Genomic DNA, 44,988 nt, shown 5'->3' with positions numbered 1-44,988 from the left:
ATGGTGACAGGAATGCAATCTTACCACCATGAGCTTTTGAGTTTATTAGGCGCACAATATAAAGCGGTTTATTCCTGAATTAGGTGAGGAATGAAGGCTCTAGTACTGTGTTTTGAAATTTCCTTCGGCTTATCTTCGTGATCTTACTTCTTACGTAAAATAGAAATATTTCCTTACTATCATTATGTTAACTTTTCTGCCGTGATCCTTCCTAGATCTACAAACTGAAATGTCCTGAAAATCTTTTCAATCAATTTCAGTTTGCCGCTTCTCCCACAATACCAGTGCGCCTTGCTATCGCTTCTATGGTGGTTCAGGCAGGTTTCAGACCATCACAACACGAACCCGTAGCGCTGATTGATACCACATGATTAATCTGGTACATATTGGTTTGATTGATAACAGTGCTGTGTGCATCTGGTTGCAGTTTATCAGGATATAAAAAAGGCCACGTATTAACGCAGCCTGTTAATTAATGGTGATTTTCATTCAATGGACAAAGTTAACTGATGTCCGATAGCCGATGCGACCTTACCCACCGTATCAATTTTAGTTGCGTGCCGTAAATCAAAGATACGGGTCACTTCCTGCTTTTTCACCCCCATACGGTTGGCTAATTCAATTTGCGTTAATTTGGAATCAAGAAACGCATTGAGCATAAGCACCTTAGAGGCCACGCTTAAGGGCACATCAACATAATCCTGCCCTACGGGGCCAGGAAGCGGGATTTTTTCATTATCTTCGAAGTAAAATTCAAAGGCGGTTATTAGCGCATCGAGCGCCATCTCTAGCGCCTCTTCCCGTGTATCCCCCTGGGTTAAAGCTTCGGGGATATCCGGGAACGAGACGAAATAACCGCCCTCTTCTACTGGCTCTAGTGTGACTGGATATCGCATATTTTTAATGGTAAACCTGTGCGAGAACCCGCCCCTTGCGAGGCGGGTTTTTATCACAATCCTAATTGCTTAATGATTGCTTTCCTCAGCGGCTCTTTGATCTCTTGGCTAGGGTGTCTCGGCATAATGCTTCGTTTCCCCTGATATCTCAGTTTCAGATGGTTTGTCCCATTTGAAACTTCGACGCCTTGAGCTTCCAGCCACCGCCTAAACTAGCTTTGCTTCACCACTTCTCCATTCTGTTGAACATACAAACACAGTAAACATTTATGATTACCATGTCAACACTCTTGTTTACCATATGAAAGGGTAAAAATAAACCTCATCAAAGAGAGGCCAATCAATCTAGCTAATTACAGGAGAATATTTTTGTTTCAATCCATTGGATTTATAAATCGTGTTCCTTATCGCACTGGCGTTCCCCGTCGTACCTGAGTTGTGGCGCGTATGATTGCTCAGGAAATTGGTGTCACACCTGCTGAGATATGGACAGTCGGTATTTTGATGAAAATAAGCAGCCTATCAAACGAACCGTTCGAAATGATTTACCAAGCAATCCTGATATCACATAAATTATTTCTATATCCGAAAAAGTAACGGCAACTTTTAAACCACTAAACTGATATAACGCTATGAATTCTCGGTTTTTTTATTACACTCACTTCCCATTCTTTAATATCAGAATTGTATTCATAGCGCTATAAAGGCGTAAAAAAATCCGCATGTTGCGGGCGAGATAATTTTATTTCAGACCATCAAAACACGAACCAGTAGCATTGATTGAAACCGCATTTAAAAAGGTGTCCCAATGTTATTATGTGTATAACTCGCGGTAAACTACACTAATCTGTTGGCTATCCTCCCATACTACCGGAGCAATAACCGCTTGAACACGGGTTCAAGTCCAGTCGGGATGACCAAATTTAAGCTGTTAGATCAATATATTGGGCCACTTAAACAAAAGTGGCTTGCTTGATCAAAGGCGGTAAATATTAAAGGCCACCGGGAGGTTACCCTGATGGCCTTAGCTACGTTTCCGTTATCTATTTCAGAAATGCACGGATCAACTCTAAAAGCGCGATTAACGCTTTGAGAACGATGATAGCAGTGTCAATAAATGCTTTCACCCGTTTGCTCCAGTTAGGAGCACGATTTAACCAGCCATTGCCTTTACGCTGCCTGTCCGGCTGACTTCCATCAAGTCAGTTAAGGAATACCGCGCTCTGACCGAGGCACTGAAGCAGCACCACCTGTTCTTCAGCCAAGACTTACGAAAACTTACGTCAGAGATACACAGGCCAGAACGCTACCCAAAACTAACAGCCGTTGATTATAGGTTTATTTTCAGATGATTCAATCAATTAAAATGGTGAGTTGGTAAAAACAAAAAACCAACTGGTGAGGTTGGCTTTTTTGTTTTACACATAAAGGGCACGGGTATCTTTTGTGCTATTACCGAGATTGGTAGCCTCAGTCCTAGCGCGATATTCCTTAACTGACATAACCAGTCTAATGCCTATAGCATAAAATATCAACCTAGGGTGCGGAATAAAAAAACCTCACATAAATGGAATGATATTCACCCAATCACAGGTGAATACTTCTGTTTCAGCTCATCCGATTTATAAGCCGTGTTCCTTATCGCGCTGGCGTTCTTCGGCATACCTGTATTGTGATACGTATACGCGGCTGTCAGTTCAGCCAATTCCTTAACCACATCCAGCATCTCTAACATCAAGATCATGACACTGATTCACTGACTTCCTACCCAAACCACAGGTGTATAAGGCCCAAAAACCGAAATTTATTGGAAATTTTTCAGTTGGAGATTTCTATCGCGCCATCAATGCTGGCGCGATCTAATCAAGCTACTCCGTAAAAAAGGGACCATAGATTTTATTTCTAACAGTCAGTGACAACAAAACAGCAACAAAGGTTTTAGCAGCCCCACTCTTCAACTAAGAAAACAAAGCTACTTGCTATGGTTTTTGTGCGATAACGCTATAAACCGACACATAGTTTTTCACCAGCGCGATCGAAAAATTTTCAGCCATCACACGCAGCTCCTCCAAAGTACCACTCACACCTTCAGGAAAGTTCCGTTCGATGTTAGCCTTGATATCCAGAAACCAATGCGCTGTATCAATATTGGACGGCAACACCCTCATATCCTTGATAAGGAAACCACTTTTCTCCAGCACTTGTCTGAAATAGGCAGGTGTTTTACGATTACGACAGGCAAGGCGATCGATGATGTCAGGAATATCCGATTTATAGCTATCCAGTTCCACATTATAGAGGTTGTCAGAAATAATTACCCGACCACCAACCCGCACACGTTTGAACAGCGCATTCATGGCTTTCTCATATAATGAGTTAGGAAAATGCGAAATAACACCACGGATAATCACCAAGTCATAAAGTTCCTGTGGGTCAGGCAACAAATCAATATCCTGTGCATTACACAGATACAGATTAATACGCTCAGCCAATCCATGTTCTGCATGAAACTTAGCACAATACCTCAACTGTTGATCGCTGATATTCACTCCGTCCAAGCACGCGCATTCAGGAAAATATTCAGCCAAATATTTCAGGATATAACCCCACCCACAACCGATATCCAGTATTCGCCGAACCGCTGGCCTCTCGATCCTTGCCTCTAAACCAGCTAACAGCAGTTGACGATCAAAATAACGAATACCTGCTTCACCCAACGAAATAGGTGGCCTTGAGGCAGGATCATCGTAAACACCAGACTGGAATAACAGCGTATCACCAATCGCTTTACGCCAGCGTTCAGGATCTTCGCAATAAGCCTGTACCACTTTGTTTTCGTAGTCGTTGGTGTTTTCCCCCCGAATGATGTGATAAGGCGGAGCAGACTCAACATCCGTGTAAAACACATTATTAAAGCTACTCATGAGGTTTTCCTTATTAAATGGTTTTAAAGGGGTGTCGCAACCTTATTTTTCAGGATTTGCGGCGTATTAGTAAATTTTAATTAAATATTCATATCTAATTAATTTAATGCCGTGATTACCGATAAATTACATTACTATCAGATCAGTCTTTGCCACTCCTCAATATTTTGATACGAAAGGCCATCAATGATTTTTCTGAACCACACCATATACACATCAGGAGCATTATTAATTAACTCCCTCAATTTCAATGGATTAACCCATTTGTAATCGGACACCTCATCAGGGTTAATTATCGGTTCTTTATCAAAGCGCCCGATAAAAACATGATCATATTCATATTCAATCAAATCATTAGGCAGTATTGCGTGATAAATAAATGACGAAACCTTTTTCAATGGACAGTCCAACCCCATCTCTTCTCCAAGACGCCGGCACGCAGCGGCTTCCAGAGCTTCACCAACTCTGGGATGACCACAACAGCTATTAGTCCAAAGTCCGGCTGAATGATATTTGGTTGCCGCCCGCTTCTGTAGGAGTAAATTCCCTTTATTATCAAAAATAAAGATAGAAAAGGCCCGATGTAACATACCCTTCTGGTGAATATCATTTTTTCCCGCCGAACCAATGGGATTGTCATATTTATCAACAAGAACAAGTATTTCATCCATTATTAATAGCCTTTGTGTGTATTGAATAACATAAAATCACAAACTTTAATTAACAATAAAATATAATCCATATTCAGCAAGTACTAAATTAACTTCACAAGGATAAGAACATTTTTCATAACAATATGATATAAATCACAAAATAAAAACATTTCATCCATTCCATTACTGCATCAATGAAAAAAAATAAATTAATAGAATAATTATTAATGCCTTCATTAAATGGATTCAAAAAAGAATATATCTAATATTAATCATTTACCACCAATATCCATCTGCTAAATTTGTTACAGCTCATGACCTCAGGTATCACACCAAAATCATAGCCATTTCTCTCATTTTTTTGGATGTGCTTTTACAACAGAAAACTAAACGAATAATAAACAAACAAGAAAAAATCCCCTCAATAACTAAACAATCATTAAACAACTGTTGATTTTTTACCTTAAAAAAACAAAAATAAACATCCGTTGAAGTTTTGTTTAATACTAGGGAAGTATACTCGTCACTTGCAATTCATCTTTCCTCCCGTATTTTTAGCTAGATAAAGAAATGGAATATATGTATCAACCTGCCAGTTCAGGAATCCGACTGTTCACAGATTTAGTCGGAAAAAAAATCAGCCCGAGTCCCCATTGGTATTCTGCACAGAATCGCACTAAATTTGCTTTACGCAGCGCCCTGATGCCAATATCGACGTTAAAACTATTAAACCAGATAGTTAATACACCGTTTTATCTGGATATTTTGAAGAAACAACCTTGTTTACCTTCTAAACTACATCGCCCCTATCTAAGCATAAACTTCAACAGAGGGCAGACGTTACGTGCAATAAATGAACATTACCAGCTACTGTTTACTGGTTTGAATCAATCTATTGTTAATAAAATATTCCGTTCCAATGCATATCCATTAGCGGTTATCAATGGTAAGAGTGGAACATATACTATTTCTTTAGATTCTATGGACTGTTTTAATAAAGAAGGCGAGCTTACTCTATTTATTACAACAGAAGATAATAAAACTTTGGCAAGATGCGCCTTCACACTACTCACTATTGCCGGTAAAAAAACATTGTTCATCGGTGGGCTACAAGGCTCCAAAGGCGATGCAACCCTTGAAATTATCCGCGATGCAACAAAAGATTGTTTCGGATTATTTCCAAAACGCTTACTGCTTGAATCTATTTGCCGTTTTGCTGCCCACTTTGAATGTCAGCAAATTCTGGCAGCCAGCAACGATACCCACATCTATAAAAGCCTACGCTATTGGCATAAAAAGAAAGATAAATTAGTCGCTGATTACGATTCTTTCTGGGAATCATTAGGTGGAACAAAGGAAAAAAATAAAGATTTCCATCTGCCATTATCTATTGAAAGAAAACCTCTTGAAGATATAGCCAGCAAGAAACGGGCGGAATATCGTCGCCGTTATCAATTACTAGATGAACTGGACAATGGCATGCGGCATTCCCTACCTTCAAATTAAATCAGATATCAGGCCGCTACCTTTCACAGGAAACGGCCTAATTTTACGATGACTCTTACCTCGGTTTAACCATCTGCCATTCAAGATGCATTTTAACCGCAGGCCATTCACAACTGATAATACTGTAAACACAAGTATCCCTGATACTGCCATCTTTAGATACAGCATGACTACGCAAAATCCCATCAAGTTTTGCGCCCAGTCGCTCTATCGCCTTCCGACTCTGATGATTAAAAAAATGAGTGCGAAACTCCACTGCGATACATCCCAGTTCTTCAAAAGCGTACTTCAATAAGAGATATTTTGCTTCCGTATTAATATGTGTCCGCTGAACAGAACGTGCATACCAGGTATAACCGATTTCCAACCGGCGGGCACCAGAATCAATATTCATATACGAGGTCATTCCAACCGCTTTACCTGTTCGATGATCAACAATAGCAAAAGGCAGCATAGTACCTTTTTCATGTAGCAATAAATGGCGTTCAATCTCGTTACCTAGCTCAGTCGGCGAAGGAACACTGGTGTACCACAACTTATGCAGTTCCCCCTCTTCAATTGCCTGTAAAAACTCATCATGCCGTTGGTGTGTCAGAGGTTCTAACGTCACCCCTTTTCCTGCCAAAGTTACCCATTCAGTCATCTGTTTTTTCATAATAACCTCTGAGTTATAAATTAAGTCAGAATAGAAGAGCTCACCCTATTCCAGAATTAAAACCGGAATCAAATTAATATATGTAAAATCAATCCCCTATTAAAGCAAAATCCGCACTTTTAACATCTTAGATAGCTCTCACATCATTCAAAAAAATACTAAAACTGGATAAACAAACCTCCTGGCTGAATTAGTCATATTCTCTCATGTAAGAATACAAAACCATGCCACGGATTATCCTGGAAAGTGAACGACTGAAATCAATTTGGCCCATTTTGTGATCTGGTTAACCTTTCTAGTTCCAATCAACAAGGAGTACATCAATAACGTTTACATTCAGATTTTTTTCACTAACTTTATGAAAGAACCTGATTTCATGACCTTCATCACATTCATTTAACATTTTTTTCCCAATTAACCTTATTCCATCTAAATTTGAACCATTACTCATCCGACCACCTGGAGTTTTGTCCCGTGGTTTAGGACACAATAATAATCTGGTTATGATTGACAAACACCCGACGGAGATTGCAATGAGCCATTATCCTCACCTGTTGACCCCTCTAGACCTAGGGTTCACCACACTGAAAAACCGCATTTTGATGGGATCAATGCACACTGGGCTAGAGGAACATCCCGATCGCGCTCAGAGGCTTGCCCGCTTTTACGCTGAACGAGCAGCCGGAGGCGTGGCATTGATTGTCACCGGAGGAATTTCACCAAATAAACAAGGTGTTATAGGAAAAGGCACCGCATTTCTGGTAGATGAAAAAGACCTTATTCACCATAAAGTTATTACAGATGCAGTTCATCAGGCTGGTGGAAAAATTGCCATGCAAATCTTACATACCGGCCGTTACAGCTATCAACCACACCTTGTCGCCCCCACCGCTATTCAAGCACCGATTAATCCATTCATGCCTCGTGAAATGACAGAAGAGGACATCCAGCAAACCATTGCCGATTTCGCTCACTGCGCACAACTGGCACAACAAGCAGGTTATGATGGCGTAGAAATCATGGGTTCTGAAGGTTATCTGATTAACCAGTTCCTGACTACTCGCACCAACCACCGCCAAGATAAATGGGGCGGAAGTTTTGAAAATCGAATGCGCTTTGCCGTGGAGGTTGTTAGAGCTGTCCGTCAAGCAACTGGACGAGAATTTATTCTAATCTACCGACTTTCAATGCTGGATTTAGTAGAAGAGGGATCTAATTGGCAGGAAATCGAGCAACTCGCGGTTGCCATTGAGCAAGCGGGGGCATCTATTATCAATACCGGTATCGGCTGGCATGAGGCTCGGATTCCAACAATTGCCACTATGGTTCCTCGTGCTGGATTCAGTTGGGTAACGCAAAAACTAATGGGAAAAGTTTCTATCCCGCTGATCACAACAAACAGAATTAATGATCCCAACATTGCAGAGCAAGTGCTAGCACAAGGTTGTGCCGATATGGTTTCTATGGCGCGACCTTTTCTGGCCGATGCTGAATTTGTTATGAAAGCCCAGCAAGGACGAGCCGATGAGATTAACACTTGTATTGGTTGTAATCAGGCCTGTCTGGATCAGATTTTTGTCGGTGAAATAGCCTCTTGTTTAGTTAATCCTCGCGCCTGCCACGAAACAGAAATGGCCGCCGAACCTGTTACTATGCCTAAAAAATTGGCGGTTGTCGGCGCCGGACCTGCCGGATTGTCATTCGCCGTGACCGCTGCCAGTCGTGGCCATCATGTCACTCTGTTTGAACGTAACGGACAGGTTGGCGGACAATTTAATATTGCCAAACAGATCCCTGGTAAAGAAGAATTTCATGAAACACTGCGTTATTTTCAACGCCAGTTAGCAATCCATCATGTTGATGTACGGTTGAACCAGACCGCAACAACAGAAGCGCTTTCCGATTTTGATGAGGTGATTATCGCCAGCGGCATTGCGCCTCGCCAACTCACGATCGAGGGTATCCATCACGAAAAGGTACTGAGCTACCTAGATGTATTAAGGGATAAGAAAAATGTCGGTCAACGTGTAGCTATCATTGGCGCAGGCGGCATCGGCTTTGATACCGCAGAATATCTGAGTCAACCAGGAAAAAGTTCTAGCCTTGATAGTACCGCTTTCAGTAAAGAGTGGGGTATTGACCATAATTTGACTCACCGTGGTGGCTTATCCCCTCAAGGCCCCAAACCAGAAGCTTCTCCCCGGAAAATTTATTTATTGCAACGTAAGCCGACAAAGGTTGGTGAAGGACTAGGTAAAACAACAGGTTGGATACACAGAACCAATCTACACCTGCGCGGCGTAAAAATGCTAAACAACATGCAATATTTAAAAATAGATGATCAAGGGCTACATATTAGTTGCAATGGGGAACAGAGCTGTCTTGCCGTAGATAACATCATCATTTGTGCAGGGCAAGAGCCACTGAGAGAATTGTATCAACCGTTACAGCAAGCAGGAAAAACTGTGCATCTTATTGGTGGGGCAGATGTTGCTGCCGAATTGGATGCTCGACGGGCTATCGATCAAGGTACTCGGTTGGGTCTTAAAATTTGATGATGAATAATGGCAATCACAGGCACGTCGTAAAAACAAAGTAAATCCTTAAGCCGCGCCAGGAATGGCGCGGACATTTTACTGTTTCTTACCTAGTTTCTTTAAACCAGAATACTTCAATTAATCACGTTGAGTTAGTTGATCCGACGACAAACGGTCATCCTCAGCCTGACAAACAGCAGCAGTGAACAATACATCGGTAGAAGAATTCAAACTCGTTTCCGCGGAATCCTGTAATACACCAATAATCAAACCGACTGCCACAACCTGCATAGCCATTTCATTGGAAATCCCAAACATGCTACATGCCAGAGGGATCAACAATAGGGACCCTCCTGCCACACCAGAAGCACCACAGGCACAAATTGCAGCAACCACACTCAGTAACAATGCTGTAGGCAGATCAACCGATATACCTAACGTACTGACCGCAGCCAAAGTCAATACCGTAATAGTCACTGCAGCGCCCTCCATATTAATGGTTGCTCCTAGCGGGATAGAAACTGAATAAGTATCTTCATGCAGATTCATACGGCGGCACATCGCCATATTCACTGGAATATTTGCAGCCGAACTGCGAGTAAAAAATGCAGTTACTCCGCTTTCACGCAGGCAAGCAAATACCAGCGGATAAGGATTACGACGAATTTTCCAGTAAACAATCAATGGGTTTACAATGAGTGCCATAACCAACATACAACTCAGTAATACAACCAGCAATTGGACATATCCCAGTAAGGCGCCAAATCCCGTTTCTGCAATAGTTGAAGAGACCAGACCAAAAATACCAACTGGCGCCAAACGAATGACCACTCGAACAATCTGAGTAACCGCTTCAGACATGTCATGAATCAGAGATTTAGTTGAGTCTGTTGCATGACGCAAGGCGATACCCAAACCAATAGCCCAGGCAAGAATACCAATATAGTTACCATTCAGTAGTGCGTTTACTGGATTAGCGACGACATTGACCAATACCCCTTTAATCACCTCCGTAATGCTTTCAGGTGGAGACATCTGAGCATCATTGACAGCTAGCACCAATTGTAACGGGAACATAAAGCTACCGACCACGGCAACCAAAGCAGCAAAAAAAGTACCCAAGACATAGAGGATAAGGATCGGACGAATATTGGTTTTCTGGCCTTCTTTATGGTTAGCAATAGAAGACATAACCAGAATCCATACCAATACAGGGGCTACCGCTTTCAAGGCGCCAACGAACAACGTCCCAAGCAAACTGACTGATTTGGCAACCGAAGGCGTCAACCACGCTAACAGTATCCCTGCAATTAAACCTACCAAAATTTGTTTAACCAGGCTCCCTTGTACAAGGTAATACACGAAGCCACGTTTTTGTTTTTCCATAGCTAATCCATTTTATTAACAGTTCTGTTAAGCCTATATTTTTTGTGTTTGTTTCCTCAGTATAGGGAAACCAAGAGTAGTGAAAAGCTGCGATAGTTAAAATATACAACCTCGCCAGCACTTATTAACAATACATTCACATTTGTGTGATCAAAACGGCAATTTACACATTTACAAAACACAATTATTTATTTTTATGTTTAATCATTTCGCAGCAATTTAAGACAAAAAGAAACCATATCTTCCCATTCAAGAAAGATATGGTTATCTGTTAAAAAATAGTTATCTAATTACTGGATCTCTTTAGTTTTATACTTATTTACCCAAACATTAATAATCATTGTTATTATCAAAATACTCGCTACAGTTCCCAGGGAAACCCCCATAGGAATATGATAAAAATCCATTATTAGCATCTTAATACCGATAAATACCAGAATGACTGATAAACCATATTTCAGCATTGTAAATTTCTCTGCCACACCTGCCAGTAAAAAATACATTGCACGTAATCCTAAAATAGCGAAAAGATTAGAGGTTAAAACAATAAAAGGATCTGTCGTCACGGCAAAAATAGCAGGAATACTGTCTACAGCAAAAATAACGTCACTAATTTCAACCAAAATCAGAACCAGGATTAGTGGAGTCGCATATAACAAACCTTTTTCTTCCACAAAGAAACGTTCTCCGTGAAGATTATCAGTGATGCGAATATGCGCTTTTAACCAACGGACAAAGGGTTTATCGCCTATCGGGGAGTCATCCTCTTTCGCCAACGCCATCTTAACACCGGTAACCAGCAGAAAGATGCCGAACAGATAGAGTATCCAGCTGAACTGAGAAACCAGCCAGCTCCCTGCAAAGATCATCACGGTACGCAGCACAATTGCTCCTAAGACACCGTAAATGAGTACCCGACGTTGCAAATTTGCCGGAATAGCAAAATAACTAAATAACATCAGCCAAACAAACACATTATCAACAGCAAGTGCTTTCTCAAGTAAATACCCTGTCAGGAAAGCCATCGCCTGACTGTTGGCAACAGTTTCCCCTGCGGTTTCTCTGCAATACCACCATAATCCTAATGCAAATAAGAGCGATAAACTTATCCAGATCACACTCCAGACAGCAGCTTGACGAAATGACATTGCCTGCTCTTTCTTACGCCCCTGTAAGGATAGATCCAGCAGTAACATAATCGTAATTAAGACAGCAAAACTTCCCCATAAAAGAGGGCTACCCACAGAGTTCATTTTCTTTCTCTCACAAACAAAAACGGCTGAAGTCTCAGAAGACGCCAGCCGCTGCTATATTTCTTCCCCACATCGTGGAGATGGATGTATTGCAAGCAACCCTCGCCTTCTGGCAAGGTCTCACTTACAACACAGAAAATGCACCATCAGGTATAAGTTCAGGGTTGCCCGGCTACCGGATGCTGTTGCATCGTAATGACGATAAACCGGCAAGGAAGTTACTCCCCTTTGCTGTGGTGAAAAATAAATCAAATCGATACAAGAATCAATCTACCACTGAAAAAATAACAGCAAAAACAGTAGGCACAAACACAATTCATCCAACCTCATAAACCTATTTCCTATCCCATTTTAATGAACGTTCAATTGATCACCAAAATTTTCTGTTTAGTCACCCCTGATTTTGTTACAGTGGCACAGGCCGCGTCATTTGCCTTTTTCAACGGCGTAAAAAGGTATTAAAACCAGCCAAATAACGTAAAACAGGACGTAATTTAATCAGTTTAGCCTCATGCTTTCAGGATGAACGAACAAAGGCATTTTAGGAACACCTGATGGAAATAGTAAAAGAACTTATATATGCACTTTGGCACCAGGATTATGAAACTCTGGCCAATCCATCCCTATTATGGGCCATTTATATCATGCTATTCTTGATCCTCTTCCTTGAAAATGGCCTCCTTCCCGCTGCATTCTTGCCAGGAGACAGCCTGCTTATACTGGTTGGCGTATTAATTGCCAAAGGTGCAATGAGTTTCCCTCTGACGATTGTAATATTAACCGCCGGAGCAAGCTTAGGTTGTTGGGTCGGTTATCTCCAAGGGAAATGGCTAGGAAATACCAAAATAGTACAAGGCTGGCTCTCTCACCTTCCCGCCTATTACCACCAAAGAGCTTACAGTCTTTTTCACCGCCACGGCCTGTCAGCTTTACTTCTCGGCCGCTTCCTCGCATTTGTCAGAACTCTTCTCCCAACACTTGCAGGACTAACCGGTCTACAAAACAGCCGTTTCCAGTTTTTTAACTGGCTCAGTGGTTTCCTGTGGGTCATTATCCTCACCTCTTTGGGTTATGCACTTGGTAAGACCCCCATTTTCCGTCAGTATGAAGACTTGGTAATGAATTTCCTGATATTACTGCCACTTGCTTTACTCATTATTGGTTTTAGCGGCAGTTTGTTAGTTGTGTGGCGTAAAAAAACCTGCCAATCCCCTCAAAAGAAGTAATTAATTCCAATAAAACCTAATATTCCTCCCTGCTGTAGATAGAAGTATTGTTTGCAGCAGAATAGTGAAATAACTCTAATGTTTTTTATTCACCTTTCCAAATATAAGCTATATTTAAGGATAGTCTTTTCCGGCATCAGGAAAAGCGACTAACTAAGTCAAATATACATACCTTAAATGAGGAGTAATCTACATGTCACAGATGAAAAATACTGAAGATCTACGCATTGAACTAAAATCACTTGCAGAAACACTGGAAGAAGTGATCAAAAGCTCTGGTGATAAATCCAAAGTTGAGTTAGAAGAACTTCGCAACAAAGTAGAGGAAGTCATCAAAGATACTCGTTTTAAACTCGGTAATGCCAGCGATATGGTTGTTAAGAAAACAAAAGATATGGCGGGCCGTGCCGATCTCTACGTTCATGATAAACCGTGGACAAGCATCGGTATAGGTACTGCGGTTGGTGCCATATTAGGTGTATTATTAGCTAAACGCTAATATGAGTAACTCATCCAAATCTCAAGGCCCCGGTAAAGGGGTCCTTGATATTCTCCAACGTATTGCCACTGTTGTTGTCGAGATAGTAGAAACTCGTTTACAACTCATCGTTGTAGAGTTGGAAAAAGAAAAAGCCACTTTGATACAACTGATAGTCATAGCCAGCCTGACATTACTACTCACCGCTTTCGGCCTCATGTGTCTACTTGTTATGATTTTTTGGGCTATCGATCCCAACTGGCGTTTTACCGTATTAGCAAGTACCACTGGCACACTACTCGTTCTGGCGCTTATTGGCCTTATATGGACCATTAGGAAAGCGAAAAATTCAACATTACTTAGCGCTACTCGCGAGCAACTCAAGATCGACCGAGAAATGCTGGAAGATTACAGTAATGAGTAAACAACGTCAGGAAAAAAAGCTGAGAAAACAGCAGTTACTCAGAAATATCCAGCTACAACGACTTGAACTTTCCAACAATACACAGCTCTGGAAGAACCTCACTGAACCTTATGACAAAAGCTGGCAGAAGCTTTTGTCATTAAAACCCTATCTGCGACCCGCAATCCACGCTATCTCTTTATATAGCCTCCGTCACCCTGTGAAGTTCTATCATTTGTCGCGCTATATCATTCGACTATTGAAATGAAAATGGTAATAATTCTTCATAATATCTTTGGTTGATGATCACTCTGGTTGCTTATATTCAAAAACTTTGTATAAAATTGTTAATAATCCTTGCTTACAACTAAGCTCATCTCTCTTTAGTATACATTCCATCCGTTAATGATTAACAAATTGTGCTATTTCGGGTTGGTACAAGTTAATCATCAAACAAACCATCGTGATTTACCTGTATATCTGGAGTTGTTAATGAAAAAATTTGAAGACAATGCCCTGCTACTGGCCCGTATTTTAATGCCAATCCTATTTATCGTTGCAGGTTATGGAAAATTAGGTGATTCCTACGCGGATACTCAGCAATATATGCATGCTATGGGCGTCCCTGGTTTTCTATTACCACTGACGATTTTACTTGAATTGGGTGGTGGTCTGGCCGTTCTATTTGGTTTCTTAACTCGTACCACTGCGTTATTTACCTTTGGTTTCTGTATCTTGACTGCCATACTCTTCCACAGCAATTTCGCTGAAGGCATGAACCAGACTATGTTTCTCAAGAACCTGACCATCGGTGGAGGTTACTTGTTACTGGCTATCACAGGTCCAGGTAAATTCAGTATCGACCACTTGATAAAGAGAAACTGGTAATATCTTGCTGTGGCTGTTCTGAATCTGAGAGATAACCATTCTCAGGTAAAAAGTGAAACGATTAAAATCCCTCTCTTGCTCAAGTATTTTATCAGCCAATCACCCAATATTGAGCCTAAAGATAAATAGTAATTCGAGAGATCTGGAAGATCTTTCGGATTACTTTAATCAATAGACCAAACTTTTGTTGAATTATAGTGATTCTGGTAAAATAATTATTTTATCAAAATAAATAACCACCTCATTTCTCGGCAGGAAATAATTAACTCTATTTTCGACAACATATTAAAAGCACCCTTAAGAATTTAACATAAAGAGTGTAGAATTTGCAGTGTAAATCCTATTAATACCCACCATACTAATTTAAATAAACAATAACAATTAATTTAAATATATTTAAAGATTATTTAATCAAATTCAATTTTTTAATCACAATATAATTACTTTAAATTTATTTAACTTGCTCCCGTAAAATGAAATAAATTACCACATATCAATAATATTACATTCACAAATAGGTCATAATATATTTCAGCATAAATCAGACATTATCAAATTTAAAAAATAATTTTTGCACTCCTATTATAATTAAATTACTTTATTATTTCATAATAAATTATTGCTATTACAACATCGAATGATTATTTATATGGCGATTTAAATTAAAATTCACACATTTTTATTATTTAATTTTACGATTAATATATTTCCTTTACATAATTATCGCTCATTATATTCCAGGCAATAAAATAATAAAAATTTAACATTATCACATTAAATTAAAAACCATTTCAACAATAGCTACACTTATTATATTACAACCACTTTTCCCTAAAAATAATATTAAGACAATCGGTTTTAAAAAAACAATCAGTTGTTTTTTTAAATTACAGCATAAAACTAAAAATGCCTATAACTCTTGAACAAAACAACTTGACACATAACTATATACATTAGAAAATCATTTAATCAACAGGAAAGCCATTAAAAACATTGATATTAAAAACATTGATATTAAAAACATTGATAGTAACGTAGGCTAATAGTTAGTATTTAAATTTAAATATTTATGTTTTAATTTCACCAAAATACCTGTGCCAGATAATTCACAGAATTCTTCATAAAATAAACGAATAGGGAAGACAAATGAAATATAGTTCAATTGCTTATACCATTATTTGTTTAATGCCATTTTATGCTACCGGAGCAGGAAAATTAAAGGATGTTTGCGACGGTAAATTAATTACTAATACATCTATAAGCAGTATAAATATTACTAGCAACCAAAATGGAAATGGACCTGCCATGAATGTATTAGTAGAAGGGCAATGGTATGATACATATCTAACCCCTGGTATTACAGAGGGTAACGGTGTTTATGGACTCTATGATATGAGTCATAATGCTTATCTCAATGCATTAGAAGTTAACGTTTGCGTAAGACTTGGTAATTTAAGAGGCATTGAATTAATTTATAGACCATAAAATTCCAAGCTAGAAAAATAGAGCTAACATTAATCAATGTACTTATAATGCATTGTTAAATCAACATTTAATTCCCATAAAATAATAACGGAGAATTTATGACTATTCATGGTAAAAAAATAAATGTGAAATTAAGAAAAGACACACCAGACCAACTATCCGCAAATGACTTAAAGGCACAATTGACTGCTATTGGATTAACATGTGACCTTACGGATGAAAGTTTACTCACAGAATATATTGAGGACGTAAGAAGACAACTAATTACAGGAAGTACACAGTCATTTGCAATTGGGGAATATATTGCTGACAAATTCGTACATACATCCAGAGCTAACTGGTCACCAGAGGACCAGGCCCTTGGATACAAAACGCAACTAATTTATATTGGTGTACCTGAACATTTTAAATGGCTAGGGAAAAATTGTAGTACATTTGCGGGAAATGAGGATGATCCACCGGCATCAACAGATAAATATGATAACGTAGATGCAGTGAAAAGTGCCTTTATCCAAATTGCCAAGGGATCTTCTGAGACTCTAGTACAACCTCTGGACAAAACAGATATGGAATCTGCGCTAACAAATCTCCTAAGCTCAATTAATGATGACAATATCCAAAATTATGATTCCGGCTGGAGAATAAAACTCCTCTTACTAATAGATAATTTCGATAAAGAAAAAGATACAGGCAATGGAATTGGGGTATTAGGAATACGTTGGAGACTACAAATAAAAGATTATAGAAAAAAGAGCAAAGACAACGCTAAACATAACACAACAATTAGCCTAAGTAGCTGGTCTGTCATATATGACAATACCGATGATCTTCTCAAGCAATATCATATGGTAAAAGATAATTTTGGCTAAAAATAATAGATGGAGACGAATTAAGCTAATAAGTACAATTTTTCAAAAAGTCAGGCGGTTGCTATAGTAGCATCTTTCTTGCCAAAGAAAAATGCACTATGGCCTAGCCTATTTGTTGCCATTGATAAACAAAAGATGCACTATAATAGCCCCGTCAAGAAAAGTTAACGAATGCTCCGGGACAAAAGAAATTAAATCCCGAGCAAGATAAACTCACTTTTCTTACCAGTGTCACGAGATACAGCCAACAACCCGATAAGAATATATTGACATCAAAACAACCATTCTGACCTAGGGAAAAACCGTTCTGGTGTTATTAATAAATCCGAAAGTCCCCCTGTTTTCATCACTGTCTGGTACCCAAAGAATAGAACCATCAATATTTATCGAATAGAGATCAAAGAATTTACACCTACCAATGATGATAACTCTGCTCAAAAAGAGCTTGGTAGCAAAGCCCCCAAGCTCTTTCGGCAATCAGATTAAGGGCGCAGGAAGACACAGGTTAAGCAATCATCAAATCATGTTTTTTCAGCCTGCTTTCTAATTTTGATTACTCACATCACTTCCACTTACCGACTAACAAACAATTTAGGGATTTCCCGCAAACACCAAGACTTAGCTTCCCCCATGCTGTCTCGTCGCCATGCCATAATGACATTTGTGTCATGGCTGTATTCAGAACTGATCACCCGTAAACGACCGTCTGCAATATCTTGTTCCACCATAGGATAAGGCATGGTAGCAACGCCCAGCCCAGCTAAGAGAGCACGGCGTTTATCTTCCAAAGAACTTACCGTCAAACGCTGTTGTTTATCTAACAATTGAACCGTCAATACCGGGCGCTCCCTAGCTGTATCCGCCACAGCAATACCCCGATACTTCACCCTCGTGACATCAGACAAAGGTTCCGGCTCTTGATGTATAGGATGATCAGGGCTAGCGACATAAACATTGGTAATGCTATAAAGCTGACGTGAATTAATTTCTGCCGACGCACGGAAATGCATATCTGGTGCAATAACAATGTCCGCCCGACCCGTTTCCAGCCTCTCCCATGCACCGGCCAAAACTTCAGTCAATAAAGAGAGCTGAGTATTCGATTTTTGAGCAAGCTTGCCCACTAATGGGAATAATGAAGAAGCCGGAACCAACGCTTCACAAACAATTATCAGGTGAGTTTCCCAACCTCTCGCTAATGCTTCTGCATCAGCGGTTAATTTATCCGCCGCTTCAAGCAATTGACGTCCACGCTCAAGCAACATACGACCAACATTGGTGAATTTAGTTCTGTGACCTGAACGATCAAACAGTACTACATCCAGCTCTTCTTCTAATTTTTGCATCGTATAGCTAAGTGCAGAAGGAACACGGCCAAGCTCATCAGCAGCCGCAGCAAAACTTCCCCGCCGGTCAATCGCATCCATGACCCGGAGAGATTCCAGTGTAAGCGCTCGTTCTTTGCTCATATTTTTCTCAATCAGGAAATTTGAATATGGTGACCAGATTAACTGGCTAACATTTCGCCGTCCAGATAATTACTATTCTTAGTGTGTGTTTTTTTCAAGGTAACCACCATCATGATTATAAATAGAACAGCAAAACAGTGTGGGAAAGCTGACTATGGTTGGCTACAGGCTCGTTATACATTTTCATTTGGTCACTATTTTGACCCAAAGTTTTTAGGTTATGGCGCACTACGTGTACTCAATCAAGAAGTCATCGCCCCCAAAGCCGCTTTCCAACCTAAATCCTATCCACATGTGGATATATTGAATATTATTCTACAAGGTGAAGCAGAATACCGTGACAGCGAAGGCAACTACATCAGAGCCCGCAAGGGAGAATGTCTGCTATTTTCTACCCGTCAAGGCATCAGCTACAGTGAACATAATGCCAGTACTAACAAACCACTGACGCGCTTGCAGCTTTGGCTGAATGCCTTTCCTCAGCAGGAAAGCTTACCATTGCAACGAATGGAGCTACCAGAACAACCATTGGCTATGCTAGCTTCTCCAACCGCAGAAGATGGCAGTATGCAATTACGTCAGCAAGTGTGGGTAAATCATATTTCCCTGACTAAAAATCAATCTCATCATCTGCAATTGAAGGGAAAAAATGCCTATCTGCAATCCTTAAACGGAAATATAAAAATAAGAGGCAATTCCAAGGACAATATTTTGATTAAATGCGGAGATGGCGCTTTTATTCATGAAGAAAATCGTCTGGTTTTAAAAGCAGATACTGAATTTCAGGGGCTGTTAATTGATCTGGCGGCTTAGAAAAGCGAAAGCCCCATCAGATTAATCTAATGGGGCTAAATTTTTGAAGTTGACCGATAAGCCGGGTTCTGTCGTGGACAGCCATTCATCTAGGCCAGCACTTACGCACTGGCTCAAGCAGCCTACCCGGGTTCGATACGGGCCGTACCTAATGAACCCCTATTTGGCCTTGCTCCGGGTGGAGTTTACCGTGCCACGGACTGTTACCAACCGTGCGGTGCGCTCTTACCGCACCCTTTCACCCTTACCTGATCCTACATTAAGCAGGCCATCGGCGGTTTGCTCTCTGTTGCACTGGTCGTGGGCTTTCACCCCCCAGACGTTATCTGGCACCCTGCCCTGTGGAGCCCGGACTTTCCTCTCCTCTACCCATCGTCCAAAGGATTAATGGTAAAGCAGCGACTGTCTAGTCAACTCCGCGCCGGATTATAAGAGGTTTACCTGACGATGTATAGGCATTTACTGATTATCTGTCCTGTTTATCAGCAATTACCATTATTCTTCACTCTGTCCCAACCCATGACGATAAAGCGCATTTTTCTTCACACCATGAATCTCTGCCGCCAATGCAGCCGCTTTTTTCAATGGCAATTCTTGTTGAAGAAGCCCCAGTGTTCTTAATGCCTCTGGAGGCAAAACATCGTCATCCGGTTTTCTATAGCCTTCAACGATCAATACCATTTCACCACGGCGACGGGTTTCATCTTCCTTAACCCACGCCAATAGTTCACCTACTGGCATCCCCTGAATGGATTCCCAAGTTTTTGTCAATTCCCGCGCCAAAACGACGTAACGTTCAGCTCCCCATACTTCAACCATATCTTCTAAACAATCGATCAGACGATGAGTGGATTCATAAAAGATTAATGTGCGCGGCTCCTTTTCCAAAGCCCGCAAAGTATCACTCCGGCTTTTACGTTTTGCGGGCAAAAATCCTTCGTAACAGAAACGATCTGACGGCAAGCCCGCAGCAGACAAGGCGGTTATCGCCGCACAAGGCCCCGGAAGTGGGACAACATGAATACCGGCTTCACGGCAACGGCGAACCACATGATAACCAGGATCATTAATCAGAGGCGTTCCTGCATCAGAGACTAATGCAATACTTTGTCCTTGTTGGAGCTTTGTAATTAATTGATCTGCTTTCTGCTGTTCATTATGATCATGAAGTGCGAACATGCGCGCATTAATGGCAAAATGTTGAAGCAACAAGCCAGTATGTCGCGTATCTTCGGCAGCAATCAGATCGACATGCTCAAGAACTTCAAGCGCACGCTGAGTGATATCACCCAGGTTTCCAATGGGGGTTGGCACAACATATAGCGTGGATGTCGTAACCACTGCTCGATTAGGTTGATTCATTGTTTCATCCGAATGGCCGATTTAAAATTGAGCATCTTTGAAAAAAACATCGCTGGATACAGTATGCTTTCCTCAATTTTTGTGCGTATCAAAACTGGTTTAGTCTGTTCAGCTATGCTGGCAGTTATGATCATCGCAGGATGTACCGCGCCTGACCAACAGGGGCAACAACCTTCGCAAATTCAGGACAAAATCAGTACAGAAATCGCCCGTTATCAATCCATCATTGATGCCGCTCATGACGAACCTTCTCTTGATGTTATCCGTGCTTATATTGCTCAGGAACCACTTCTGAAAGAGAGTGCGGCTCATCAAAAAAATATTGATGATACCTGGCAAATGCTGACCCGTCTTTCACCACAAGAGCGCCGTGGGTTAGTCATCAACGCTGATGAAAATGTTCTGCAAGGCTGGCTGGACTTACTCAGTGCCTATCAGGATAACAAACAGGACTCTGACAAACTACAAGCGGCTATCCATGACTGGAAAATTCGTTATCCACAAAACCCTGCCGCACTGTCACTCCCAACTCAGTTACAACAGGCTGCCATCCAACAGCAGGATACGAATATCCGTATTGCTCTGTTCCTGCCGTTAAGCGGTCAAGCAAAAGTATTCGGTGAAGCCATTCGCCAAGGTTTTCTTGATGCTCAGGCCGGTTTACCAAGTCCATCACTGCCAATAGAAAACCCGGAAAATTTATCTATAGCAGACAGCGATAGTGCGTCAGATGGCGCGGTTTCTGCCGATATGTCCCCCAGTGAAGTGGCGCCCGTGGAATTAGCAACACCAACTATTCAGACAACCCCTGTCATAGCCAATGCGCCGATTAATACACAACAGGTCAAAATCTATGACACCGCCAGCCAGCCATTGGAAAATTTATTAATTCAGGCTAAGCAGGACGGCGTGAATTTAGTTGTCGGACCGTTACTCAAACCCGATGTGGTTAAACTCGTCCAGATAAATGCTTCATTAAATATGCTAGTACTCAACGAGTTAGATAATGCTCAACCACAGCCCAATATCTGCTATTTTTCTTTATCGCCAGAAGATGAAGCGAAAAATGCCGCGGAACACATTTGGCAGCAACAGAAACAGAATCCTCTGATTTTAGTCCCCAGAGGGACTTTTGGCGACCGTATTGCCAACGCCTTTGCACAGGAATGGCAAAAACAAGGGGGGCATACTGTTCTGCAACAAACCTTTGGCTCTTCCGCCGAACTGAAACAATTAATTAATAGAGGTACGGGTATCCGCCTAACCGGAACAGCCGTCAATGTCACAAGCAATCAACCTGCATCTATCGCCATTGGTGATCTGGAAATCCCTCAGATAAACACCGATGTTGTTCCTGCCTCTACCAGTGGATCAGTGGATGCAGTTTATATTGTTTCTACTCTGGATGAACTGACGCTGATTAAGACAATGATCGATATGGCGATCAGTTCCCGCGATAAGCCTGCCCTTTACGCAAGTTCCCGCAGTAATCAGGCTGGCGTCGGTCCCGATTTCCGCCTGGAGATGGAAGGAATGCAATTCAGTGACATTCCCTTAATCGCCGGAGCTAACCTGCCACTGATGCAGCAAGCAGCCAGTAAATTTGCAAATGATTACTCTTTGATGCGCCTTTACGCTATGGGCATTGATGCCTGGTCATTAGCAAATCAATTCAGTCAGGTTCAACTTCAAAGTGATTTCCATCTCAATGGAGCTTCCGGTGCGCTCTCCGTTCAGGAAAACTGCACCATTTTCCGACAGCTCTCATGGATGAAATATCATCAAGGCCAAATCACGGCTATTTAGTAATTTGCCGCTTGTTACCAAGCGGCCTTTCAATTCAAATGACTCATTTCAGAATGAAAATAAAAAAGCAGGATGAAAATAAAAAAGCTGACAAGTTATTTACTAGGACGCAGCTATGAAGCGCAGGCAAAGTTGTTTTTACAAAAACAAGGATTATCTTTTATCGCCGCAAATGTGAAAGTGCGCGGTGGTGAAATTGACCTAATTATGAAAGACAAGCAAACTTGGGTTTTTATTGAAGTCCGTTTCCGCAAATCAGGACAATATGGAGATGCACTGGCGACAGTCACCCATAGTAAGCGTAAAAAATTATTACACGCTGCCGCAATATGGTTGTTGCAACGGGGTGAATGTTTTGAAACTTCTTCTTGTCGCTTTGATATTTGTGCTATTACTGGTCAACAATTTGAATGGTTGCAAAATGCCTTCAATCAAAATGAGTTCTCTCGTTAAAATGATACTGAGTAGGTTATAAAGGTGCTGGATAGAATTAAAGTCTGTTTTACAGAAAGTATTCAAACTCAGATTGCAGCCGCAGAAGCATTACCTGATGCTATTTCGCGAGCGGCAATGATGATGGTTCAGTCATTACTGAATGGTAACAAAATTCTTTGCTGTGGCAATGGCGGCTCAGCCGCAACAGCTCAACGATTTGCTGCCAATATGATCAACCGGTTTGAGACTGAACGTCCAAGCCTGCCTGCATTGTCGCTTAACGCGGACAATGTGGTCATCACCGCAATTTCAAGCAATAAACAGCATGATGAAATTTATGCTAAACAAGTACGGGCATTAGGTCAGCCAGGCGATGTGTTATTGGCGATTTCCACGCATGGTAATAGCCGTGATATTGTTAAAGCCGTTGAAGCCGCGGTAACCCGCGATATGACGATTGTCGCCCTTACAGGCTACGATGGCGGCGAGCTTGCCGGCTTACTCGGGCCACAAGATGTAGAGATTCGTATTCCATCTCATCGCAGTGCCAGAATTCAAGAAGTTCATATGCTAACAGTTAACTGCTTATGTGACTTAATCGATAATACACTCTTTCCCCATCAGGATGACTAAGGAGCCAATAATGCGATTTTTCTCCCTATTAGCTACGATTTGCACTGCTGTGATGTTACAGGGGTGTATTGGTGCAGTCGTGGTAGGCTCTGCCGCCGTAGCGACTAAAACAGCAACCGATCCCCGAACAGTTGGTCAACAGGTTGATGATAGTACCCTCGAAGCCCGTGTCAGTAATGCGCTTAACAAAGATAAGCAGCTCAAAGAGCAAACCCGCATTATTACCACCGCCTATCAAGGAAAAGTTTTACTGACAGGTCAAAGCCCAGATTCAAACCTTTCAGACCGAGCTAAACAGATAGCATCGCGGGTTGATGGGGCACATACTGTTTACAATGAAATTCGTCAGGGGAAACCCGTTGCATTAAGTACAGCCTCCAAAGATACCTGGATTACAACTAAAGTACGCTCAAAAATCTTGGCTAGTGACTCAGTTAAGTCTTCTAACATAAAAGTCGTTACGGAAAACAGCGAAGTCTTTTTATTAGGCATTCTGACCAAACAAGAAGGTAACGCCGCAGCAAAAATTGCCAGCGAAACTAACGGTGTTAAGCGGGTAACAACCGCATTCACTTATCTGAATTAACCATATTGATTGAAGATGATGACACGATAAATCGGTCAAACATCTAGGTATTAGGCCGCGTCATTTTTTGGCGCCGGCGTTTTACCTCTTTTCATCATCCAACGTCAAACCGAATAACTTCTCTATTCTTCCCTCAATCATTCTGCATTAACCCATTTTTCTCAAGGTAACTCACCCCGCCCAACAACCGCATTTGCCGCAAAATCCATTGTTGACGCTGTAAAACATAAGCCGAAGGTGCGTTAACTTTATAGCGGTGTGGATTAGGCAATACAGCCGCCAGTAAAGCCGCTTCTGATGCCGTCAATTTACTGGCCGATTTATGAAAATAGTGTCTGGATGCCTCTTCAACACCAAAAATTCCATCACCAAATTCTGCTATGTTAAGGTAAACAGTTAGAATTCTACTTTTTGACCATCCTAGTTCTATGACAAAAGTCATCCCGGCTTCCACCCCTTTTCTTAACCAGCTACGCCCATCCCACAAAAATAAATTTTTGACCGTTTGCTGAGAAATCGTTGAAGCCCCTCTGAGTCTGCCAGAATTATTTTGGTTACGCGCAATTACACTTTCGATAGCATCAAAGTCAAATCCCCAATGCTGTGGGAATTTTTGATCTTCCGCAGCAATAACAGCCAATGCGATATTTGGCGATATTTGTCCTTGCCCTACCCAGTCAGAATGAGATACATAAGAAAAATTAACCGATAACCAAGCGCTAATCTGGCGCTCAACCATAACCATAGAAAACGGCACTGGCAAAAATGAAAATGCAACAACAGAAACTATCCATAAGATAGTAACTGAGATTACGATTTTTTTAAGCCAGTACCATAAAAATTGAAAAGGATTTCGCATCCAGTTACTCAGTCATTTCCAATACTTTTCTGACAAGTTTATCAATTCCCACTTCTGCCTGAGAAATAGATTCAGCAAGCATGTAGGCTGGTGTTGTCACAATTTTATTTTCTAAATCAATAACAACATCATTTACCTCACAAACTATATGGACACCTCCCATAGCCTCTACTTGAGCAACCGTTTCAGGATCATTGCCGACCGTTAGTTTCACCGGTTTATTAAGTAATTTTGGCAACATAACAGGCGCAATGCACATAAATCCCATTGGTTTATGTTGCTTATGCATAGCCCTTACCAAACTTAATAAATCTTTATTTATTTCGCAATCAACTGTCTTAACAGCAAAGTCACATAAATTCTTTGCAACACCAAATCCCCCAGGAATTATCAGGGCATCAAATTCATCTGCATTTGCTTGTGATAAAGGCTTAATTTTTCCCCTCGAAATACGGGCAGACTCCTGTAGGATGTTACGTTCTTCCCCTATTTCTTCGCCGTTAATATGATTAATAACATGAAGTTGTGGTGCGTCAGGTGCAAAAAAGCTCGTTTTAACACCTAAACGGTCTAAAGAAAGCATAGTTAATACTGACTCATGAATTTCGCTACCATCGAAGACACCACATCCACTTAAGACAACCGCAACTGATTTCATACCTCACTCCATTTGTAGTAGATTATTGCTTAACCCTTTAGGGGGTTAAACACCAATCTTCATCACAGATTTTAATGAATCTTGTAACAAAAAATCTTATCTTTGCTATGTTGGTACTTGTATGATGTACGGAGAATTCCCCATTTACTCGCCGCAACCAAAGATCTATTAAATAGGCGTGTAAAAAGTTTTCCCTGGTGTTGGCGCAGTATTCGCGCACCCCAACCTCGGTTGGGGTTATTTTTTTTCAGCTTCCGCCAACCATTCTCTTAAAATTTCCGTATCGTTTCTCCATTCTTGCTTTAACTCATCAACCCATTCCTGAACATTATCCCACCATGCTGGTAAATCAGGTGATTGAATCTGCTGAGCCAGTTGCTGTAAATGACGTAATCCAACCGATCCCGCGGCACCTTTTATCTTATGCGCTTCCTCCGTAATGCCTTTCTGGTCTTTAGCTGTCATGTTCGAGTCAAGAACAGACAAGTAACCCGGCATCATCTTTTCAAACACACTCAGACTATCGCTAATCAACTGAGGTCCAACGAGTTCGATGTATTGGTTAAGCATTTCTGTATCAAGCAAATCTTCATTTTTTTTCACCAATCCTGACTCCTCTTCTTCCGGCTGCATATGATGCACAGACTGTTCCCCCCAATATTGTTCAATAATGGCGGTTAACGCATTCACAGAGAGAGGCTTACTCAACACACCATTCATACCCGCATCCAGATACTCTTTTTTGTCTTTTAAGACATTTGCCGTCAGTGCAATCAGTGGGGGTAGATCTTTTTTGGCATATCGCCGACGTAATTCGCGGGCAATATCTAATCCAGTCATATCGGGTAACTGAATATCCAGCAATACCAGATCGAACTCTTCTGGCTCAAACATTTCTAGCGCGTCTTTACCATTCATAGCGACTTCTACGCTGTTACCCAATTTCTCCAGTACAGAGCGAGCAACAATCACATTCAGCTCAATATCTTCTACCAATAAGATATGCAAAGCCGGAAGTGGGCAATCTTCTGTATCTTCTTTGGATAGAAGACACTCCTCCATAGCTGGCGCAATGATAGATAGTGTAAATCGAGAACCCTGTCCCGGCTCACTTTCCACCACAATATCCCCTCCCATACTTTGAGCTAAACGCTTGGATACCGCCAATCCAATACCCGTTCCCGTTGCAGGACAACCACCATGACTGCCTTTCACTTGATAATACATCGCAAAAATCTTCTCTTGCTCATCATATGGGATACCAATCCCCGTATCTGTGACTTCAAACAGCAGGCGTTCCCCTTCTTCGTACCAAATCCGAACATTAATCTCCCCTTTTTGCGTAAATTTCACCGCATTGCCAATCAAATTCCACAGAATTTGGCGCAAGCGAGTACCATCCGTCATGATTCTGGCAGGCAATGGCAGTTCTGGACTCATTACAAATTTAATATCTTTCGGCTGTACCAGCAGCCCAGAGAGGTTTTCTAGATCGGATATAAAACCGGTAAAATCAATTGGCTGATTATCAATCTGTACTTTACGCCGTTCAATTTTATCCATTTCAATAATGTCATTGAAAATATTACCAAGCGTGATCGCGCTGACATGAATCGTTTTCAGATAGTTATTTTGTTCAGACGTCAACTCAGTATCCAGCAGAATACGGCTCAAACCAACAATGCCATTTAAAGGAGTACGAAGCTCATGGCTAATCGTTGAGATAAAAGTAGTCTTATCCCTACTTGCATTCTCCAAAGCGTCCTGATAGCGCTTACGTTCCGTTATATCGCGCCCAAATCCCATAAGCCCGTGTCTTTTTCCCACCCGATCATAAAAAGGGACTTTCCGAAGCTCAAAACAGGCTTTCCGGCCATCGGGATAAACCAGCCACTGTTCATAAGTGAGCGCAACATTATGACGGAACACTTTTTCATCGGTTTTCATCACTTTGCGAGCAACTTCTTTATCATAAACATCGTTTGGCGTCAGCCCGACAAGTTGTTTCTGGCTTTTCCCCGTCAGCAGCTCCATCGCCCGATTACAACCAGAAAACTCATTATTTTCATTACGGTAATAAACCAAATCAGGAGAGGCATCGAGAAAAGATTTCAACAATACCGATTGCTGTTCCAATTCAATCTGCGTCTGCTCACGGTGTTTCATCTCTTCCTTGAGTTTATCCAACAGTATCAGATGCGCCTGTTCAGCTTTTTCCCTTACAGAGATCTCCTGATTAAGCTTAATAATGTTGTCTTTTAATTGCTGATTAAGTTCCCGATCACGCTGGCGCATAACTTCCAACTTTTCAACTAATTTGGATAATCGTTGGCGCGACTCTTCAAGCTGTTCAACAACAACCGAAAGAAAATAGACAGCCCAAGGCGTAATCAACAAACCAAAAAAGATTGAGCGAACTAAATCAATACTTTGCACTCCTCCTTGAAGCAAAAAAGTGACTACCATCTGTACACCCATTGCAAGAACAACCAATGCGGATGCAAGCAGTAATGAAAAGCGCACTAACCCCAATTTCATCATTAAATCAACATAATATTGGGCCAGGCCCCTGAGCAGCTTCATTTCATAAAAACTCCCGTTAAATATGACCATTCCAGATCATACCGTAAAAGACCGGCCACTTCGTTGAAGGAATAACAGAAATTGTTGACCTGGTAAAACAATAGTATTATTTAATAGTTTTAGTTATGACTCACCAAATATTATTCTGGCGTTTTACTCCTGCCGGTCTTTTCGCACAATCCAAATATGAATAAATAATCAAATACATTGATAAAATAAGCATAAAATTCTTTTTTACTCCTTTAACACCCCCAAAAAGATAAAACTTTATTCTTATAAAGAAACAAAAATACATATTAATTCTTTAAAGTTCACATTGTTTAGATTTTAAACCTAATAAATAAAAGTTTAACAGCATATATAAAACAGATATTACACTAATATTAGTGATATAAATCACATTAAAATCCTAACATGATCTATATCACATAACTCCAATATTAAATTTTTTACTTAAAAATTATAATGTTAGCTTTAATCATCACCTATCCTTATCTTATCCCGGCTATATTTGACCTGATTTATATTTCTAGTTAACTTGGAAAGTCACTGGAAATCATCTGTCAGATTCTCATCTGAACCATAATTATGCAGTGAAACAATATCATTTAAGTCACCACCTGTTTATCACAAATAAACAAGTGGTGGTTGATTGAGGGCGCAATTCAGACGCCAGTAAAAATATTAATCTCACAAATGTCTGTGAGTTTCTGTGAGAGTCGGACAGAACCTCGGGAGGTTCATATATGCTGTATAACAAATCTCAAGAAAAGGATAACTGTGGCTTTGGATTGATAGCCCATATTGAAGGGGAGCCAAGCCACAAAGTAGTACGTACCGCTATCCATGCCTTGGCAAGAATGCAACATCGTGGGGCAATCCTGGCAGACGGCAAAACCGGTGATGGTTGTGGTTTATTACTGCAAAAACCTGACCGTTTTTTTCGGATGGTCGCACAGGAGCAAGAGTGGCATTTAGCCCGCAATTACGCCGTCGGAATGCTATTTCTCAGCCAAAATCCTCAGATTGCACAAAACTGCCGGGAAATCGTCGAACAGGAGCTACAAAATGAAACTCTGTCAGTCGTTGGCTGGCGTGAAGTCCCCATCAACAGTGATATTCTGGGCGAAATAGCCCTCTCAAGCCTCCCCCGTATCGAACAGATTTTTGTTAATGCTCCAGCAGGCTGGCGTGCACGTGATTTAGAACGCCGTTTGTTCGTTGCTCGCCGCCGAATAGAAAAACGCATTAACGACAGCGATTTTTATGTTTGCAGTTTGTCCAATCTGGTGACTATCTATAAAGGGCTGTGCATGGCGGCAGATTTGCCCCGCTTCTATCCCGATCTGGCTGATTTACGTTTGGAATCGGCAATTTGCCTATTCCACCAGCGCTTCTCAACCAATACCGTCCCCCGCTGGCCACTGGCACAACCTTTTCGCTATCTTGCCCATAACGGTGAAATAAACACCATCACCGGTAACCGCCAGTGGGCACGAGCAAGAGCCTATAAATTCAAGACGCCGCTGATTCCCGATCTGCAAACGGCTGCCCCTTTTGTCAACGAAACAGGGTCAGATTCCAGCTCGCTGGATAACATGCTGGAACTGTTTCTCAACGGCGGAATGGATTTAATCCGTGCTATGCGATTGCTAGTTCCTCCCGCATGGCAAAACAATCCTGATATGGATGAAGATCTGCGAGCTTTTTTTGATTTCAACTCCATGCACATGGAGCCGTGGGATGGCCCGGCGGGTATCGTTATGTCAGATGGGCGCTATGCTGCCTGTAATCTGGATCGCAATGGCTTGCGCCCGGCCCGCTATGTTATCACTAAAGATAAGCTGATCACCTGTGCTTCCGAAATCGGCATCTGGGATTATCAACCGGACGAAGTGGTGGAAAAAGGGCGCGTTGGTCCCGGTGAACTTATCGTGATTGATACCCGCCAAGGCCGCATCCTTCATGCAGAAGAAACAGACAATGACTTAAAAAGCCGCCATCCCTATAAAGAATGGATGGATAAAAACGTCAAACGCCTGACCCCATTTGAAGAATTACTGGAAGATCAAGCTGGTCACCGGGATCTGAATGATCAATCCTTAGCGGTCTATCACAAACAATTTGCCTACAGCAACGAAGAGCTAGATCAAATCATCCGTGTCCTGGGAGAGAATGGTCAGGAAGCAACCGGCTCAATGGGGGATGATACACCGTTTGCCGTCCTTTCCAGCCGTCCACGGATTATTTATGACTATTTCCGCCAGCAATTCGCTCAAGTTACTAATCCGCCAATCGACCCACTACGCGAAGCACATGTTATGTCTCTCACCACCTGCATTGGGCGGGAGATGAACGTATTTTGCGAAGCAGAGGGACAGGCACACCGATTAAGTTTTAAATCCCCTATCCTGCTCTACTCTGATTTTCATCAATTAATCACGCAGCAAAGTCCACACTATCGCGCAGAACGATTAGACTTAACTTTCAATCCACAAGAAACCAATCTGCAAAATGCCCTGTTCGCATTGTGTGACCAGGCAGAACAACTCGCCAGAGATGGCGCCGTATTGTTGGTATTATCTGACCGCAACATTACGCCGGAGAAGTTACCCATACCAACGCCTATGGCTGTTGGCGCGATTCAACACCGCTTGGTAGAAAAAAACCTGCGCTGTGATACCAACCTGATAGTAGAAACAGCGAGTGCCCGTGATCCACACCATTTCACTGTACTACTGGGATTTGGCGCCACAGCGATTTATCCCTATCTGGCTTATGAATCACTGGCCAAAATGGTCGATAATGGCACAATTAATAAACCCTATGCTGATGTCATGCTTAACTACCGCAATGGTATCAATAAAGGGTTATATAAAATCATGTCGAAAATGGGCATCTCGACTATCGCCTCCTATCGCTGTTCTAAACTATTTGAAGCTGTCGGTTTACATTCCGAATTAACTGAATTTTGCTTCAACGGCGTCGTCAGCCGAATTGGCGGTGCTAATTTCAGCGATTTCGAGCAGGATCTGCGAAACTTATCCAAACGCGCATGGCTTGCCCGTCAACCACTCGATCAGGGGGGATTGCTGAAATATGTTCATAACGGCGAATACCACGCCTATAACCCGGATGTTGTAAGCACTTTACAGGCTGCGGTTCATAGTGGCGAATATCACGATTACTTGAAATATTCTCGTCTGGTTAATCAACGCCCAATTACCACCATCCGTGATTTACTGGCGATAAAAACAAAAGCTGAACCTCTGCCTATTGAAGAAGTAGAACCTGCCGAAGAGCTGTTTAAACGCTTTGATACCGCAGCGATGTCGATTGGAGCATTAAGCCCCGAAGCACACGAAGCTCTGGCCGAAGCCATGAATACGCTAGGCGGTTTTTCCAACTCCGGCGAAGGTGGAGAAGACCCCGCACGTTATGGAACAAAAAAGGTTTCCCGTATCAAACAAGTTGCTTCCGGTCGATTCGGTGTAACACCAGCTTATCTGGTCAACGCCGATGTGATTCAGATTAAAGTCGCGCAAGGTGCTAAACCCGGAGAAGGTGGGCAATTACCGGGCGATAAGGTAACACCGTATATTGCAAAACTGCGTTATTCCGTGCCTGGCGTAACACTTATCTCTCCACCACCACATCATGATATTTACTCTATTGAAGATTTGGCTCAGTTGATTTTCGATCTAAAACAGATCAACCCCAATGCGCTGATCTCAGTAAAACTGGTTTCAGAACCCGGCGTTGGTACTGTTGCCACTGGCGTTGCCAAAGCTTATGCCGATTTAATTACTATTGCAGGTTATGACGGCGGTACCGGCGCCAGCCCATTGTCATCGGTGAAGTATGCCGGATGCCCTTGGGAATTAGGGCTGGTGGAAACCCAACAAGCGCTAGTTGCTAACGGATTACGCCATAAGATCCGCTTACAAGTTGACGGCGGGTTGAAAACCGGCGTAGATATTATTAAAGCGGCCATTCTTGGCGCTGAAAGTTTCGGTTTCGGCACCGGACCGATGGTTGCCCTTGGGTGCAAATATCTGCGTATTTGCCATCTCAATAACTGTGCAACCGGGGTTGCCACTCAGGATGAGAAATTACGTCGCGACCACTACCACGGATTGCCTGAGCGGGTAATGAACTATTTCCGCTTTATCGCCCGTGAAACCAGAGAGATTATGGCTGCATTGGGTGTCAAAAAGCTAACTGATTTAATCGGCCGAACTGACCTGCTTGAAGTATTAGAAGGTATTTCAGCAAAACAGAGCAAACTCAATCTTGATCCGCTCCTGGCAACCGCAGAACCCCATCAAGGCAAAACATTATATTGCACCGAAAACAATCCACCATTCGATAATGGGACTCTGAATAAAAATTTACTGGCTCAAGCTTCCAGCTATATTGAGAACCAGCAAAGTAAAACTTTCTATTTCGATATCCGTAATACTGATCGTTCAGTGGGCGCTTCCCTTTCCGGTTTTATCGCTGCTCGACATGGTAATCAGGGGATCGCCGCGGCGCCAATAAAAATTCATTTCAACGGTACTGCCGGTCAAAGTTTTGGTGTCTGGAACGCCGGCGGTCTGGAGCTAACACTTATCGGTGATGCCAACGATTATGTCGGTAAAGGTATGGCTGGCGGCCGCATTGTCATACACCCGCCGGTGGGTTCTGCCTTCAAAAGCCATCAGGCAACCATCATTGGCAACACATGTCTCTACGGAGCAACCGGAGGCAAACTGTTTGCTGCCGGGCGGGCAGGAGAACGCTTCGCTGTTCGTAATTCAGGAGCGATTACGGTTGTAGAAGGTATAGGAGATAATGGCTGTGAATATATGACAGGAGGTATCGTCTGTATTCTCGGACGCACTGGAATAAATTTTGGTGCCGGAATGACTGGCGGCTTTGCTTATGTCTTGGATGAAAATGATGATTTCCGCAAACGGGTTAACCCAGAGTTAGTCGAAGTACTGGCAGTAGCTACCTTAGCTATCCACGAAGAACACTTGAGAGGACTTATCACTGAGCACGTCCTCCTGACCGGCTCTCAGCGCGGTGAAGATATTCTTGCTAACTGGCAACAGTGGCTGAGTAAATTCGCGCTTGTGAAACCCAAATCCAGTGATGTGAAAGCCCTACTGGGACATCGCAGTCGTTCTTCCGCAGAATTGCGAATTCAAGCGCAATAAGGAGCCAAGATGAGCCAGAATGTATATCAGTTTATCGACTTACAACGCGTCGATCCGCCTAAAAAGCCGCTGAAAATCCGCAAAATAGAATTTGTGGAGATCTACGAGCCATTTTCAGCAATTCAGGCACAGACACAGGCCGATCGCTGCCTTTCTTGCGGTAACCCTTATTGCGAATGGAAATGCCCCGTTCATAACTACATTCCCAATTGGCTTAAACTTGCCAATGAAGGACGTATTATGGAAGCGGCTGATCTATCCCACCAAACAAACAGCCTGCCGGAAGTTTGTGGTCGTGTTTGCCCACAAGATCGCCTTTGTGAAGGCGCTTGCACTCTGAATGATGAGTTCGGTGCCGTGACGATTGGTAATATTGAACGCTATATCAATGACAAAGCGATTGCTATGGGCTGGAAGCCCGATATGTCACAAGTTCAGCCGACGGGCAAACAGGTTGCGATTATTGGCGCAGGCCCTGCGGGGCTAGCTTGTGCTGATGTATTAACCCGTAATGGCGTACAAGCCGTTGTTTTTGATCGTCACCCGGAAATCGGTGGATTACTCACCTTTGGCATACCGGCGTTTAAACTGGAAAAAGAGGTCATGATACGCCGCCGTGAAATTTTCTCTGAGATGGGAATTAAATTCCGGCTCAATACTGAAATAGGCAAAGACATTGCCTTATCTGAACTGACTGAGCAGTTTGATGCAGTATTCCTTGGTGTAGGAACCTATCAGTCAATGCGTGGAGGGCTGGCAAATGAAGATGCTGATGGTGTTTATGAGGCTCTGCCATTTCTGACTGCCAATACCCGGCATTTGATGGGTTATCCCGCCCTGCAATCGCAACCTTTTATCAATATGCAAGGTAAGCGGGTCGTGGTGCTTGGCGGCGGTGATACTGCAATGGATTGTGTCAGAACCTTGATTCGCCAAAAAGCGGCTTCAGTTACTTGTGCTTATCGTCGTGACGAAATCAACATGCCAGGCTCCCAGCGTGAAGTCAAAAATGCCAAGGAAGAAGGCGTAGAGTTTCTGTTTAATCTGCAACCCGTCAGTATTGAAATCAACCATTCAGGTCAAGTTTGTGGCATAAAAATGGTACGGACTCAATTAGGTCAACCTGATGAGAATGGACGCCGCCAAGCTGAAATTATCGCAGGTTCAGAACACCTGCTTAAGGCCGATGCAGTGATCATGGCATTCGGCTTTAAACCACATACCATGAACTGGCTAAATGATCATCAAGTAACCTTGGATAAACAGGGACGCATTGTCGCACCAGAGAGTTCAGACATTCCCTTTCAAACCAGCAATCCGCAGATATTTGCTGGTGGAGATGCTGTCCGTGGCTCTGATCTCGTTGTAACCGCAATTGCCGAGGGGCGTAAAGCCGCGCAAGGCATTCTTGATTATCTAAACATTTAATCAACCAAGGGAGCTTTTCAGCTCCCGTCTCTTTCTATTACCAATTCAATAAATTATATTAATTGAATTACCCTTACACAAAAAAGTAAGTAGATTTAATGAACATTTCAAACTTATTACTGTCATAGATAATATTTTAGAATATTATTTCTTATCAATGTGGAATTTAAATAAAATATTCTAACCAATAGGGCTAAACTCTACGATATTTACTTAACTACAAACACTGGAAACATTAATGAAGCTAATAAAAATCCTGATTTTGTTGTCTCCAACTCTGTTTATCAGTCAAACGGCTCTTGCTTTATCACATCCCTTAACACCTGAAAATATTACTAAAGAAATCATAAACAGAGGTACCAACTCTGTAGTGGCAGAATTAGGAGAAATGGGAGCCAGGCAAGAAATCACTCACAAAATTACGACTGGTGACCGTAAATGGATAAAACTGGCTTTCAAATTAACGCAAAGCATGCACCAGGATTTTGCCAAAGAGATACGCTACGCATTATCCCTGGCATTAATTAATAATCCTGTTGAGGTCCTTGCTAACGCAGATAAAGAAAACAATCTATCACTGGCTGATATCTGCACAATCCCACCAGAACTGGGAACCAGAGAGAATAAAATAGAGTTTATAGATAAGGTCAAAAAGAGTTTAGGTGCCATCACTGATAGCAAAGCTAAAGACAGAGCTAATGATTGTTTCTGGGAGTTAGAAAAAGCCTACAATACAGAATTCTAATTAATAAATTTAAAAAAATAAGGAGGCGAATCGCCCCCTCTTCTAAGCTTATTTAACTACCCGTAAAGCAGGGCGCCCTCTCGTTGGCTTTGGTGGCTCATCATCAGGTGAAGTTCCACTATTATCTTCGGCATCACTCAGTGTATCCGTAACTAATACCAGATTATCTGTCGCAGATGCAGAGGTACCCGCTTTATCCTGATCTGAAGCAGATTTAAAAAGATATTCATCTTTATAAGCTGCTTCAGGCTCAAACATCATTCCCGCCCCATTTTCACGGCCATAAATCGCTATAACCGCCGCCATCGATACATTAACCCGACGGGGAACACCACCAAAACGGGCATTGAAGCGTACTTCATCATTGGTTAACTCAAGATTACCAACAGCTCTCGGCGCTATATTCAACACAATTTGCCCATCGCGGGCATATTCCATTGGTACATTAACTCCACGTAAAGTCACGTCTATAACCAGATGCGGAGTCATATTATTATCGAGCAACCACTCGTAGTGAGCACGCAACAAATAAGGACGACGGGGAGACATTTGAGACAGCTCCATAAATCAGCTCCTGGATTGCAAGCGCATTTCACGTTCAGCTTCGGTTAATGAAGCCAAGAATGCATCACGTTCAAAGACACGCTGCATGTAAATTTGTAAATCTTTAGTGCCAGAACTCGGTAACTCTATACCCAATACCGGTAAACGCCATAGTAAAGGAGCAAGATAACAATCAACCAAACTGAATTCTTCGCTCATAAAGAATGGCATCTCTTTAAATATTGGCGCCACTGCTAGCAACTCTTCTGCTAATCTTTTACGGGCAGTATTGGCTTCTTGAGAATTGCCTTCTTCAATCGTATGCATCAGGGAGTACCAGTCTTTTTCGATGCGGTGCATCATCAAACGGCTGGAACCACGGGCAACTGGATACACTGGCATTAATGGCGGATGAGGAAAACGTTCATCCAGATATTCCATAATGATGCGGGAATCATATAGCGCCAGCTCACGATCAACCAAAGTCGGAACTGTCTGATAAGGGTTCAGATCGATGAGGTCCTGTGGCAGGTTACCTGCCTCAACCTGTTCAACTTCAACGCTGACACCTTTTTCCGCCAATACAATTCGCACTTGATGGCTAAAAATGTCGGCCGGGCCTGAAAACAGAGTCATTACCGAACGTTTGTTGGCAGCGACAGCCATGAAAACCTCCAAGTTTATCTAAAAAAGGAATGAATAGCCCCACACGACCACGACTATTCTTACTCATTCATTCTCACCCTTTATGTTTCTGCGCCGCAACGGTGAATACGGAATGCGCTACTCAACACAATTATTATCCAGCGCAATTACTATCCAACACAATTACCATCGTTCAGATAATAGGCAGACAAATGGATGAGGCAAAAATTGGCACTAGTTTACCAGATTTTGTACATTTTGGGGGAAGTGTATGGATAATTAAGTAAAAAACCCGCCACAAAGACGGGTTTGCACATTAAATAATTGCCATAAAGACAAAAAATTAACGCTTGGAGAACTGTGGACGACGACGTGCTTTACGCAGACCAACTTTCTTACGTTCAACTTCACGAGCATCGCGGGTAACGAAGCCAGCTTTACGAAGATCAGAACGCAGAGTTTCGTCATACGCCATCAGTGCGCGGGTGATACCGTGACGGATTGCACCTGCTTGACCAGAAATACCACCACCTTTAACGGTGATGTACAGATCCAGTTTACCCAACATATCAACCAACTCCAGCGGCTGACGAACAACCATGCGCGCTGTTTCACGGCCGAAGTAAACTTCAAGGCTGCGTTTGTTGATAACGATGTTACCGCTACCTGGCTTAATAAAGACACGTGCGGAAGAGCTTTTGCGGCGACCAGTGCCGTAGTATTGATTTTCAGCCATTGCCTATAATCCCGATTAAATGTCCAGAACTTGCGGTTGCTGTGCCGCATGGTTGTGCTCGCTACCGGCGTAAACTTTCAGTTTACGGTACATTGCACGGCCCAGTGGCCCTTTTGGCAGCATGCCTTTAACCGCGATTTCAATTACACGCTCAGGACGGCGAGCAATCATCTCTTCAAAGGTCGCTTGCTTGATACCACCGATATGACCGGTGTGGTGATAGTAGATTTTATCAGAACGCTTGTTGCCGGTGACTGCAACTTTTTCTGCATTAACGATGATGATGTAATCACCGGTATCAACATGCGGAGTGTATTCCGCTTTATGCTTGCCGCGCAGGCGACGAGCCACTTCAGTTGCAAGACGGCCCAAAGTTTTGCCATCTGCGTCAACAACATACCAGTCGCGTTTTACGGTTTCTGGTTTAGCTGTAAAAGTTTTCATTAAAGCTTACCCAATAATAAGTTACACGTTGGTGAACACTCAAGGTTCAGAAACTTGCTGAGGTTCACACGACTCTTGTCCAGCAAACCTACCCCTTCGAATAGCCTATGCCGGCACTATTGCAAGTTTTTGGGAAAAAAAACATTGCTGTAACGTGGGGTCGCAAGATTATAGAGAAGTCAAAAATAAAAATCGACCCCAATTTGAATATTTAAAATCAGTTTTGAATCTGAAATATACGGGTAAACATAAAATTAAGGTAAATGAGGTAATTTCAGATACTCTTCGCTTTGCATCTCTTGCAAACGAGATAAGCAACGCTGGTATTCGAAAGTCAACAACACCCCTTGGTAAATTTGCTCCATCGGCACCGCCGCATTAATGATAAGTTTTACCCGGCGTTCGTAAAATTCATCAACCAGCGCTAGAAAACGGCGAGCGGCATTTTCATTACCCGGCATTATCGCTGGAACCTGATATAACAAAACAGTGTGATAAAGTTTTGCTAAAACAATATAATCCATCTGACTACGCGCATCTTCGCACAAAACTTTAAATCCAATTGCCAATACACCATCAGCGTTACGAATCGCCGGCATCTGCCGATGGTTAATTTCCAACACCGAAGCTTGTTCACTGCTGTTACCGGCCAAAAGAATAAACATTCGATCCATCGCTCGTTCATTATCTTCATTCAGCGGTGCGAAATAGAGATGAGCTTGCGTCAATGTGCGCAACCGATAGTCAATACCCGAATCCACATTCATAACGTCACAATATTTTTTGATCTGCTCAATAGCAGGCAAAAAACGAGTTCGCTGTAAGCCATTGCGATAGAGTTCATCTGGAGGAATATTGGACGTTGCAATCAAGGTAATTCCCCTGACAAACAGCGCCTCCAACAATGTACCGAGAATCATGGCATCGGTAATATCGGAAACGAAAAACTCATCAAAGCAAAGCACATCGGTTTCCGCTTTAAAACCATCCGCCACAATATCCAGCGGATTTTCATGCCCTTGCAATGCCTTTAACTCTTCATGCACTCGCAGCATAAAACGATGGAAATGCAAACGTAATCTTCTTTCACTGGGTAAACTTTGGTAAAACATATCCATTAACCAAGTTTTCCCTCTACCAACGCCTCCCCACATATAAAGCCCTTGAATAGGTCTACAGCTCATTGAAGTCGGCTTGCCTAACAGTTTACTCAGACGACCTTTCAAGCTTTGGCGTTTCACGGGACGGCCGGGAGAAGCATTAATCAGAGCATGATGAATGGTATCCAATTGAGCAACGACTTGACGCTGAACCTCATCTGGTTGGTATTTACCCTCGGAAAGGGCTTTTTGATAGTATGATGAAGGGGTAATCAATGATGGCATGACAATAACAATCCTTAAAATAATCGCCCATTTTTTATCGTTTTTATGATTCAGATTGACCTTATTACCGGATCAATTGTCTACAATAAGGTTCAGAATAAGGTCTACAAACAAATGTAAATCATGATCAATATTCCACTCTAACTAGATTAACGGTTATAGTGACGATAATTAAGTGAAACATTCTGCGGAACAACGATGTTGATGAAGGAGTAGCTATGACTTGGGAGTATGCACTGATTGGATTGGTAGTTGGTTTTGTTATCGGAGCGCTAGTTATGCGTTTTGGTAACGCTAAGCTGCGCCAGCAGAAAGCCTTACAAACCGAACTGGAGAATAATAAATCAGAACTGGAAGAGTACCGTAAAGAATTAGTTGGTCATTTTGCCCGCAGTGCAGAATTACTCGACAATATGGCTCGCGATTATCGTCAGTTATATCAGCATATGGCTAAAAGCTCTCATGAACTGATGCCGAATATGCCAGTACAAGACAATCCATTTAATTATCGATTGACTGAATCAGAAGCGGATAATGATCAAGCTCCGGTTAAGATGCCACCAAAGGATTATTCCGACGGCGCTTCCGGCCTGTTTCGTCCGATGAACGAAAAAAACCAGTAAAAATTTTTGCTGTGGCATGTTCGTGCCACAGCATTAATTCAAATGTAAAATCTATTATCTACCTGCAAGTTTTGTCTTTTTGTTTCTCAATCATGTAAATACCTGTAAAGAATCATGCTAAATCTGTTTGCCCGGTGAACTTTATTTAATAATTAACAGTCATAGAATAATCATGGCTGCTTGCCGGAATTAACTTCATTGGCCTTCTGGCTTAGGTATACAAGAGAACAAAATTAGATGAAAAGAAAACACTTACTCCTTAGTGCGTTAGCAATCAGTATCGGACTGTCTACAATTTCGATCCCGACTATCAGTAGCGCTGCTTTACCTGCTGCTATTGCCGGTCAGACGTTACCAAGCCTTGCACCGATGCTTGAAAAAGTCCTGCCAGCCGTTGTCAGCGTGCATGTTTCTGGTACGCAGGTACAACAGGAACAGAGTATACCCGAAGAATTCAGATTCTTCTTTGGCCCAAATCTACCAATGGGCCGTGAAAGTACCCGCCCATTCCAGGGGCTTGGCTCAGGTGTCATCATTGACGCTGCCAAAGGTTATATATTAACCAACAATCACGTTATCGAGAATGCAGATAAAATCCGTGTCCAACTGAATGATGGGCGTGAATATGAAGCCAGATTGTTAGGCCGCGATCCTCAGACGGATATCGCCCTGCTGCAACTGAAAGATGCTAAGAATTTAACTGCCATTACTATGGCCGATTCCGATAAGCTCCGAGTTGGTGATTTTGCTGTTGCGGTTGGTAATCCATTCGGCCTTGGTCAAACTGCAACTTCCGGCATTATCTCTGCGTTAGGGCGTAGTGGTCTGAACCTTGAAGGGTTAGAAAACTTCATCCAAACGGATGCATCTATTAACCGTGGCAACTCCGGCGGCGCACTGGTTAATTTGAATGGTGAATTAATCGGTATCAATACCGCTATTCTGGCCCCAGGTGGCGGTAACATCGGTATCGGCTTTGCAATCCCAAGTAATATGGCAAAAACCTTGAGCGAGCAGCTTATCGCTCATGGCGAAGTCAAACGCGGTATTCTTGGTATTAAAGGCATGGAAATGAATTCCGATATCGCCAAGGCATTCAATATCGATGCCCAGCGCGGGGCATTTGTCAGTGAAGTATTACCAAAATCCGCAGCCGCGAAAGCAGGTATTAAATCCGGCGACATTCTTGTTTCCGTTGATGGTAAGAAGATTAGTAGCTTTGCTGAGCTGAAAGCCAAAATCGGCACAACGATACCAGGTAAAGAAATTAAAATTGGCTTATTGCGTAAAGGTAAACCAATGGAGGTTTCTGTTACGCTGGAAAACAGTGAAGGTCAAACAACCAAAGCCGGAAATCTGACCCTTGCCCTGCAAGGTGCGACTCTGAGTAATGGCGAAGTGAAAGGGACTTACGGTGTGAAAATCGATAGTGTCGCTCAAAACTCACCGGCGGCGTTATCTGGCTTACAGAAAAATGACCTGATTGTTGGGATCAATAATGAACGGATACAGAATATTAACGAACTGCGCAAAGTCATTGATTCTAAACCGCCAGTTATAGCGCTGAACATTCTTCGCGGCGAAGAGAGTATCTATTTGTTACTGAGAAATTAATACTTTTAGTAAAAATCGATCTAATTCCATTTAAGACACAGCGTAACGCTGTGTCTTAAAGTCGTTGATATCCCTCGCGACGGGTGAGTTTGTAAATAGTTTTTCTGGAGGACTCAATATGAGAACCGTAGTCGTATTTAAAAACGGCAATAACCGAGCTGTATGTTTACCTCACGACCTCGATTTCGAGGGAGTGAACGAATTGGAGATTATTCGTGAAGGCGATATCATTATTCTGCGGCCAGTTAAACCCAGTTGGAATTCCTTTTCGCAACAAGAAAAAGCTAACTCTAACTTTTTAACCGAACGGCTGGATATTGTGGAAAAAGGACGCGTTAAGTTATGAAAAAATATAAACCATTGTTTTAACCTCTGATTTTAATTGGCATCAGGTTTTAACCATTGTTTTTACCACTTTTAATACCTGATTTTTATTAAGTTTAATCATCATGGCATATCGTATTTTACATTTAACCAACGTTAATTATACCCTCTTTTTATCTTTGCTGAGGCTGTTTACTCTCAATCCTGAGAGATTTCTATAGGCTGCCACCCTTTATTTTTCGGATAAATTATGCCAGTAAATAGCCTGATGATATTAAAGATACTCCCTTAACTTTCTCGGATAATCAACTCTCTTTTTAGAAGTTAAATCCTACCACATTAACCGTTTCACACTTCTTTTCATTGCGTTATATTTATAATTTCCTCAATAAAATAACGGTGAGAGAATATTTTAATATCAACATACAGAATAACATTATTTTACCTTCTGATTTCTTTTCAACTCTCTGTTAATGGTTAATAGATTTTTATTAAAAGCAATTAACTGTCCTTATAAAGAAGGTATCTATTGAGTTAAATCCTTATATAAATCTTTAATCTCTCTGTATACTCACTTTTAAATCATCATAGCAAGGAATAAACCTTTTTTATTTATGCCGTCCCTTTTAAAAATCTGGCATTAATGGGATACCTGATTTTTTAATCCTCAGATGAATTAATTACCGATAAAAAAGCGCTTATGATCGCTAAAAGCGGGAAATACACGTAAAAAGAGAAAGTTAACCATGTTAAAAGAGATGGAGTCGTTAAAACAACTCTCATTCCCGGGGCTTTCCTATTTTTTAAAGCAAAAGAGGGGGTTCATTGAGCAGTTTTTATAAACCTTATGTTTTTTCGTTTCCTGATACGCATTTAACTTCCCCATTTTTCATTAAACTGATGTTTAAGTTTTCCCTTTTTCCTATATTTAATTTTTTAACTTTAAAACCAGAACAGATAACCGATATGCTAATAATATTTAAGCTCAATGCCTGATTGTTTAATCATTTTTAATACTGCTAATCTAATCAATCTGAAAACTTATCGATTTCCTTTAATGATTGTCTCTGATTTTTCGTAAACTCCTTACAGCCTATGCAAAACCGCTTATTTAAGCACATTAGCTTAATTCGGTTAATCCTGTTAAATATTTTTACTCTTATTATTGGATTAACGCAGTCACTTTGTTAATCAATTCAAGACCGATTTTTCCTGATATTCCCCCTTCCAATATCAATATAGCATCGAATTTTTCACCCGTTTTTAAAAAATATTAATCACTTATTTTCACTGTTAATGATTAAAGTTTTCACCTGTTTTTTCATAATACGCTTACTATTTTTTCCAGATTTTAAAACTATACTGACAGAACATAAACGGCTTTTTAACGACGGTTTTATCATATTCAGATAAAGCGTATCTCATCTTACCTGAATGAGTGAAAATTTCTGACACGCCTTGTTTTCAAACACTATGAAAAACGATACTCCACATGATTTAATCTGAGTGAATCTCAACATGGCGAAGTCAATAAAAAAACACTAAAACGAAAAATTAAAAACAGCGTTAAAACCCGGCGGGTTGTAGCAAAATAAGATAAAAAAGAGTTTAATACCCATGAAAACTGTCAGTACAAATTTTTTCGTTTTATTATTAATAAAAACTCAATGGTGATAATCGAAGCGCTCAAAGTCAGCAATCCGAGATACAGCATAATGCAGTATCTGTTAATTTCTATGTTATCCTGCCATGACTCATTAACTCACACTGAATAATACCCATGATTGCCAAGTTGCTGCGCTCTGCTTTTTTAGGATTACTTGTAGCTGTAATTTTACTGATTACCATTCCATCACTGCGCCCTAGCGGGTTGATGTCTGCAATTACCAGCAACAGTAATGACGAAGTTCCATTCAGCTTTAATAAAGGTGTCCGTAGGGCAGCGCCCGCCGTAGTCAACGTCTACAGCAGCAACATGGGAAGTTTTTCTCATCAAGGCCGGGAAAACCATACCCTTGGTTCCGGCGTCATCATGAGTGATAAAGGCTACATCCTTACCAATAAACACGTCATTAATAATGCAGGACAAATTATTGTTGCACTGCAAGACGGCCATTTTTATGAAGCCCTGGTCATCGGCTCTGACAGCTTAACGGATCTTGCCGTCCTGAAAATTGATGCTGAAAACCTGCCTGTCATAACGATTAATCCAAATAGAGTAGCCCATGTGGGAGATGTCGTTCTCGCCATTGGTAACCCTTATAATTTGGGGCAAACCATTACCCAAGGGATTATCAGCGCTACCGGTCGCGTTGGATTAAGCCCTACCCGCCGTCAAAACTTTCTCCAGACCGATGCTTCCATTAATCAGGGTAACTCCGGCGGCGCACTGATTAACACCCTTGGCGAACTAGTGGGTATCAATACATTATCATTCGATAAAAGTGAAAATGGTGAAACGCCAGAAGGGTTGGGGTTCGCTATTCCGACTGAACTCGCTACTAAGATTATGCAGAAACTTATCCGTGACGGACGAGTTATCCGGGGTTTTATCGGCATAACGTCGCAAGAGCTGCCACATATTCGCTCTTCTAACGGCAATATTAACCAGCTTCAAGGGCTACGAGTATTTCAGGTAACTACAAACGGGCCTGCGCAAAAAGCCGGTATTAAAGTGGGTGATATCATTACCAGCGTCAATAACAAACCCGCTATTTCTGCGGTTGAAACAATGGATCAAGTGGCTGAAATACGCCCCGGCAGCGTTGTTCCTGTCACTTTATTGCGCAATGGGAAAATATTATCGCTGCAAGTGACCATTGAAGAATACGATGAATATTAATTAACCTGTTCTTCACTTAAATCGGATTTTTGGTGAGTGTAGCGAGTTAAAAAATTTGGGATTTATGTCACATTTATTAAGTTAATCAAATG

The 44,988-nt window shown here is 41.8% G+C and carries 41 protein-coding genes, 1 other RNA gene and 1 pseudogene; 22 read left to right on the top strand and 21 right to left on the bottom strand.

Annotated features, from left to right (window positions below):
• Nucleotides 1–485 precede the first annotated feature (485 nt).
• The 6 genes from BA1DRAFT_RS14255 to idi form a co-directional block, all read right to left on the bottom strand.
• Nucleotides 486–896 carry a type II toxin-antitoxin system HicB family antitoxin gene (locus BA1DRAFT_RS14255; protein ID WP_036780360.1) on the bottom strand — a complete coding sequence of 137 codons (411 nt, stop codon included), beginning with the start codon at nucleotides 894–896 and terminating at the stop codon, nucleotides 486–488.
• 53 nt (nucleotides 897–949) lie between these two features.
• Nucleotides 950–1,096, bottom strand: a complete 147-nt coding sequence (locus tag BA1DRAFT_RS22105) for a type II toxin-antitoxin system HicA family toxin (RefSeq protein WP_235201115.1) — start codon at nucleotides 1,094–1,096, stop codon at nucleotides 950–952.
• Nucleotides 1,097–1,939: 843 nt separating this feature from the next.
• Nucleotides 1,940–2,011: a damage-inducible type I toxin DinQ gene (gene dinQ, locus BA1DRAFT_RS24680; protein WP_369293964.1), complete on the bottom strand. Its 72-nt coding sequence runs from the start codon at nucleotides 2,009–2,011 to the stop codon at nucleotides 1,940–1,942.
• Between the two features lie 464 nt (nucleotides 2,012–2,475).
• The gene (locus tag BA1DRAFT_RS23560) at nucleotides 2,476–2,640 is read right to left on the bottom strand and encodes a hypothetical protein (protein WP_160170008.1); all 165 of its coding nucleotides are present in this window, start codon (nucleotides 2,638–2,640) and stop codon (nucleotides 2,476–2,478) included.
• Between the two features lie 235 nt (nucleotides 2,641–2,875).
• Complete coding sequence (locus BA1DRAFT_RS14245) at nucleotides 2,876–3,820, bottom strand: SAM-dependent methyltransferase (RefSeq protein ID WP_036780358.1); 945 nt, start codon at nucleotides 3,818–3,820, stop codon at nucleotides 2,876–2,878.
• A 137-nt stretch (nucleotides 3,821–3,957) separates the two neighbouring features.
• On the bottom strand, nucleotides 3,958–4,491 hold the full coding sequence (gene idi / locus BA1DRAFT_RS14240; RefSeq protein WP_036780356.1) for an isopentenyl-diphosphate Delta-isomerase: 534 nt from the start codon (nucleotides 4,489–4,491) through the stop codon (nucleotides 3,958–3,960).
• A gap of 561 nt (nucleotides 4,492–5,052) precedes the next feature.
• Here idi and BA1DRAFT_RS14235 point away from each other — a divergent pair.
• Nucleotides 5,053–5,979, top strand: a complete 927-nt coding sequence (locus BA1DRAFT_RS14235) for a VirK/YbjX family protein (RefSeq protein ID WP_235201114.1) — start codon at nucleotides 5,053–5,055, stop codon at nucleotides 5,977–5,979.
• Nucleotides 5,980–6,034: 55 nt separating this feature from the next.
• On the opposite strand, the gene BA1DRAFT_RS14230 is transcribed toward BA1DRAFT_RS14235, so the two are convergent.
• Nucleotides 6,035–6,634 (bottom strand): GNAT family N-acetyltransferase, encoded by a 600-nt coding sequence (locus BA1DRAFT_RS14230; protein WP_036780352.1) that lies wholly within the window; start codon nucleotides 6,632–6,634, stop codon nucleotides 6,035–6,037.
• Nucleotides 6,635–6,929: 295 nt separating this feature from the next.
• A complete protein-coding gene (locus BA1DRAFT_RS23555; protein ID WP_160170007.1) occupies nucleotides 6,930–7,085 on the bottom strand; it encodes a hypothetical protein in 156 nt (51 codons plus the stop codon).
• A gap of 82 nt (nucleotides 7,086–7,167) precedes the next feature.
• Between BA1DRAFT_RS23555 and BA1DRAFT_RS14225 the strand changes: the two genes are divergently transcribed.
• Nucleotides 7,168–9,189 carry an oxidoreductase gene (locus BA1DRAFT_RS14225; protein ID WP_036780349.1) on the top strand — a complete coding sequence of 674 codons (2,022 nt, stop codon included), beginning with the start codon at nucleotides 7,168–7,170 and terminating at the stop codon, nucleotides 9,187–9,189.
• A 120-nt stretch (nucleotides 9,190–9,309) separates the two neighbouring features.
• On the opposite strand, the gene sstT is transcribed toward BA1DRAFT_RS14225, so the two are convergent.
• Both sstT and BA1DRAFT_RS14215 read right to left on the bottom strand, forming a co-directional pair.
• Nucleotides 9,310–10,557: a serine/threonine transporter SstT gene (sstT, locus tag BA1DRAFT_RS14220; RefSeq protein ID WP_036780347.1), complete on the bottom strand. Its 1,248-nt coding sequence runs from the start codon at nucleotides 10,555–10,557 to the stop codon at nucleotides 9,310–9,312.
• Between the two features lie 290 nt (nucleotides 10,558–10,847).
• Nucleotides 10,848–11,810 carry a TerC family protein gene (locus BA1DRAFT_RS14215; protein ID WP_036780345.1) on the bottom strand — a complete coding sequence of 321 codons (963 nt, stop codon included), beginning with the start codon at nucleotides 11,808–11,810 and terminating at the stop codon, nucleotides 10,848–10,850.
• Between the two features lie 89 nt (nucleotides 11,811–11,899).
• On the opposite strand from BA1DRAFT_RS14215, the gene BA1DRAFT_RS23200 reads away from it, so the two are divergent.
• The 8 genes from BA1DRAFT_RS23200 (at nucleotide 11,900) to BA1DRAFT_RS14180 (ending at nucleotide 17,159) form a co-directional block, all read left to right on the top strand.
• The gene (locus BA1DRAFT_RS23200) at nucleotides 11,900–12,142 is read left to right on the top strand and encodes a hypothetical protein (protein WP_152544330.1); all 243 of its coding nucleotides are present in this window, start codon (nucleotides 11,900–11,902) and stop codon (nucleotides 12,140–12,142) included.
• Nucleotides 12,143–12,364: 222 nt separating this feature from the next.
• Nucleotides 12,365–13,036, top strand: a complete 672-nt coding sequence (locus BA1DRAFT_RS14210) for a DedA family protein (RefSeq protein ID WP_036780344.1) — start codon at nucleotides 12,365–12,367, stop codon at nucleotides 13,034–13,036.
• Between the two features lie 193 nt (nucleotides 13,037–13,229).
• Nucleotides 13,230–13,535 (top strand): ElaB/YgaM/YqjD family protein, encoded by a 306-nt coding sequence (locus BA1DRAFT_RS14205; protein ID WP_036780342.1) that lies wholly within the window; start codon nucleotides 13,230–13,232, stop codon nucleotides 13,533–13,535.
• A 1-nt stretch (nucleotide 13,536) separates the two neighbouring features.
• Nucleotides 13,537–13,938 (top strand): phage holin family protein, encoded by a 402-nt coding sequence (locus tag BA1DRAFT_RS14200; RefSeq protein ID WP_036780340.1) that lies wholly within the window; start codon nucleotides 13,537–13,539, stop codon nucleotides 13,936–13,938.
• On the top strand, nucleotides 13,931–14,185 hold the full coding sequence (locus BA1DRAFT_RS14195; RefSeq protein ID WP_036780338.1) for a YqjK-like family protein: 255 nt from the start codon (nucleotides 13,931–13,933) through the stop codon (nucleotides 14,183–14,185). The genes BA1DRAFT_RS14200 and BA1DRAFT_RS14195 overlap by 8 nt, the downstream gene beginning before the upstream one ends.
• 224 nt (nucleotides 14,186–14,409) lie before the next feature.
• Complete coding sequence (locus tag BA1DRAFT_RS14190; protein WP_036780336.1) at nucleotides 14,410–14,805, top strand: DoxX family protein; 396 nt, start codon at nucleotides 14,410–14,412, stop codon at nucleotides 14,803–14,805.
• Between the two features lie 1,146 nt (nucleotides 14,806–15,951).
• Nucleotides 15,952–16,290 carry a hypothetical protein gene (locus tag BA1DRAFT_RS21325; protein ID WP_051560799.1) on the top strand — a complete coding sequence of 113 codons (339 nt, stop codon included), beginning with the start codon at nucleotides 15,952–15,954 and terminating at the stop codon, nucleotides 16,288–16,290.
• Nucleotides 16,291–16,388: 98 nt separating this feature from the next.
• Nucleotides 16,389–17,159, top strand: a complete 771-nt coding sequence (locus tag BA1DRAFT_RS14180; protein WP_036780334.1) for a hypothetical protein — start codon at nucleotides 16,389–16,391, stop codon at nucleotides 17,157–17,159.
• A 572-nt stretch (nucleotides 17,160–17,731) separates the two neighbouring features.
• Here the strand turns inward: BA1DRAFT_RS14180 and BA1DRAFT_RS14175 are convergent.
• Nucleotides 17,732–18,628, bottom strand: a complete 897-nt coding sequence (locus tag BA1DRAFT_RS14175) for a LysR family transcriptional regulator (RefSeq protein WP_036780331.1) — start codon at nucleotides 18,626–18,628, stop codon at nucleotides 17,732–17,734.
• A gap of 111 nt (nucleotides 18,629–18,739) precedes the next feature.
• On the opposite strand from BA1DRAFT_RS14175, the gene BA1DRAFT_RS14170 reads away from it, so the two are divergent.
• Complete coding sequence (locus BA1DRAFT_RS14170) at nucleotides 18,740–19,441, top strand: pirin family protein (protein WP_036780329.1); 702 nt, start codon at nucleotides 18,740–18,742, stop codon at nucleotides 19,439–19,441.
• 41 nt (nucleotides 19,442–19,482) lie between these two features.
• Here the strand turns inward: BA1DRAFT_RS14170 and rnpB are convergent.
• Nucleotides 19,483–19,859: RNase P RNA component class A (gene rnpB, locus BA1DRAFT_RS21330), an RNA gene on the bottom strand.
• A gap of 77 nt (nucleotides 19,860–19,936) precedes the next feature.
• Nucleotides 19,937–20,803 (bottom strand): 16S rRNA (cytidine(1402)-2'-O)-methyltransferase, encoded by an 867-nt coding sequence (rsmI, locus tag BA1DRAFT_RS14165; protein ID WP_036780328.1) that lies wholly within the window; start codon nucleotides 20,801–20,803, stop codon nucleotides 19,937–19,939.
• Between the two features lie 63 nt (nucleotides 20,804–20,866).
• Between rsmI and BA1DRAFT_RS14160 the strand changes: the two genes are divergently transcribed.
• The 4 genes from BA1DRAFT_RS14160 to dolP all read left to right on the top strand — a co-directional run bounded on the left by BA1DRAFT_RS14160 (nucleotide 20,867) and on the right by dolP (nucleotide 24,263).
• Nucleotides 20,867–22,609, top strand: a complete 1,743-nt coding sequence (locus BA1DRAFT_RS14160) for a penicillin-binding protein activator (RefSeq protein ID WP_036780366.1) — start codon at nucleotides 20,867–20,869, stop codon at nucleotides 22,607–22,609.
• A 72-nt stretch (nucleotides 22,610–22,681) separates the two neighbouring features.
• Complete coding sequence (locus tag BA1DRAFT_RS14155; protein WP_036780325.1) at nucleotides 22,682–23,062, top strand: YraN family protein; 381 nt, start codon at nucleotides 22,682–22,684, stop codon at nucleotides 23,060–23,062.
• Nucleotides 23,063–23,086: 24 nt separating this feature from the next.
• Entirely contained in the window at nucleotides 23,087–23,677 is a 591-nt protein-coding gene (gene diaA / locus BA1DRAFT_RS14150; protein WP_036780324.1) for a DnaA initiator-associating protein DiaA, read from the top strand.
• Nucleotides 23,678–23,687: 10 nt separating this feature from the next.
• Nucleotides 23,688–24,263, top strand: a complete 576-nt coding sequence (gene dolP / locus BA1DRAFT_RS14145) for a division/outer membrane stress-associated lipid-binding lipoprotein (protein ID WP_036780321.1) — start codon at nucleotides 23,688–23,690, stop codon at nucleotides 24,261–24,263.
• A 133-nt stretch (nucleotides 24,264–24,396) separates the two neighbouring features.
• On the opposite strand, the gene mtgA is transcribed toward dolP, so the two are convergent.
• The 3 genes and pseudogenes from mtgA to arcB all read right to left on the bottom strand — a co-directional run.
• Nucleotides 24,397–25,122 (bottom strand): monofunctional biosynthetic peptidoglycan transglycosylase, encoded by a 726-nt coding sequence (mtgA, locus tag BA1DRAFT_RS14140; protein ID WP_036780319.1) that lies wholly within the window; start codon nucleotides 25,120–25,122, stop codon nucleotides 24,397–24,399.
• A gap of 4 nt (nucleotides 25,123–25,126) precedes the next feature.
• A complete protein-coding gene (gene elbB / locus BA1DRAFT_RS14135) occupies nucleotides 25,127–25,780 on the bottom strand; it encodes an isoprenoid biosynthesis glyoxalase ElbB (RefSeq protein ID WP_036780318.1) in 654 nt (217 codons plus the stop codon).
• A 191-nt stretch (nucleotides 25,781–25,971) separates the two neighbouring features.
• Nucleotides 25,972–28,363, bottom strand: a pseudogene (gene arcB / locus BA1DRAFT_RS14130) (aerobic respiration two-component sensor histidine kinase ArcB); the annotation flags it as partial.
• A 746-nt stretch (nucleotides 28,364–29,109) separates the two neighbouring features.
• Between arcB and gltB the strand changes: the two are divergent.
• The 3 genes from gltB to BA1DRAFT_RS14115 all read left to right on the top strand — a co-directional run bounded on the left by gltB (nucleotide 29,110) and on the right by BA1DRAFT_RS14115 (nucleotide 35,740).
• Nucleotides 29,110–33,567: a glutamate synthase large subunit gene (gltB, locus tag BA1DRAFT_RS14125; protein WP_036780316.1), complete on the top strand. Its 4,458-nt coding sequence runs from the start codon at nucleotides 29,110–29,112 to the stop codon at nucleotides 33,565–33,567.
• Between the two features lie 9 nt (nucleotides 33,568–33,576).
• Nucleotides 33,577–34,995 (top strand): glutamate synthase small subunit, encoded by a 1,419-nt coding sequence (locus tag BA1DRAFT_RS14120; RefSeq protein WP_036780315.1) that lies wholly within the window; start codon nucleotides 33,577–33,579, stop codon nucleotides 34,993–34,995.
• 238 nt (nucleotides 34,996–35,233) lie between these two features.
• Nucleotides 35,234–35,740, top strand: coding sequence for a hypothetical protein (locus BA1DRAFT_RS14115; RefSeq protein ID WP_036780312.1), 507 nt, complete (start codon nucleotides 35,234–35,236; stop codon nucleotides 35,738–35,740).
• Nucleotides 35,741–35,788: 48 nt separating this feature from the next.
• Here BA1DRAFT_RS14115 and sspB read toward each other — a convergent pair whose 3' ends face one another.
• The 5 genes from sspB to zapE all read right to left on the bottom strand — a co-directional run bounded on the left by sspB (nucleotide 35,789) and on the right by zapE (nucleotide 39,493).
• Complete coding sequence (gene sspB, locus BA1DRAFT_RS14110) at nucleotides 35,789–36,304, bottom strand: ClpXP protease specificity-enhancing factor (protein ID WP_036780310.1); 516 nt, start codon at nucleotides 36,302–36,304, stop codon at nucleotides 35,789–35,791.
• Between the two features lie 3 nt (nucleotides 36,305–36,307).
• Nucleotides 36,308–36,949: a stringent starvation protein SspA gene (gene sspA, locus BA1DRAFT_RS14105; protein WP_036780307.1), complete on the bottom strand. Its 642-nt coding sequence runs from the start codon at nucleotides 36,947–36,949 to the stop codon at nucleotides 36,308–36,310.
• A 322-nt stretch (nucleotides 36,950–37,271) separates the two neighbouring features.
• Nucleotides 37,272–37,664, bottom strand: a complete 393-nt coding sequence (gene rpsI / locus BA1DRAFT_RS14100) for a 30S ribosomal protein S9 (RefSeq protein WP_011148146.1) — start codon at nucleotides 37,662–37,664, stop codon at nucleotides 37,272–37,274.
• Between the two features lie 15 nt (nucleotides 37,665–37,679).
• Nucleotides 37,680–38,108, bottom strand: coding sequence for a 50S ribosomal protein L13 (gene rplM, locus BA1DRAFT_RS14095; RefSeq protein WP_011148147.1), 429 nt, complete (start codon nucleotides 38,106–38,108; stop codon nucleotides 37,680–37,682).
• 254 nt (nucleotides 38,109–38,362) lie between these two features.
• A complete protein-coding gene (gene zapE / locus BA1DRAFT_RS14090) occupies nucleotides 38,363–39,493 on the bottom strand; it encodes a cell division protein ZapE (protein ID WP_036780305.1) in 1,131 nt (376 codons plus the stop codon).
• 218 nt (nucleotides 39,494–39,711) lie between these two features.
• Here zapE and zapG point away from each other — a divergent pair, with 218 nt between their 5' ends.
• From zapG to degS, 4 genes are all read left to right on the top strand, one after another.
• Nucleotides 39,712–40,116 carry a Z-ring associated protein ZapG gene (zapG, locus tag BA1DRAFT_RS14085; protein WP_036780302.1) on the top strand — a complete coding sequence of 135 codons (405 nt, stop codon included), beginning with the start codon at nucleotides 39,712–39,714 and terminating at the stop codon, nucleotides 40,114–40,116.
• Between the two features lie 237 nt (nucleotides 40,117–40,353).
• Entirely contained in the window at nucleotides 40,354–41,730 is a 1,377-nt protein-coding gene (gene degQ, locus BA1DRAFT_RS14080; RefSeq protein ID WP_036780300.1) for a serine endoprotease DegQ, read from the top strand.
• 118 nt (nucleotides 41,731–41,848) lie between these two features.
• Entirely contained in the window at nucleotides 41,849–42,076 is a 228-nt protein-coding gene (vapB, locus tag BA1DRAFT_RS14075) for a type II toxin-antitoxin system VapB family antitoxin (RefSeq protein WP_036780297.1), read from the top strand.
• Nucleotides 42,077–43,834: 1,758 nt separating this feature from the next.
• A complete protein-coding gene (gene degS, locus BA1DRAFT_RS14070) occupies nucleotides 43,835–44,896 on the top strand; it encodes an outer membrane-stress sensor serine endopeptidase DegS (protein ID WP_036780295.1) in 1,062 nt (353 codons plus the stop codon).
• Nucleotides 44,897–44,988: the final 92 nt, after the last annotated feature.

This window comes from Photorhabdus aegyptia (genome assembly GCF_000612035.1).
In the GTDB taxonomy this organism is placed as follows: domain Bacteria; phylum Pseudomonadota; class Gammaproteobacteria; order Enterobacterales; family Enterobacteriaceae; genus Photorhabdus; species Photorhabdus akhurstii.
This window is presented reverse-complemented; position numbering and strand designations above follow the sequence as displayed.

Bases quoted from the DNA above. Each gene is read 5' to 3' on its own strand.
- BA1DRAFT_RS23560 (WP_160170008.1), bottom strand. From the start codon at position 2,640: ATGATCTTGATGTTAGAGATGCTGGATGTGGTTAAGGAATTGGCTGAA.
- gltB (WP_036780316.1), top strand. From the start codon at position 29,110: ATGCTGTATAACAAATCTCAAGAAAAGGATAACTGTGGCTTTGGATTG.
- degS (WP_036780295.1), top strand. From the start codon at position 43,835: ATGATTGCCAAGTTGCTGCGCTCTGCTTTTTTAGGATTACTTGTAGCT.
- BA1DRAFT_RS14160 (WP_036780366.1), top strand. From the start codon at position 20,867: ATGCTTTCCTCAATTTTTGTGCGTATCAAAACTGGTTTAGTCTGTTCA.
- BA1DRAFT_RS14200 (WP_036780340.1), top strand. From the start codon at position 13,537: ATGAGTAACTCATCCAAATCTCAAGGCCCCGGTAAAGGGGTCCTTGAT.
- rpsI (WP_011148146.1), bottom strand. From the start codon at position 37,664: ATGGCTGAAAATCAATACTACGGCACTGGTCGCCGCAAAAGCTCTTCC.
- BA1DRAFT_RS14170 (WP_036780329.1), top strand. From the start codon at position 18,740: ATGATTATAAATAGAACAGCAAAACAGTGTGGGAAAGCTGACTATGGT.
- BA1DRAFT_RS14205 (WP_036780342.1), top strand. From the start codon at position 13,230: ATGTCACAGATGAAAAATACTGAAGATCTACGCATTGAACTAAAATCA.
- zapG (WP_036780302.1), top strand. From the start codon at position 39,712: ATGACTTGGGAGTATGCACTGATTGGATTGGTAGTTGGTTTTGTTATC.
- BA1DRAFT_RS14225 (WP_036780349.1), top strand. From the start codon at position 7,168: ATGAGCCATTATCCTCACCTGTTGACCCCTCTAGACCTAGGGTTCACC.
- BA1DRAFT_RS14195 (WP_036780338.1), top strand. From the start codon at position 13,931: ATGAGTAAACAACGTCAGGAAAAAAAGCTGAGAAAACAGCAGTTACTC.
- BA1DRAFT_RS14115 (WP_036780312.1), top strand. From the start codon at position 35,234: ATGAAGCTAATAAAAATCCTGATTTTGTTGTCTCCAACTCTGTTTATC.
- mtgA (WP_036780319.1), bottom strand. From the start codon at position 25,122: ATGCGAAATCCTTTTCAATTTTTATGGTACTGGCTTAAAAAAATCGTA.
- BA1DRAFT_RS14235 (WP_235201114.1), top strand. From the start codon at position 5,053: ATGTATCAACCTGCCAGTTCAGGAATCCGACTGTTCACAGATTTAGTC.
- dolP (WP_036780321.1), top strand. From the start codon at position 23,688: ATGCGATTTTTCTCCCTATTAGCTACGATTTGCACTGCTGTGATGTTA.
- sspB (WP_036780310.1), bottom strand. From the start codon at position 36,304: ATGGAGCTGTCTCAAATGTCTCCCCGTCGTCCTTATTTGTTGCGTGCT.
- BA1DRAFT_RS14175 (WP_036780331.1), bottom strand. From the start codon at position 18,628: ATGAGCAAAGAACGAGCGCTTACACTGGAATCTCTCCGGGTCATGGAT.
- BA1DRAFT_RS14190 (WP_036780336.1), top strand. From the start codon at position 14,410: ATGAAAAAATTTGAAGACAATGCCCTGCTACTGGCCCGTATTTTAATG.
- BA1DRAFT_RS14180 (WP_036780334.1), top strand. From the start codon at position 16,389: ATGACTATTCATGGTAAAAAAATAAATGTGAAATTAAGAAAAGACACA.
- idi (WP_036780356.1), bottom strand. From the start codon at position 4,491: ATGGATGAAATACTTGTTCTTGTTGATAAATATGACAATCCCATTGGT.
- BA1DRAFT_RS14230 (WP_036780352.1), bottom strand. From the start codon at position 6,634: ATGAAAAAACAGATGACTGAATGGGTAACTTTGGCAGGAAAAGGGGTG.
- vapB (WP_036780297.1), top strand. From the start codon at position 41,849: ATGAGAACCGTAGTCGTATTTAAAAACGGCAATAACCGAGCTGTATGT.
- BA1DRAFT_RS23555 (WP_160170007.1), bottom strand. From the start codon at position 7,085: ATGAGTAATGGTTCAAATTTAGATGGAATAAGGTTAATTGGGAAAAAA.
- rplM (WP_011148147.1), bottom strand. From the start codon at position 38,108: ATGAAAACTTTTACAGCTAAACCAGAAACCGTAAAACGCGACTGGTAT.
- degQ (WP_036780300.1), top strand. From the start codon at position 40,354: ATGAAAAGAAAACACTTACTCCTTAGTGCGTTAGCAATCAGTATCGGA.
- zapE (WP_036780305.1), bottom strand. From the start codon at position 39,493: ATGCCATCATTGATTACCCCTTCATCATACTATCAAAAAGCCCTTTCC.
- BA1DRAFT_RS14215 (WP_036780345.1), bottom strand. From the start codon at position 11,810: ATGAACTCTGTGGGTAGCCCTCTTTTATGGGGAAGTTTTGCTGTCTTA.
- BA1DRAFT_RS14120 (WP_036780315.1), top strand. From the start codon at position 33,577: ATGAGCCAGAATGTATATCAGTTTATCGACTTACAACGCGTCGATCCG.
- sstT (WP_036780347.1), bottom strand. From the start codon at position 10,557: ATGGAAAAACAAAAACGTGGCTTCGTGTATTACCTTGTACAAGGGAGC.
- BA1DRAFT_RS14210 (WP_036780344.1), top strand. From the start codon at position 12,365: ATGGAAATAGTAAAAGAACTTATATATGCACTTTGGCACCAGGATTAT.
- BA1DRAFT_RS21325 (WP_051560799.1), top strand. From the start codon at position 15,952: ATGAAATATAGTTCAATTGCTTATACCATTATTTGTTTAATGCCATTT.
- BA1DRAFT_RS14245 (WP_036780358.1), bottom strand. From the start codon at position 3,820: ATGAGTAGCTTTAATAATGTGTTTTACACGGATGTTGAGTCTGCTCCG.
- sspA (WP_036780307.1), bottom strand. From the start codon at position 36,949: ATGGCTGTCGCTGCCAACAAACGTTCGGTAATGACTCTGTTTTCAGGC.
- rsmI (WP_036780328.1), bottom strand. From the start codon at position 20,803: ATGAATCAACCTAATCGAGCAGTGGTTACGACATCCACGCTATATGTT.
- BA1DRAFT_RS14255 (WP_036780360.1), bottom strand. From the start codon at position 896: ATGCGATATCCAGTCACACTAGAGCCAGTAGAAGAGGGCGGTTATTTC.
- BA1DRAFT_RS14155 (WP_036780325.1), top strand. From the start codon at position 22,682: ATGAAAATAAAAAAGCTGACAAGTTATTTACTAGGACGCAGCTATGAA.
- elbB (WP_036780318.1), bottom strand. From the start codon at position 25,780: ATGAAATCAGTTGCGGTTGTCTTAAGTGGATGTGGTGTCTTCGATGGT.